Annotated in this window: 55 protein-coding genes and 1 other annotated feature (2 of these 56 cut by a window edge); of the genes, 16 read left to right on the top strand and 39 right to left on the bottom strand. The window is 41.0% G+C overall.

The window, feature by feature from the left end; translation table 11 throughout:
- On the bottom strand, positions 1-829 hold the 5' portion of the coding sequence (locus BCU91_RS10200; RefSeq protein ID WP_076542978.1) for an alanine/glycine:cation symporter family protein. The gene continues 608 nt to the left of window position 1, outside the view; 829 of the gene's 1,437 nt are visible here — the first part of the coding sequence; the start codon lies at positions 827-829; its stop codon lies off the left edge, out of view.
- A gap of 575 nt (positions 830-1,404) precedes the next feature.
- Here BCU91_RS10200 and BCU91_RS10195 point away from each other — a divergent pair.
- The 5 genes from BCU91_RS10195 (at position 1,405) to BCU91_RS10175 (ending at position 8,510) form a co-directional block, all read left to right on the top strand.
- Positions 1,405-3,771, top strand: coding sequence for a phosphoketolase family protein (locus BCU91_RS10195; RefSeq protein ID WP_102439209.1), 2,367 nt, complete (start codon positions 1,405-1,407; stop codon positions 3,769-3,771).
- A 326-nt stretch (positions 3,772-4,097) separates the two neighbouring features.
- Positions 4,098-5,201, top strand: coding sequence for an OmpA family protein (locus BCU91_RS10190; RefSeq protein WP_102475623.1), 1,104 nt, complete (start codon positions 4,098-4,100; stop codon positions 5,199-5,201).
- 305 nt (positions 5,202-5,506) lie between these two features.
- Complete coding sequence (tal, locus tag BCU91_RS10185) at positions 5,507-6,460, top strand: transaldolase (RefSeq protein ID WP_102475622.1); 954 nt, start codon at positions 5,507-5,509, stop codon at positions 6,458-6,460.
- Between the two features lie 17 nt (positions 6,461-6,477).
- Positions 6,478-8,115, top strand: a complete 1,638-nt coding sequence (gene pgi / locus BCU91_RS10180) for a glucose-6-phosphate isomerase (RefSeq protein WP_102531402.1) — start codon at positions 6,478-6,480, stop codon at positions 8,113-8,115.
- 209 nt (positions 8,116-8,324) lie between these two features.
- Positions 8,325-8,510 carry a DUF3545 family protein gene (locus BCU91_RS10175; protein WP_076542968.1) on the top strand — a complete coding sequence of 62 codons (186 nt, stop codon included), beginning with the start codon at positions 8,325-8,327 and terminating at the stop codon, positions 8,508-8,510.
- A 133-nt stretch (positions 8,511-8,643) separates the two neighbouring features.
- On the opposite strand, the gene BCU91_RS10170 is transcribed toward BCU91_RS10175, so the two are convergent.
- From BCU91_RS10170 to thrA, 4 genes are all read right to left on the bottom strand, one after another.
- The gene (locus BCU91_RS10170) at positions 8,644-9,186 is read right to left on the bottom strand and encodes a hemerythrin domain-containing protein (protein ID WP_102439282.1); all 543 of its coding nucleotides are present in this window, start codon (positions 9,184-9,186) and stop codon (positions 8,644-8,646) included.
- 186 nt (positions 9,187-9,372) lie between these two features.
- Entirely contained in the window at positions 9,373-10,656 is a 1,284-nt protein-coding gene (gene thrC, locus BCU91_RS10165; RefSeq protein WP_102531401.1) for a threonine synthase, read from the bottom strand.
- 32 nt (positions 10,657-10,688) lie between these two features.
- Positions 10,689-11,645, bottom strand: coding sequence for a homoserine kinase (thrB, locus tag BCU91_RS10160; protein ID WP_102439214.1), 957 nt, complete (start codon positions 11,643-11,645; stop codon positions 10,689-10,691).
- Complete coding sequence (gene thrA / locus BCU91_RS10155; protein WP_102439215.1) at positions 11,642-14,110, bottom strand: bifunctional aspartate kinase/homoserine dehydrogenase I; 2,469 nt, start codon at positions 14,108-14,110, stop codon at positions 11,642-11,644. Before thrA ends, thrB begins: the two co-directional genes overlap by 4 nt.
- A gap of 800 nt (positions 14,111-14,910) precedes the next feature.
- Between thrA and BCU91_RS10150 the strand changes: the two genes are divergently transcribed.
- A complete protein-coding gene (locus BCU91_RS10150) occupies positions 14,911-15,462 on the top strand; it encodes a peptidylprolyl isomerase (protein ID WP_102475618.1) in 552 nt (183 codons plus the stop codon).
- Between the two features lie 289 nt (positions 15,463-15,751).
- Complete coding sequence (locus BCU91_RS10145) at positions 15,752-16,141, top strand: hypothetical protein (protein ID WP_102531400.1); 390 nt, start codon at positions 15,752-15,754, stop codon at positions 16,139-16,141.
- A gap of 18 nt (positions 16,142-16,159) precedes the next feature.
- On the opposite strand, the gene trpR is transcribed toward BCU91_RS10145, so the two are convergent.
- Entirely contained in the window at positions 16,160-16,438 is a 279-nt protein-coding gene (gene trpR / locus BCU91_RS10140; RefSeq protein ID WP_102439218.1) for a trp operon repressor, read from the bottom strand.
- Positions 16,439-16,642: 204 nt separating this feature from the next.
- Between trpR and BCU91_RS10135 the strand changes: the two genes are divergently transcribed.
- Complete coding sequence (locus BCU91_RS10135) at positions 16,643-17,092, top strand: cytochrome c (RefSeq protein WP_102439219.1); 450 nt, start codon at positions 16,643-16,645, stop codon at positions 17,090-17,092.
- Positions 17,093-17,206: 114 nt separating this feature from the next.
- On the opposite strand, the gene BCU91_RS10130 is transcribed toward BCU91_RS10135, so the two are convergent.
- Positions 17,207-17,887: a cytochrome b/b6 domain-containing protein gene (locus BCU91_RS10130; RefSeq protein WP_102439220.1), complete on the bottom strand. Its 681-nt coding sequence runs from the start codon at positions 17,885-17,887 to the stop codon at positions 17,207-17,209.
- 599 nt (positions 17,888-18,486) lie between these two features.
- Between BCU91_RS10130 and raiA the strand changes: the two genes are divergently transcribed.
- Both raiA and pheA read left to right on the top strand, forming a co-directional pair.
- The gene (gene raiA / locus BCU91_RS10125; RefSeq protein WP_102439283.1) at positions 18,487-18,840 is read left to right on the top strand and encodes a ribosome-associated translation inhibitor RaiA; all 354 of its coding nucleotides are present in this window, start codon (positions 18,487-18,489) and stop codon (positions 18,838-18,840) included.
- Positions 18,841-18,971: 131 nt separating this feature from the next.
- Positions 18,972-19,087 (top strand) — a sequence feature (Phe leader region).
- A gap of 62 nt (positions 19,088-19,149) precedes the next feature.
- On the top strand, positions 19,150-21,105 hold the full coding sequence (gene pheA, locus BCU91_RS10120; protein ID WP_102531399.1) for a prephenate dehydratase: 1,956 nt from the start codon (positions 19,150-19,152) through the stop codon (positions 21,103-21,105).
- A 100-nt stretch (positions 21,106-21,205) separates the two neighbouring features.
- Here pheA and BCU91_RS10115 read toward each other — a convergent pair whose 3' ends face one another.
- The 8 genes from BCU91_RS10115 to ffh form a co-directional block, all read right to left on the bottom strand.
- Positions 21,206-21,538: a hypothetical protein gene (locus BCU91_RS10115; RefSeq protein ID WP_102439222.1), complete on the bottom strand. Its 333-nt coding sequence runs from the start codon at positions 21,536-21,538 to the stop codon at positions 21,206-21,208.
- Positions 21,539-21,646: 108 nt separating this feature from the next.
- Positions 21,647-22,786, bottom strand: coding sequence for a bifunctional chorismate mutase/prephenate dehydrogenase (tyrA, locus tag BCU91_RS10110; RefSeq protein ID WP_102439223.1), 1,140 nt, complete (start codon positions 22,784-22,786; stop codon positions 21,647-21,649).
- 25 nt (positions 22,787-22,811) lie between these two features.
- Positions 22,812-23,885, bottom strand: coding sequence for a 3-deoxy-7-phosphoheptulonate synthase (locus tag BCU91_RS10105; protein WP_076542582.1), 1,074 nt, complete (start codon positions 23,883-23,885; stop codon positions 22,812-22,814).
- 248 nt (positions 23,886-24,133) lie between these two features.
- Positions 24,134-24,487 (bottom strand): 50S ribosomal protein L19, encoded by a 354-nt coding sequence (gene rplS, locus BCU91_RS10100; protein WP_076542580.1) that lies wholly within the window; start codon positions 24,485-24,487, stop codon positions 24,134-24,136.
- A 35-nt stretch (positions 24,488-24,522) separates the two neighbouring features.
- Entirely contained in the window at positions 24,523-25,269 is a 747-nt protein-coding gene (gene trmD, locus BCU91_RS10095; protein WP_076542576.1) for a tRNA (guanosine(37)-N1)-methyltransferase TrmD, read from the bottom strand.
- Between the two features lie 15 nt (positions 25,270-25,284).
- On the bottom strand, positions 25,285-25,815 hold the full coding sequence (gene rimM / locus BCU91_RS10090; RefSeq protein ID WP_076542574.1) for a ribosome maturation factor RimM: 531 nt from the start codon (positions 25,813-25,815) through the stop codon (positions 25,285-25,287).
- Between the two features lie 18 nt (positions 25,816-25,833).
- Positions 25,834-26,085 (bottom strand): 30S ribosomal protein S16, encoded by a 252-nt coding sequence (gene rpsP / locus BCU91_RS10085; RefSeq protein ID WP_102439225.1) that lies wholly within the window; start codon positions 26,083-26,085, stop codon positions 25,834-25,836.
- A gap of 216 nt (positions 26,086-26,301) precedes the next feature.
- Complete coding sequence (ffh, locus tag BCU91_RS10080) at positions 26,302-27,675, bottom strand: signal recognition particle protein (protein ID WP_102439226.1); 1,374 nt, start codon at positions 27,673-27,675, stop codon at positions 26,302-26,304.
- Positions 27,676-27,941: 266 nt separating this feature from the next.
- Between ffh and ccsA the strand changes: the two genes are divergently transcribed.
- Together ccsA and BCU91_RS10070 are read left to right on the top strand one after the other, a co-directional pair.
- The gene (gene ccsA, locus BCU91_RS10075; RefSeq protein ID WP_076542568.1) at positions 27,942-28,730 is read left to right on the top strand and encodes a cytochrome c biogenesis protein CcsA; all 789 of its coding nucleotides are present in this window, start codon (positions 27,942-27,944) and stop codon (positions 28,728-28,730) included.
- Between the two features lie 101 nt (positions 28,731-28,831).
- Entirely contained in the window at positions 28,832-30,115 is a 1,284-nt protein-coding gene (locus tag BCU91_RS10070; protein WP_102439228.1) for a CNNM domain-containing protein, read from the top strand.
- 78 nt (positions 30,116-30,193) lie between these two features.
- Here BCU91_RS10070 and BCU91_RS10065 read toward each other — a convergent pair whose 3' ends face one another.
- The 12 genes from BCU91_RS10065 to rpoE form a co-directional block, all read right to left on the bottom strand.
- On the bottom strand, positions 30,194-30,736 hold the full coding sequence (locus tag BCU91_RS10065) for an Mpo1-like protein (protein ID WP_102439229.1): 543 nt from the start codon (positions 30,734-30,736) through the stop codon (positions 30,194-30,196).
- A gap of 158 nt (positions 30,737-30,894) precedes the next feature.
- On the bottom strand, positions 30,895-31,275 hold the full coding sequence (acpS, locus tag BCU91_RS10060) for a holo-ACP synthase (RefSeq protein WP_102439230.1): 381 nt from the start codon (positions 31,273-31,275) through the stop codon (positions 30,895-30,897).
- Complete coding sequence (gene pdxJ / locus BCU91_RS10055) at positions 31,275-32,012, bottom strand: pyridoxine 5'-phosphate synthase (protein WP_102439231.1); 738 nt, start codon at positions 32,010-32,012, stop codon at positions 31,275-31,277. The genes acpS and pdxJ overlap by 1 nt, the downstream gene beginning before the upstream one ends.
- Positions 32,013-32,125: 113 nt before the next feature.
- Complete coding sequence (gene recO, locus BCU91_RS10050) at positions 32,126-32,833, bottom strand: DNA repair protein RecO (protein WP_102439232.1); 708 nt, start codon at positions 32,831-32,833, stop codon at positions 32,126-32,128.
- A 47-nt stretch (positions 32,834-32,880) separates the two neighbouring features.
- Complete coding sequence (era, locus tag BCU91_RS10045; protein WP_102439233.1) at positions 32,881-33,885, bottom strand: GTPase Era; 1,005 nt, start codon at positions 33,883-33,885, stop codon at positions 32,881-32,883.
- Positions 33,882-34,562, bottom strand: coding sequence for a ribonuclease III (rnc, locus tag BCU91_RS10040; protein WP_102439234.1), 681 nt, complete (start codon positions 34,560-34,562; stop codon positions 33,882-33,884). Before rnc ends, era begins: the two co-directional genes overlap by 4 nt.
- The gene (gene lepB / locus BCU91_RS10035) at positions 34,562-35,476 is read right to left on the bottom strand and encodes a signal peptidase I (RefSeq protein ID WP_102475612.1); all 915 of its coding nucleotides are present in this window, start codon (positions 35,474-35,476) and stop codon (positions 34,562-34,564) included. The genes rnc and lepB overlap by 1 nt, the downstream gene beginning before the upstream one ends.
- Positions 35,477-35,684: 208 nt before the next feature.
- Positions 35,685-37,475, bottom strand: a complete 1,791-nt coding sequence (lepA, locus tag BCU91_RS10030; RefSeq protein WP_102531398.1) for a translation elongation factor 4 — start codon at positions 37,473-37,475, stop codon at positions 35,685-35,687.
- A 141-nt stretch (positions 37,476-37,616) separates the two neighbouring features.
- Positions 37,617-38,084, bottom strand: a complete 468-nt coding sequence (locus BCU91_RS10025; protein ID WP_102439284.1) for a SoxR reducing system RseC family protein — start codon at positions 38,082-38,084, stop codon at positions 37,617-37,619.
- A gap of 181 nt (positions 38,085-38,265) precedes the next feature.
- The gene (locus BCU91_RS10020; protein ID WP_102439237.1) at positions 38,266-39,198 is read right to left on the bottom strand and encodes a MucB/RseB C-terminal domain-containing protein; all 933 of its coding nucleotides are present in this window, start codon (positions 39,196-39,198) and stop codon (positions 38,266-38,268) included.
- A 12-nt stretch (positions 39,199-39,210) separates the two neighbouring features.
- Entirely contained in the window at positions 39,211-39,825 is a 615-nt protein-coding gene (locus BCU91_RS10015; protein ID WP_102439238.1) for an anti sigma-E factor RseA C-terminal domain-containing protein, read from the bottom strand.
- A gap of 24 nt (positions 39,826-39,849) precedes the next feature.
- Entirely contained in the window at positions 39,850-40,428 is a 579-nt protein-coding gene (gene rpoE, locus BCU91_RS10010; protein ID WP_102439239.1) for an RNA polymerase sigma factor RpoE, read from the bottom strand.
- 224 nt (positions 40,429-40,652) lie between these two features.
- On the opposite strand from rpoE, the gene nadB reads away from it, so the two are divergent.
- Positions 40,653-42,263, top strand: a complete 1,611-nt coding sequence (nadB, locus tag BCU91_RS10005; protein ID WP_076542542.1) for an L-aspartate oxidase — start codon at positions 40,653-40,655, stop codon at positions 42,261-42,263.
- Between the two features lie 11 nt (positions 42,264-42,274).
- Here nadB and BCU91_RS10000 read toward each other — a convergent pair whose 3' ends face one another.
- The 9 genes from BCU91_RS10000 to rppH all read right to left on the bottom strand — a co-directional run bounded on the left by BCU91_RS10000 (position 42,275) and on the right by rppH (position 50,741).
- The gene (locus tag BCU91_RS10000) at positions 42,275-42,706 is read right to left on the bottom strand and encodes a protein YgfX (RefSeq protein ID WP_102475608.1); all 432 of its coding nucleotides are present in this window, start codon (positions 42,704-42,706) and stop codon (positions 42,275-42,277) included.
- 51 nt (positions 42,707-42,757) lie between these two features.
- Entirely contained in the window at positions 42,758-43,006 is a 249-nt protein-coding gene (locus tag BCU91_RS09995) for a succinate dehydrogenase assembly factor 2 (RefSeq protein ID WP_102439242.1), read from the bottom strand.
- A 30-nt stretch (positions 43,007-43,036) separates the two neighbouring features.
- Positions 43,037-43,969: a transcriptional activator NhaR gene (gene nhaR, locus BCU91_RS09990; RefSeq protein WP_076542538.1), complete on the bottom strand. Its 933-nt coding sequence runs from the start codon at positions 43,967-43,969 to the stop codon at positions 43,037-43,039.
- A 28-nt stretch (positions 43,970-43,997) separates the two neighbouring features.
- Positions 43,998-44,384: a hypothetical protein gene (locus BCU91_RS09985; RefSeq protein ID WP_102439243.1), complete on the bottom strand. Its 387-nt coding sequence runs from the start codon at positions 44,382-44,384 to the stop codon at positions 43,998-44,000.
- A 14-nt stretch (positions 44,385-44,398) separates the two neighbouring features.
- Entirely contained in the window at positions 44,399-45,571 is a 1,173-nt protein-coding gene (nhaA, locus tag BCU91_RS09980) for a Na+/H+ antiporter NhaA (protein ID WP_102439244.1), read from the bottom strand.
- A gap of 501 nt (positions 45,572-46,072) precedes the next feature.
- The gene (locus BCU91_RS09975) at positions 46,073-46,924 is read right to left on the bottom strand and encodes a thymidylate synthase (protein WP_102531397.1); all 852 of its coding nucleotides are present in this window, start codon (positions 46,922-46,924) and stop codon (positions 46,073-46,075) included.
- Positions 46,925-46,999: 75 nt separating this feature from the next.
- Positions 47,000-47,803 carry a sulfite exporter TauE/SafE family protein gene (locus BCU91_RS09970; RefSeq protein ID WP_102439246.1) on the bottom strand — a complete coding sequence of 268 codons (804 nt, stop codon included), beginning with the start codon at positions 47,801-47,803 and terminating at the stop codon, positions 47,000-47,002.
- A gap of 160 nt (positions 47,804-47,963) precedes the next feature.
- A complete protein-coding gene (gene ptsP / locus BCU91_RS09965; RefSeq protein ID WP_102531396.1) occupies positions 47,964-50,198 on the bottom strand; it encodes a phosphoenolpyruvate--protein phosphotransferase in 2,235 nt (744 codons plus the stop codon).
- Between the two features lie 24 nt (positions 50,199-50,222).
- Positions 50,223-50,741: an RNA pyrophosphohydrolase gene (rppH, locus tag BCU91_RS09960; protein ID WP_102531395.1), complete on the bottom strand. Its 519-nt coding sequence runs from the start codon at positions 50,739-50,741 to the stop codon at positions 50,223-50,225.
- Positions 50,742-51,474: 733 nt separating this feature from the next.
- Between rppH and mutH the strand changes: the two genes are divergently transcribed.
- Positions 51,475-52,140 carry a DNA mismatch repair endonuclease MutH gene (mutH, locus tag BCU91_RS09955; protein WP_102439285.1) on the top strand — a complete coding sequence of 222 codons (666 nt, stop codon included), beginning with the start codon at positions 51,475-51,477 and terminating at the stop codon, positions 52,138-52,140.
- Positions 52,141-52,261: 121 nt separating this feature from the next.
- A complete protein-coding gene (locus tag BCU91_RS09950) occupies positions 52,262-53,338 on the top strand; it encodes an adenylate/guanylate cyclase domain-containing protein (protein ID WP_102439248.1) in 1,077 nt (358 codons plus the stop codon).
- A 39-nt stretch (positions 53,339-53,377) separates the two neighbouring features.
- On the opposite strand, the gene oxyR is transcribed toward BCU91_RS09950, so the two are convergent.
- The 3 genes from oxyR to BCU91_RS09935 form a co-directional block, all read right to left on the bottom strand.
- Complete coding sequence (oxyR, locus tag BCU91_RS09945) at positions 53,378-54,283, bottom strand: hydrogen peroxide-inducible genes transcriptional activator OxyR (RefSeq protein ID WP_102439249.1); 906 nt, start codon at positions 54,281-54,283, stop codon at positions 53,378-53,380.
- Between the two features lie 164 nt (positions 54,284-54,447).
- Positions 54,448-54,813 carry an Hpt domain-containing protein gene (locus BCU91_RS09940; protein WP_076542524.1) on the bottom strand — a complete coding sequence of 122 codons (366 nt, stop codon included), beginning with the start codon at positions 54,811-54,813 and terminating at the stop codon, positions 54,448-54,450.
- A gap of 190 nt (positions 54,814-55,003) precedes the next feature.
- Positions 55,004-55,924: a TIGR01212 family radical SAM protein gene (locus BCU91_RS09935; protein WP_102531394.1), complete on the bottom strand. Its 921-nt coding sequence runs from the start codon at positions 55,922-55,924 to the stop codon at positions 55,004-55,006.
- Between the two features lie 515 nt (positions 55,925-56,439).
- Here BCU91_RS09935 and gltB point away from each other — a divergent pair.
- Positions 56,440-57,671, top strand: partial view of a glutamate synthase large subunit gene (gltB, locus tag BCU91_RS09930; protein ID WP_102531393.1) — the beginning only. 3,217 nt of this gene lie beyond the right edge of the window; the window shows 1,232 of its 4,449 coding nt (coding positions 1-1,232); it begins with the start codon at positions 56,440-56,442; its stop codon lies beyond the right edge, outside the window.

Raw genomic sequence — 57,671 nt, 5'->3', positions numbered from 1 at the left:
CCATACCTGCTTCATTAGAGAACAAGCCGCGAGCAATACCCGCCTGCATTGCTTGAGCAACACTGTATGCTACACCACCAGCAGCGGCCTCTTGCCAGCCAAATGCACTGTTAATCACCAACATAAATACGGCAGGCAATTGCTCAACATTCATTAAAACAACAACCAAGGCAATCGCAATGTAGGCTAATGCCATAATCGGAACGATAATTTCTGACACTCTAGCGACCTTTTTAAGACCGCCCATAATCACGAGGCCACTCAATAGCGCAATCCCAAGACCGACATAAATTGGATTTAAATCAAATACGGCAGTCATTGCACCAGAGATAGTATTTGCTTGAACAGCATTAAACACTAAGCCAAAACAAATAATCAGTAGGATTGAAAATAGAATCCCCATCCAGCGTTGGCCAAGGCCTTTTTCCATATAATATGAAGGGCCACCACGATACTGCCCGTCAACGTCTTTAACTTTATAAACTTGCGCTAACGTTGACTCGATCATTGCCGTCGCCATACCGAGCATGGCAATGGCCCACATCCAAAATACTGCCCCAGGACCTGCGGCACCGATTGCAACCGCAACACCAGCCATATTACCGGCTCCGACACGGGCAGCCATACTGGTACAAAAAACTTGAAATGAAGATAAGCCATGCTTACCAGGGCGGCGGCTAATCGCTAATACTTTAACGCCGTGTACGAAATGAGTAATTTGAATACAGCCAAGACGAACAGTAAAAAAGATACCTGCGCCTACCAGCCCATAAACTAACAATTTACCCCAGAGTAAATTGTTCATGAAACCAACAATTGTTTCTAACATTGCCATTTGCTTAATCTATTCCTTGGAATAACTTTATTTTGTAAAAATATGCTTAAACCGAGCAACACCTTCAGACAAAATAAAATTATCGAATTATTATAATGAGCTCATCAAAATCTAAGTTCGCAGCCTCAGCATGTATTCGAAAATAGCCAAGCTGTTACTGTTTATTAAATTCAGTGAGCGAATATATTAGTTAATTATTATTTAGCATTATTCAAGTTAACTTTACTGACTTTAACCAGTAAAGCCCAGCAAACATTACCACTCTTTACCACTTATCGCTTAGTTATAGGTGTTCTCAAAAAAATGCGAGAAAAAACTAGCATAGAAAAACTTCAAACATAGGTGACAGTGATCACATTTATTTAAATAGCCGCCTAAAGCCCCATCTAGAATAACAATTGCAAATCGCCTAACACCAAGTGACTCAACAATTTCTTAACCTAACATCATTTTATTAATGATTTTTTTTAATACAAAGTTAGATCAATAACACATTATTGATTCAATTTAGGGAATACAGTGTTCTCATTAAAAGCTAAATCAATCTTATCTTTCATAATGAGGTCACTATGACACAGCAAAATGAAATCACTGCTCTTAAAAAATATGTTAGAGCAACTAACTTCCTCGCTACCTCACAAATCTATCTTAAGCAAAATGTGCTTTTTAAAAGAGAGCTACAACATACAGACATTAAACCTCGACTTTTAGGTCATTGGGGTACCTGTCCAGGTATCAATTTTGTGTATGCAAACGTTAATCGCTTAATCGTTAAGCATGAAAGAGAATTCATTTATTTAGTCGGTCCTGGTCACGGCTTCCCAGCAGTTCAAGCTAACCTGTTTGTTGAAGGTTCTTTAAGCCATTTTTATCCAGAAACCATCCCCTATAACGAATCAGGTATTGAAGATATCTGTAAAAAGTTCTCAGCAGCATATGGCTACCCTTCTCATGCAAACCCTGAAGCCCCCGGCCAAATTTTAGAAGGTGGCGAATTAGGTTATTCATTATCCGTTGCTTGGGGCGCCGTTCTTGATAATCCAAACTTAATCGCAGCTTGTTTAGTTGGTGATGGTGAGTCTGAAACAGGGCCATTAGCTGCATCATGGTATGCCAACCGGTTAGTCGACCCTGCAACCAATGGTGCGGTACTGCCCATTGTGCATATTAATGGCTATAAAATCTCAGGCCCGACTCGTATGGGACGCATGAGTCATGAAGAGTTAGATCTTGAATTTCGTGGTTTAGGTTATCATCCCATTATTGTTGATGATCAACTTGAAGAGGATGTGTTTGTTCAAATGAAAGAGGCTATGGACTTAGCTTACGAGATGATCAATGATATCCAAACTCGTGCCCGTCGCGGCGAAGATGTTTGTAAGCCTCGCTGGCCGGTTATTCTTATGCGAACAGCTAAAGGCTGGACAGGTACATCTGAGTTTGGCGGTAAGAAGCTAGCTGGCAACTGCGAATCTCATCAAGTCATCGTCAATAAGTGTGCAACAGATGCAGGTCACCTAAAAGCGCTTAATGACTGGTTAGCAAGTTACAAATTTGATGAACTGTGCAGTATCAATGCGCAAGGTGAAATTACCTTTGATGAAGAAATTCAATCTTTGATTCCACCTAAGCAGTTATGTTGTGGTCGCCAACACTTAAGTTATGGCGGTGAAGTAGTCCGTGCACTTGCTCAACCAGATCTTAAAAAACTAAGTTATGGTCCAGAAACCCCACGTGGTACTCGCGGCGTATCAATGTACAAAATGGGCGAGTGGATGCGTGACGCATTCAAATTAAATCGAGATCAACGTAACTTACGTATCTTCAGCCCAGATGAAACATACTCAAATCAACTGCAAGCGGTATTTGAAGAAACAGATCGTGCATGGCAATGGCCGATTGAAAGCTGGGATCAAGATATGGCGCGTGATGGCCGTGTTATTGAACTGCTATCGGAAAACTTACTTTTCGGTATGATGCACGGTTACACAGTAACAGGTCGGCATGCCATGTTCCCAACCTATGAAGCCTTCTCTCAAGTAGTTTCATCAATGGCTGATCAGTACTGTAAATATGTGTATGCCAGTCAAGGGGTTCACTTCCGTAAACCTGTACCTTCTTGTAATGTTGTTTTGTCTTCTTTATTAGAGCGTCAAGATCATAATGGTTATTCGCATCAAAACCCTTCATTTCTAGGTGCTATGTTAGAAAAGCATCCAGATATTATTTCTGCATATTTACCTGCTGATGGTAACAGTACACTCACTTATACAGAGCGTGCATATGAAGACCGCGACAAACTCAACATTTTAGTTGCAGGTAAAAAAGAGTTACCTCAATGGCTATCACTAGATGAAGCCCGTAAGCAAACTAAAGATGGCGTGATGGTATGGGATTTTGCATCAGATGATAATCCTGATGTAGTACTTGCAGGTTGTGGTGATTATGTCACTCAAGAATGTATGGCGTCATTAGTACTCATTAGAGAACTACTGCCAAGAGTGCGTATTCGTTATGTCAGTGTAACTGAACTTAATAGTAACGGTTTAGGTAGTCGTAAATTCCAAAATAAGCCTTGGTTAATGGATGAAATATTTACTGAAGATAAAGGCGTGGTATTTAACTACCATGGTTATCCAAATACCATCAAGAAATTGGTATTTGATTATAAAGGCAGTAAACGTTTCCGCATTAAAGGCTATGAAGAAGAAGGTTCAACTACAACACCATTTGATATGGGCGTTCGTAATGGCACATCACGTTATCACCTTGTGATTGATATGGCATACAAACTATTCCAACAAGGTGTTATTGATGAAACTCAGCATGTTCAAATCACAACGGATATGCTCCAAAGATTAGTAGAACACCGTAACTACATTAAGGCCAACGGTGTTGACCCAGTAGACATTGAAAATTGGGTTTGGACTCGGTAATTAGATTAGAGTTCAAAAAACAAACTACAATCGTTTATAACGAGTTAAAGCGCCTTTGGCGCTTTTTCTTTATACCACGGACAACAAAGCCCATCGTCAATTCATTAGAAAAAACCAACACTGCAACATCTTGCGGGGATTCGTTAGGTATTTGTTGGTAATATTTTAAAAATATTCGTAACTACTATGGAAAACCATTGAATTTAAGACGATAATTAGCTTGCCAGCTAAATCATAATAGGAACGCCAAATAAGTGCTGGTGACACTTAAGGTAAACAATCGGTTTACATGTGTTTTGGTGACATAAAATAACAATGGACTATATATGATGAAAAACACCTTAAAAGTAGTATTACTCACCTCAATGTTGCCTTTTGCCGCTGTCGCAGAACAAGAGTTAACGCCATGGTATGTCGGTGGTGGTTTAGGGATTAATAATTACGAACCACATTGCGACCTTAAAACAATGACCCAATGTGAAGATGATGACCCTTATGCTTGGGATGTCTTCGGTGGTTACTTATTTAATGACTATTTTGGTATTGAACTCGGTTATAGAGACTTAGGTCGTATTCAATGGACAGATTTCAGTAATAAACGTAATGATGTCGGCGCTAGAGGCATGGCATTAGGTTTAGTCGGTTTTTATCCTTTCGCTGACAAGTGGAGTTTGTCTGCTGAGGCTGGCGGAATGAACTACCTTTTAAAGAACATAAAAAATTATGGCACTGAGTATTACAGTGACAGCGGTATTGCGCCCTATATCGGTGCTGGTATCGGTTATAATTTTACCGAAAACTTAAAGCTGCAGGCTAAATATCGTCGCTACGAAAACTTAGACGATGATAAATATAATACCCTTGAAATGGAAAGTAACTATTGGGGCTTAGAATTAAGCTACCGCTTTGGTAAAGCTAAAGCAGCAGCCCCTGTTGTTGCAGCTGCTGTTGCACCAATTGATTCCGACAACGATGGCGTAATGGATGATCAAGATAGCTGTCCAGATACACCAGCAACTCACAAAGTTGATGCCAATGGTTGTACTGTCTACGAATTTGTAACAGACAATCATGACTTAGGTGGTATTTTATTTGATAACAACTCTTCTGTTATTAAGTCAGCTTCTTATGCTGACATTGAAAAATTAGCTAATTACTTGAAGAAAAATCCTGAGCATACCGTATCAATCGAAGGTCACGCTTCTAATGTTGGCAAGCCTGCATATAATATGACCCTTTCTGAGAGTCGTGCTAAATCAGTCGCTGAAGCTTTAGCAGCTAAATATGATATTGAAGCAAGTCGTATTCAAGCTATTGGCTATGGTATTACTAAACCTATTATGGAAGGCAATACCGCTGAAGCCCATAAGCAAAATCGTCGTATTGAAGCTATCGTAACCGGCACAGAAAAACGTGCGGTTCTAAAATAATCAACTAATTAAGCTGGTAATAAAAAGTCGCTGCTTGCAGCGACTTTTTTGTTTTTGTAGCCATCAGCTAAAAAATAAAAACCCTTACCAATAAAGAGATGTTATCGGTAACACTTTTATTTCAACGATAAAAACAACTTAAACAACTAATAAATCAGGCATTAAATTACACAATTAGTTGCTTATGAGCTCATTTCACGTTTATTTGCGTTATTTTTTTACAAATGTTGTTGGAAAATACAGTAAGATCGCATTTAATAACTGTATTGAACAAAATAACTTTGTTACTTGAGAGGGAAATTTCCATGGCGAACACGTTAGCTCAACTAAAAGCACTAACCACAATCGTTGCTGATACCGGCGACATTGAAGCAATTAAACGCTACCAACCAGAAGACGCAACCACCAACCCTTCTCTAATTTTAAAAGCGGCGCAAATTCCTGAATATGCCCCATTAATTGATGATGCTATTGCTTGGGCAAAACAGCAGTCAAATGACACAGCTCAGCAAGTTGAAGACGCAGGTGATAAATTAGCCGTCAACATCGGTGTAGAAATTCTTAAGATTGTTCCAGGCCGCATCTCAACAGAAGTCGATGCCAGACTTTCTTTTGATAAAGCAGGCTCTATCGAAAAAGCCCATAAGCTAATTAACCTATATCAAGCAGCCGGTATTGATAAATCTCGCATTCTGATCAAGTTAGCATCTACTTGGGAAGGGATCTGCGCAGCAAAAGAGCTTGAGCAACAAGGCATCAACTGTAACCTAACGCTATTATTTAGCTTTGCTCAAGCCCGAGCTTGTGCTGAAGCAGGTGTTTACCTTATTTCGCCATTTGTTGGTCGTATTTTAGATTGGTATAAGAAAGACACAGGTCTTGATTACACCGCTGAAACCGATCCTGGTGTGGTATCAGTAACCGATATCTATAACTACTATAAGCTTCACGGCTATAACACTGTGGTAATGGGTGCAAGTTTCCGTAACACTGGCGAAATTATCGAGCTTGCGGGCTGTGACCGCCTAACGATAGGCCCTGCGCTATTAGAAGAGTTAGCCAATAGCGATACTGTTATTAGCCAAAAGCTAAAACCTGCAACAACAACGGTTGCCGCGCCAGCACCATTAACCGAAGCACAGTTCCGTTGGGAATATAACCAAGACCCAATGGCTGTTGATAAACTTGCTGAAGGCATTCGCAACTTTGCCATCGACCAAGGTAAACTTGAGGTTATGCTAAACGCAAAACTTAGCTAATCAACGGAGTGATTTGCATGACTAATTTAACTCAGAGTAATACTTGGCAGCAGCTAAAGAAAAATACAGCAGCGCTTCCCCATATGCGGGAGCTATTTGCTAATGACCCTAAACGTTTTGAGAAGATGAGCCTCAAAAGCTGCGGTTTATTATTAGATTATTCTAAAAACCGTATCGATAAGGAAGGCTTAGGATTATTGTTTGCATTAGCTGAAGAAACCCAGTTATCAGCTAAAATTTCTGCCATGTTTAATGGCGATATTATCAATAACACCGAAGGCCGTGCAGTATTACACACAGCGCTGAGGAGTAATCCTGAGCAAGTAATTATGGCTGAAGGGGCGAATATCGTCCCTGAAGTGCAGCAAACACTAGCAAAGATGACTCAGTTTGTGGCGTCTGTATCTCAAGGTGAATGGAAAGGTTACACCGGCAAAACCATTACTGATATTGTCAGTATTGGCATTGGTGGCTCTTTCCTTGGCCCTAAAATTGTCTCTCAAGCATTAAGGCCTTATTGGCAAAAAGGCCTTAATTGCCATTTTGTGGCTAACGTTGACGCAAGCTCTATCTGTGAGAAGCTTAAAAACTTAGATGCTGAAACAACCTTATTTGTCATGTCATCGAAGTCATTTGGCACCCAAGAAACACTGACCAATACCCTAAGCGCTAAAGACTGGTTCCTCGAGCAAGGTGGTAGCCAAGCCGATGTCGCCAAGCACTTTGTCGCAGTAACATCAAACGTTGCTAAAGCGACTGAGTTTGGTATTGATGCTGACAATATTTTCCCGATGTGGGATTGGGTGGGTGGACGTTATTCATTATGGTCAGCCATTGGCTTACCCATAGCGTTATTAGTGGGTATGGATAACTTCAAGCAACTGCTTGATGGTGCCAAGCAAATGGATCAACATTTTGCCCAAGCGCCACTTGAACAAAATATGCCTGTGATTATGGGCATGTTGTCAGTGCTTTATAGCAATTTTCATGATGCACAATCCCATGTAGTTTTGACCTATGATCATTATTTACGTGGTTTACCCGCTTACTTCCAGCAACTTGATATGGAAAGTAATGGTAAGTCGGTCATGCTTGATGGAACTCAGGTAGATTTCAATACCGGCCCAGTGATCTGGGGTGGTGAAGGCACCAATGGTCAGCATGCATATCACCAGTTGTTACATCAAGGTACAGCACTTATCCCAGCTGACTTTATTATGCCACTGCAAAGTCACAATCCATTAGGTGAACATCATAACCAGCTTGCTTCAAACTGCTTTGGCCAAACCCAAGCATTGATGCAAGGTCGCACTTATGAAGAAGCTTTAGCGGAATTGGCAGGCAAAGATACGCCTGATGCTGATAAAGCCCTTATTGCTAAGCACAAGACAATGGCAGGTAATAAGCCAAGTAATACCTTATTAATGGATAAGCTAACTCCAACGACCTTAGGTTCGTTAATTGCCTTATATGAACACCGCACGTTTGTTCAAGGCGCTATTTGGCAAATTAACTCTTTTGATCAATGGGGGGTGGAATTAGGTAAAGTCCTTGGCAACGATGTCCTAGACCGCATCGGCGCCAAAAATGATGCCACAGAGCTTGATAGCTCCAGTAATTCATTAATTAATTTATACCGTCAAGGTCAGATTTAAACACTAAAAAAGCCAGCTAAAGCTGGCTTTTTTATATACACTTTCATTTCCTCATAGCACAAGCCTCTAAATACGCCAGCAAAACACCACTTGAACATCACTTAAACATCACCTTCCATTAACAATATTGAAACATAACTATTGCACTATAGTGACGGAATATGATATTTATTTGAATAGAGACATCATAATAACAAGGGAGGTTTACCATGGATCGTTTAGACTATGGTGGTGCGCTAGACCAAGTTGTTGAAAGACCAACTCGCTCAAAAAGCTCAAATAAAAAACGTAAATGGCGAGAAATAGAAGCGTTAAAGGATAAACAGCGCTTACTTAAGGAACTTCAAGACATTGACACAAGTTTCGATTTTGATTTCGATGCGATGCCATTGTAAGCAAGATAACTAACTGAATAGTTATTCAAAGGTCTATATATAAAAAGAGCGCTTATAGCGCTCTTTTTAATTGCAATGCTTTTAACTGTAACTCGTTATCATTAATCCTTTAAGCGAGATAACACAGAGTCAGCTACTGTGGTTCAACTTCAGCAATATGCTCTTTAAGCTCTTCAAAGATATTATCATCACTATCGTTAAATAACGGATCATCAACTAAACGCTGCTCACATTGTTGCCATATTTTATCCCAATCACTGCCCTGCATGTGCTTAGCAAACAGAGGAAATAGCTCTTTTTCTTCATATTGCATATGAGCCGTTTGGATTTCAACATACGCTTTTAAGTCGGAAACCAACTTTTCTCGGGAAATCACCACATCTGAAAGTATCAAATTCAGACTATACATCAATGCACCAGATGACTCTGCTAGACTGCTATGTTCATCATGAAGCCTGGTCGTACTAGGGCTAGGAAAGTGCTTAATAAAGTAATCAAAAGTAATATCTTCTACCGGATGGTGACTATGCTCAGCATAAACCTGCATATATTCGACGACATCACGAATAAGCGCAAAATTAACTGATTCGCCCTGAGAAAGTTTGTGATTTTTCTTGGCTAGAATATTCAATAATATGGCTATGTGTTTGTGATCATTCATTAGCCTTTTAAGTATCATCTTCTCCATTACCACAATTCCTTCATGTCTAAAAAGTTTAAACCTCTAGTATTATTAATCTACACTATGGATTGCGCAGATGTTATGACCGAGATCATAAAATACAAACCTGAAACATTCAGATGAGTTTAAATAACAAAAAAGCACCCTAAGGTGCTTTAGTAAGCTGATATTAAAGCTTTATTATTTAAGAATGTTAAATAAGTGCTCTTTCAGCTTGGTAAAATCAGCGCTCAGTTCTGCAGATAAAATCGGCTTATTCACTACAGCTTCAAGCTCTTGGGGTAATGGTAAATCGATTTGTAATTGCACATCGACCACATCTTTAAATTTCGCTGGATGCGCCGTTCCTAAGAAAATACCGGTTTCACCACTTTTAAGCTCATCAGATAAAGCTTGTGCGGCAATTGCGGCATGAGGCTCAGATTGATAACCCAGCTGATATAACTCTTTTAACGCCGCAGTGGTTTGCGCTTCATTAAGCGCCACCCCTGTAATAGACGATAACGGCCAATTTAACGCCTCACAAATGGCTTCGACTCTTGGCCAGTTTGATGGCTCGGACACATCCATCGCATTAGACATAGTCGCAACGGTAGTATTTGGCGCCCAATCACCTGCAGCAAGGTAACGTGGCACAGTATCGTTTGAGTTAGTCGCCGCAATAAAGCGCTTAATAGGTAAGCCCATCGCCTTGGCAAATAAACCTGCGGTTAAATTACCAAAGTTACCGCTAGGCACTGACAGCACAATCTCAGCATTGCTGGTTTGCTTCATTTGAGCTACCGCTTCAAAGTAGTAACAAATTTGCGCCAATAACCGACTAATATTGATTGAATTAGCCGAGTTTAAGTGCAGCCCATCACGAACATCACTATCATCAAATGCCTGCTTAACCAGTGTTTGGCAAGCATCAAAATCTGACGCAACAGCGACAGTATGAATATTCTTACCTAGAGTCGTGAACATCTTCTCTTGCAGCTCACTGATTTTTCCTTTGGGGTACATCACCACCACTTGTACAGCGTCAAGGCCAAAGAAAGCATCTGCCACCGCCGCGCCAGTATCCCCTGAGGTCGCCGTCAAAATAGTGAGCTTTTCATCTCCTGCTAATAAATTAACGCATTGCGCCATAAAGCGCGCGCCAAAGTCTTTAAATGCCAATGTAGGCCCATGAAATAACTCTAAACACGCACGTTTATCATCAGCTTTCACTAAAGGCACATCAAAAGTGAATGCTGCATTAACTAACTCATTAACTTTATCTTGACCAATTTCATCAGCAAGCCAAGCCCCTAAAATACGCTGACTTCTTGCAACAAAAGGTAACGCGAGTAGCTCATCGATATTATCAAGCACAGGAATAGATTTTGGAAAAAAAAGCCCTCTATCTTTACCTAAACCTAATTTTACCGCTTCACTAAAACTGACCACTTGTGATGGGTGCTTTAAATTATATAATTCCATTTCTAAACGCCTTTAAAATTAAAATGTGGTGACTAAACTCGACGCGTACCTTGCTCATCAAGTTGACAGACATGGGCAAACCCACCAGCCTGTGATAAATAATGCTGCTCTAACCATGCTTTAGCAGCTTTAGCAGTTTCTAGATTATCGGTTACAGAAAACAGCGTTGGGCCACTTCCTGATATGCCGGTGGTTAACATGCCTAACGTTTCAAGTTCTGCGCGCGCATGGCTATAACCCGGAATCGCATCGGCTCGATAAGGCTCAGCCATCACATCCTTTAAAACGCTAATAGCAAGCTTTGGATCTTGCTGATAGCTTGCATGCACAAATGCACTTAAATGACGGCCAAAATCGATGGCTACCGCTTTATCGTATTGCTGTGGTAATAAGTCGCGCATCTTGGCCGTTGACAGTGAGATCCCCGGATAGGCCACCACCCAATACCATTGCTTAAACGTAGGAATACCAGCGCACACCTTATTGGGAGTATTTAGCATCAACTGCATGCCGCCTAAATAACAAGGGGCAACATTATCAAAATGAACACTGCCTGAAATCATTCCTTCAAACTCGCCCATTAAAAGCAATAATGCTTGTTCATCAAAAGGCTGCTCAAAATGCTCATTTAATGCATAAAGTGCTGCAACCACAGAGCTTGCACTAGAACCAAGCCCACTGCCAACTGGTAAATTTTTCTCTAAACAAATAGCCACACCTTGTTTAGCATTAAGTTTTTCAAGAAAAAACACAGCACATTGATAGACGATATTCTGTTTACCATCTTCTGGTAACTTATGCGCCCATGGACCCGTTTGAGAATAATGAACACCAGCATCAGCCGCTTCAATCATCACTCTATCACCCAGTAAACTGCCATCAATTGGCGCAAGCGCAGCGCCGAGTAGATCAAATCCAACACCGACATTACCCATTGAAGCAGGAGCATAAACAGTTATCGCTTTATCCGAAGTGACTTGTTTGCTCATAGCCCCACCTCGCGAGTCCAGTTTAAAGTTCTTAATACATCCGCAAACGCGCCAGCTGCAGTCACATCAGTACCCGCACCATAACCGCGTAATACAAATGGAATAGGCTGATAATAACGGCTGTAAAATGCCAGTGCATTCTCGCCGCCTTTTACGCTGTATAACGGATCTGATGAATCAACCTCTACAATACGTACATGACACTTACCTGCTTCAATCTGACCCACATAACGCAGTACTTTACCTTGCGCTTTTGCCGATTCAACTCGCGCACTGACTTGCGCATCAAGTTGTGGTAAACGATTCATAAAGGTGTCTACATCGCCTGAATCATCAAACGAGCTTGGCAGAACTGATTCAACATTAATATCATCAAGTTCTAATGGCATGCCCACTTCACGAGCAAGAATTAGTACTTTTCGCGCCACATCCAAACCACTTAAATCTTCACGAGGATCCGGCTCTGTAAAACACTTATCACGAGCGATTGAGGTGGCCTCTGATAAGCTCATGCCTTCATCTAACATGCCGAATATATAAGATAATGAACCAGATAAGATCCCATTAAATCGCTGTAACTTATCACCGGCATATAGCAGTTTCTTTAAGTTATCAATCACTGGCAGGCCAGCACCTACGGTTGTTTCATACAAGAATTGTCTGCGCTGCAATAACGCCGTTGTGCGCAATTGTTGGTAGTAAGCATAATCACGAGTGTTGGCTTTCTTATTCGGGGTGACGACATGGTAGCCAGCATTCATCACATCAAGATAACGATCTGAAACCAACTCACTTGAAGTGCAATCAACTAAAACAGGGTTTAGCAGTTGCTGTTCTTTACCCCAGGCCAGCATCTCTGCGAGATCATAGCTTGTATCGCTATCAGCCAATAAAGCCTGCCAATTATTTAAATCTAGCCCAGCACTGCTCAGAAGCATTTTACGAGAATTGGCAATACCACATACTCGCATGGTTATATGCTGCTCTTTAAGCATCGAGGCTTGTTGTTTGATTTGCTCTAATAGCCCTGCCCCCACATTACCACTGCCTACTAAAAACACATCTAAATACTGCTGAACATCAAAGAAGGCTTGATGACAGGCGGCAATGGCATGCTTAGTTTTACGTTGCTCAATTACAGTAGAAATCGAACGTTCTGACGAGCCTTGGGCGATGGCGATAATATTAACGCTGGCTTTAGCCAGGGCGCTGAAAAACTTAGCAGCGGCGCCTTTATGGGTTTTCATGCCATCACCAATAAGCGACACAATCGCTAAATCTTGTCTTAATTCGATAGGCTCGAGTAACTCAGACTGGATTTCTAACTCAAATTCAACTTCTAATGCTTGTTTTGCTTTATAAGCTTCATTAGAGCTAACACAAAAGCTAATACTGTATTCAGACGAGCTTTGAGTGATTAATGAAACTGAAATACCACTGCGAGAAATCGCTTCAAGGGTACGACTGGCCATGCCCACCATGCCTTTCATGCCAGGACCTGAAATGTTAAACATGGTTTGTTCATCAAGGTTAGAAATGGCCTTGACCTGCAAGCCTGTTTTGTCAGGCTGATTAGACACTAATGTGCCAGGCGCTGATGGGTTAAAACTATTTTTGATATAGCAAGGAATGTGATACTGAGCAATCGGTGCAATGGTTTTAGGGTGCAACACCTTAGCACCAAAATAAGAAAGCTCCATAGCTTCTTGATAGCTAAGTTGTTCAAGTAATTTAGCGTCTAATACCACGCGTGGATCCGTGTTATAAACCCCATCGACATCGGTCCAAATTTCACAGCTTGAGGCATCAAGACAAGCTGCTAAAACCGCTGCAGAGTAATCTGAGCCATTTCGCCCTAAAGTCACTGTTTTACCTTGCTCATTAGCAGCAGTAAAACCTGGCATAATCCATACCCGTGCTTCATTTAATGAAAGCGCAGCAAAACGCGGTTTGCTTTCATTGATATCAACAATAGATTCAAGTGGCTTACCATGGGCTAAGAATAATTTTCTTGGGTCAAATTGCGCTGCGGTAAGTGATTTTGCTAGCATCACTTGTTCCATTAAGGCTGCCGATAAACGCTCGCCAGAGACGATAACCTGCGCTTGAACATGATCGGGGCATTCGTTAAGCAGCTTTATTCCAGTGACTTTGTCATTCCAGTCAGTTAATTGCAGCGCCAGCTTTTCATCCAGTAGCGCTTTTTGCTGCGGTGAAATTAACGCTTGTTCAGCGTCACTAAAAAGGCCACTAAAAACCGACTCAATATGGGCTAATACCGCTGCATAGTCTTGATTGGTTTGTGCGAGACTTACTAACTCTAACAAGGCATTGGTAACAGTTGCAGGCGCTGATAACACAGTCGCAATAGCCTCTTCAGCTGCAGCTTGTTCAATAATGTCTGCTGCCATCAAAAAACGTTGCCAATTGGCTAACGAGGTTCCACCAAACTTCATCACTTTCATATTCTTCTCCCTTAACTCGCTAGCACTAAATATTAATTTTAAATCTGAAAACAAAAAGCCCGCTTCTTTGTGGGAAGCGGGCTTGTCGTTATAAATCTTTAGGGTGTAATCAGCCCGCCCCCACAATGTTAATTGTGGTGGTTGTAATAATGGTAACTACAACATGGTTAACGGATTTCATCATTACACTCGATTTAATATGTGTTTGTTTTGAATTGATAACAGAATTGCTTTTTTTAAGGTAGGTTGTCAACCCCTAATTAGTGGTTTATTTTTAAGCACTCTATTGATAACAAGCTAAATCACTGCTGAAATCACAATAATCGCAGCTATCACACTAAAAAACGCCTCCAAAACAAGTTTTTAGTATGTTTACGTAAACGTAATCCAAAAAAGATATACAATAATAAATACTTACAAGTCAGAGACTTACTATTATTATGATTTTTATATGGTTATTCAAAAGCGCCAAAAGTCATCTTGCATTAAATTTCAGTGCCTAAGCACTAAAATTAGCATTTTCATAAACATGGCAGCGCAAATCACCATGAAAATGATTCATCTAATCTATTTAAAAACAGTGACCTGTGTACTGCGCGTAAATTTAGTCACAGCAACAATGGTAAAAACATCCATTGTCAAAGGATAAGTAACCGGATGCGCCACGATTTAAAGCAAATGTCAGCCAGCGAGATACTTGATTTAAAAACATGTGATTGAATAAGCAAAAGCTGATACAAATTATCGCGACTTTGTAAAAACAATAGTATTATGCCGCCACATTCAGAATTGGAGTCGTTATGAAAATCACAAAACATGCAGCAGTAACTATTCACTACAGTTTAACCGATCAAGAAGGTCGTTTAATCGAAAGCTCATTTGAAGCTGAACCTATGGTTTATCTACACGGAACTGAAGGCTTAATTCCAGGCTTAGAAACTGAGCTAGAAGGTAAAGTTATTGGTGACAAATTTGACGCGAATATTCCAACTGAACAAGCATATGGTGAATACCATGACGGCCTAAAACAAGAAGTCCCTCTTGAAGCATTCGGCGATATCGAAGACATCGTGCCAGGTATGCGTTTTATTGCTGAAACTGAAATGGGTCAACGCCCAGTTCAAGTTACTGAAGTAAAAGATACTGTAGTCGTTGTTGATGGCAACCACCCTTTAGCTGGTCAAGCATTAAACTTCAGCGTTGAAGTGATGGATGTACGTGAAGCAACTGCCGAAGAAATTGCCCATGGTCATATTCATGCTGCTGGTGGTTGTGGCAGCGAGCACGCCCATGAAGCTTGTGGTACTGACAAACCGGGTTGTGATGGCAATGGCGGTTGTGGCTGCCACTAAAGTCTAATAAACAATTTTTGTCCTAGACATTGATTCAATAACTTAGACTGGATTAACTCAGCCTAAAGTTTGAATTATTAAATACGTTAGCCTTTTTTAGGTTGACGTATTTTTTTTACGTTATTATTAATCATAGATAGATTGTCTGTGAGACTTAACCACAAGCATTGCTGGGCACAGGTTTTGTTTCTTTCTCTGTGCTTTGGTAACTAGAAAGCAGCTGGGTTTGAAGGTTATAGAGTTAACCTTTGTTGCTGTTTGAAAATTAATTTAAAGCGAAGGAGTGCTTATGTTAATTAAACCGCTATACGAAATCTTACCTTACGCCTATATGATTGTCGGCGCAGCTAGCGTACCTTTCATTGAACAACCCTATATTGTCGTTGCTTCAATATTAGTCTTTTTTTACGGCGCTCATGTCTGGAACCTACGCTCTAGAAACCGCCGAACGGATAAGAAAAGAAAACGAGTCGAGGGTTACCTACCCGATTCAATATATGGCTTTATGCCATTCATTTACATTATTTTGGCCGTAATCACCTTTCGTTTTTTCCCTCAAGATTCAGCACAGTTACTGTCGATAGGGCTTTTTACATACGGAGGCTATATATTACTGCGCCGTATCAGCTATCGATGCCATAAGCATCCCTCAACGAACATTAAAGCTAAATTTAGATAGCTAGCGCGACATAAGTAACTAGTCCAGTATCAGCTGCTGGACTTTGTCTTTTTGCGCCTGAGGCATATTTTTTAAATAGTTTGAACAGCGAGTAATGGTCGCAATGCTCACTTGATATTCTGCAGATATTTGACGCTGACTTAGCTCACCTTGCAATAAAAGTTGAAAAACCTTTAACCTACCAGCAACTGCACTACGCTCTTCTTCTGTCATTAATAACTGAAATAAAATGCCTAATTCGTCAGAATTTGGATAGCTTAGTACCTTTTCTACAACTGAATCCCAATTAGCTCGCATAACGCTCTCTTTTAGTAATGCCTCGACAGTACAAAGTGTAGCAACAATTCAGCTTTTACAGAAATCATATATGCAAAATATGCCTGATAATTATTGTAAAAATCAAATTTACAATTAAACACAAAACTAGACTCGCACTTGGTTCAAATTTATGCTTAAAATGTGACAAACACCTATAAATCAATAAATAAAAAGAGATCTGTCATGAAAAATAAAATATTGGCCTTAGCTGTCAGCGCATTGCTTATTCCAACTGTCAACGCACATAACTTTGAAGATGCCAATGACGCTATCGATTATCGTAAAGCAGGTTTTAGTTTAATCCGCTACCAATTTGGCGATATGGCTGCAATGATGAAAGGCAAAAAAGAGTTTGAATTAACTGTATTTCAAACTCGCGCTGCTAATTTAGCGGCACTAGCTAAAATCCCTCATGAAGGTTTTATTGCAGGCTCTGATAACGGCGATACAGAAGCTTTAGCAAAGATCTGGTCAAATAAAGCAGACTTTGATACTAAGATGACCGAATTCCAAGAAAATGCGGTTAAGTTAGACTTGGCAGCCCAAACAGGTGATAAAAAGCAAATCAAGCAAGCATTTGGTAATACAGGCAAAAGCTGTAAAGGCTGCCATGACATGTACAAGAAAGACTAACCATAAAACATTGTTAAAAATTCAGCGCCTTAAATATGCTATTCATATTTAAGCTCGCTAATAAAAAGCCCACTGAAGTGGGCTTTTTTCTGACAGTCTCTTGAATTAATTCAATCACATAAACGCAATGATAGGTGCAATAAGCCATACCCAGACACCTGAACCAAGTATCATGACAATCCCAAAAGCAAGTAACGGTGATTTCATTTTAGGCTCAGCGCTCAGTAATTTATGTTCCTCATGGGTTAAGGTTTTTTTACCCGAAATCATCGCACCTACTAACTTGTGTCCTTTAATGGCATAAATCGTAATCGCGCAAAGATGCAATGCGATGCACCCAAGGATAAAATTGAAGTTCATTTTGTGTAACCATGTCATAAATGAAGCAGTATCAGAAGACACCATGGCGTAAAGCGGTCCTTCGGTAAAGATATCATCTGTAGCGAATAGGCCCGTTAGCAACTGCAATGTGAGCACAAATAGCATTAGCATCACCATATAACCACCCATAGGGTTATGGCCAACAACAGGCTCTTTTAACGGCTCACGTAAATAACCAATAACTTTTTTAGGTCCAGCGACAAAGTCTTTGAATTTTGCGGTATCACTACCTACAACCCCCCACAGTAACCTAAAGACAATCAGCACTAAAAAGCTATAAGCACAAACTTGGTGCCACTCCATCTCTCCTGCATCTGCTGTCCACCACAAACAAATCAGCAACGCCACCGTAAACCAGTGGAATAATCGAGTGGGTATATCCCATACCTTAATTTTTTTTTGTTCTATACTCATAGATGTGCCTTAAGCTTAGTTCTTTTAATATGCTTGATTATAAAGAGCAAATTCTTGCACTCATAGACCCTTAAGGTAAAGAAAAGTAATTAAGTATTACAGCGTTTCATCAAACAAGTGCAAACTCTAGCACTTGTGGAGCAATTAGCATCAACAGCTTACATGTTTCTGTATTATTGGATTAAAACACAAGACTTGGGTTTATTTAATCAGCTCTGAAAATAGGGCTTTGCCTATAAGTGCGGCCTTAAATCTGGATATGAGTGTCAAACTTAGAAAGATATTTGGAGCCAGTGATGACAAGCAGTATAAACGTTGGCAGCAAACATGGTTTCAATGACGTTGAACCGCTGCATAGAATGGAGTTGGTGAACAAAAATCGTTCAAAACTGGGAGGTAAGCTAGGTTGTTATCCATTCAAATATGCGCCTATTTAGATTGAGTTTCAAGACTTTTTAAGCGGTTTTTTAGCTAAATTGTCTAAGCGATCAAATATGAATCAAACAGTCTAAAAAGGCCTACAAAACGTGATTTAGATCACGATTTTTCTTTCAGAGCTTGGTAATCTGAACTTAAGCAAACAACAGAAGGTTCGAAATATGCTGAAAATCACTAGCAAGCAACTTGAAGTAACTGCACCGATTCTTGAACGTATCGAAGGACAAATTGAAAAACTCGCAAGACATGATCTACAACTCATTAACCCGCATGTAATTATCACTCAGGAAAAGCAGCTCTTTAAGATAGAAGCGTCAGTAGGCTTGCCAAGTGGAGAACTATTCGCCCAGGCGAAAAATGAAAACCTTTACGCAGCAATAACTGCAATGGGTAAAAAGCTGGAAAAACAGCTAAATCGCCTGACTCATAAACCCCAGGCTCAACGTCACGTTTCACCAACAACTGAAACCGATAATGATTTTGAGTATGTCTATAAGGAGGAAACCGCAGCTTGATGTTTTTTATTACTCTTAAACCAAAGCGCACCCTCGGGTGCGCTTTTTTATGCAAACCATAAACAATGGGCAAACTTGATCATTATTTGATTGACACTGATAGCTTAGCGCTTTAATTTTACAGTATGAAAAATATCACTAGCCGCAATTTTATTTTCTTTTTTATTCAGCCCCCATATTGAGGCCGATTTTTTGTGTAAAAACGAAAATGAAATTTAGAGCCTCCCAACTGGGGGGCTTTTTATTATTAAATATTTAATGCTCGCTGTTCAACACCACGTCAGCTAAGCAGTCGTCATTGAGGCTATTATGAAAAAAGCGCCAGAATTGAGTCAGACCAGAGAACAAATTACCTCACTAGATAAGGACTTATTAGCCTTACTAGCCAAAAGGCGTGAATTAAGCCTTGATGTCGCCAGAAGTAAAGAAGTCGATGTTAGGCCCATCAGAGATACGCAGCGGGAAAAAGAATTATTAGAACGCTTAGTTCAACAAGGTAGAGAGCAAGGTTTAGATGCTCACTTTGTTATCTCACTTTATCAAAGCATTATTGAAGATTCAGTCTTGAATCAACAAGCCTTTTTACATGGCCGTGCTAACCCTGAAATCCAGCAACAACAATCGACCATCGCCTACCTAGGTGCTAGAGGCTCATACTCTTATCTCGCCGCCAGCCGTTTTTGTCAGCGCCGCCAAGTAGAAATGATTGATTTAGGCTGCCAAAGTTTTGATGAAATTATCAGTTCAGTTGAACTCGGCCATGCTGACTTAGGTTTTTTACCTATTGAAAATACCTCATCGGGTTCAATTAATGAAGTGTATGACGTGCTGCAACACACCTCTCTTTCAATTGTCGGAGAAACAACCATTGAAGTGGGCCATTGCTTACTCACCAAAAATAATGCTGAATTAGAACAAATCAAAACCGTATTTGCTCACCCACAGCCCATTAGCCAATGCAGTCAGTGGTTATCACAACATCCAAACTTAACGCTGGCCTATTGCTCAAGCAGTGCTGAAGCCATGCAGCAAGTCATTGACGCAGATGATGACAGTGTTGCCGCTATTGGCAGTGCTGAAGGCGGCGCCTTATATCAATTAAGTGCCACAGAAAAAGGGTTAGCCAACCAAAAAATTAATCAAAGCCGCTTTATTGTGGTTGCACGCAAAGCTGTAGCAGTGCCGTCACAACTGCCGGCAAAAACCACCTTGATTATGGCTACAGGACAAAAGCCCGGCGCGCTAGTTGAGGCGCTACTCGTATTAAAAGCCCATAACATTAATATGAGTAAGTTAGAGTCTCGCCCAATCCCTGGCACCCCGTGGGAAGAAATGTTCTACCTTGATGTTGATGAAAATCTTGCAAACCATGATATGCAGCAAGCCTTAAAAGAATTAGAAAGACTGACACGCTTTATAAAAGTGCTGGGCTGTTACCCTTGTGAAACCGTCAAACCAACTCAACTTAATAGTAGTCAGCTAGTGATTGAGCCAAATAGCTCTAAAGCCCCCAATAAAACTGCCAGTGACAATCTTGATGCCCCTAAGCATTCGAAGTTGTATCGACAAGAGCAGACCATTATTGAAACCAAACAGTGTGCCATTGGTGAAAAGGACTTAGTTGCGCTGCAACAAATGACCCTTACAGACACCGATGACTTATTTGCCGCTAAGGTGAAGCAGGTGAAAGAGTCTGGTTATCAAGGGGTATTGCTACAAGCTTCATCTACAGATAACTTATCGCCGTTAAACCTTAAAAACTATTGTCATATCGTTGAGCAAGCAGGCTTGTTCAGTGCCATTGAAGTTGACTCAGTAAGCAGCTTCGATATCGCAGTAAAGTCGGCCGATATGGTTTATCTTGCCGGTAAGGCGATGTTTGATAAAGAACTGTTAGATGCAGCTGGCGCTATCAGTAAACCGGTATTGCTTGAGCGCAATACTATGGCAAGTACCTCTGACTGGCTTACTGCTGCAGATAGAGTTTTAACCACGGGTAATCAACAACTGATCTTGGTTGAAGCAGGCATTAGAAGCTTTACTAATCCTGAGCAACTGTCATTGGATTTAGCCGGATTAATTGCAATAAAGCATCAATGCCACTTGCCAGTTATTGTTAATACCAGTTACGCGGTTAACAGCCCACTTTTACATCAGCAAGCCATAGCGGTTAAGCAACTACAGGCCAACGGGCTGATTCTGAATGAGCAACAACTGGCAGAGGCAGATGACCAACATCACTTGCTACACGAGCTTCATCAATAAAACCAGCAACCAACCGCATCATTTATCCAAACCATGCGGTTGCTTTTAGCCCAATAAAAAACCGAACTTTAAGTTCGGTTTTTTATTGGTTAATCAACAATTAATACATGCTGACATTATCATTTAACCCAAGCCATCCTTTAAAAATACGATAACTAAACCAGCCTAAAGCTAATACAAATATCGGGACACTAAGCCATAATTGAGGAGTAAAATAGCCTAAGATCAATAATGGCATCAAACCTGTCATGCTATTACGTTGCCATCTTAAATGAGAGCCCAGCAAAGAGCTTGCTGGAATACGATTTTGGGAAATATTAATTAATAAACTAAAAAACACTGGTAAAAAAAAGAGTGGAAAGGCGCTCATTAGTGCATATAAAAAATGCCCAAGCGATAAATCTTCTGCGGTGTAAACCTCAGTATTTGTCATTAGATTATCACTCCTATTAGTCCGAAAAAAAGAGCTACTTAAAAGCAGCTCCCTTTAACCTTAATCCCTGTTTGATGATTTCGCAATATTATTCAGCGTTAACTCGGCTTAATTGGTCTTCATATCATTGACAGACTGTAGCATAGCGCGGCTTTCTTGCTGAAATTGTGGCGCAAAATCCCCAAACCATTTTGCAACTTGCTCAAATTGAGACACGAATTCATCTCGATTGCCGGTCTTAAGTAGTTGAAGCGCTTGACCATAGTTATCGAGATAATCACTAATGGCGACTTGGCTACCTTCTTGGGCAAAAATAATATCAGCATACAGCTTTGGATCTTGAGCAAACAAACGCCCCACCATAGCCAACTCTAAACGATAAATAGGCGAACTAAATTGTAAAAGCGTCTCAATATCGGCCTGCTCTTTACATAAGTTCAAACCATAAACAAAAGTTGAAAAGTGACGCATGGCTTGCACTAGTTGCATGGCTTTATCATGCTTTTGTGCATCTTCGTTAACAATGCGTGCACCCCAAATAATAATTTGATCGAGCAACCATTGATAAGCTTGGGGTTCACGGCCATCACACACCACCACAACCTGTTTTGCTAAACTGCCCACATCAGGGCCAAACATTGGGTGTAAACCCACTACAGGGCCATTGTGAGCGGCAAGCATGGCATTTAAAGGCTCAGTTTTAATTGAGGTCAAATCAGCAAGAATACAATCATCAGCTAAATTGTTTAATTGATTGCTGATCACCTCGCAAGTGACATTAATTGGCACGGTAACGATCACCATGCCAGCGCCATCAAATAACTCGTCTGCGCGATGCCAGTCGTTTTTATCAAGGCTTTTTACAGTATAGCCAGACAGCGTCAGCATTTGACTAAATAAACCACCAAGTTGGCCTTCACCACCAACAATGACTATATGACCAAGATCCGTTTTTACTTGCTTAAATCCGACATCTTTTTCATTCAAATAGGACTCACGCATTAAACGACGTAAAATATCTTCAATAAGTTGCGGTGAAACATCCATCTCACTGGCTTCTTTACGACGTTTCGCCAACATTGATGCTTCACGCTGCGGTGCGTAAATCGGCACACCAGCAGCATGCTTAACCGCCCCGACTTGAGCAACAAGATCTAATCGCTTACGTAATAAATGCAGTAGTTGCTGATCAACGCCGTCAATGAGCTCACGCAAATTGTCTAAATCTAAAGTGGTTTTTTCATTCATCGCTTAAATCCATCCATCGCCGCGTTTATGCTGCGAATCGATTAGGTAATACTGTTTTAAGTAAATTAGCATTGCTACGCAACAATGTCTCAGTAGTTTGCCAATTTATACAAGAATCGGTTACCGATACCCCATAAGCCAGTTCTGACAGAGGCTTATTACTGGATTGATTACCTTCATTTAAGTGACTTTCAAGCATCACCCCAATAATTGAACGGTTACCTGCATGTATTTGTTTAAATACATCCTCGCAAACTAGTGTCTGTCTTGTATAGTCTTTTGATGAATTGCCATGACTACAATCAATAATCAATCTGGCATTTAATTTGGCTTGATGTAACTGCGCTTCACACTCTGCCACACTGTCAGCATCATAATTAGGTGTTTTGCCACCACGTAAAATCACATGGCCATCGGGGTTACCTGCAGTTTGCAGTAATGACACTTGCCCTTGCTGGTTAATGCCCATAAAGCGGTGACTGCTTGCCGCAGATTGCAGTGCATTAATCGCCACTCCAAGTTTACCGTCAGTGCCGTTTTTAAATCCTACTGGCATGGATAAGCCAGATGCCATTTCACGGTGAGTTTGCGACTCTGTGGTTCTGGCACCAATGGCCGACCAAGTCACCAGCTCTGACATATATTGTGGGCTAATGGGGTCTAACGCTTCAGTCGCTACCGGCAGCTCGAGCTCTGCAAGCCAAATCATCAACTCACGCGCCATTCTCAGTCCCTTTTCAACATCGAATGACTCATCCATATCAGGATCGTTGATAAGGCCTTTCCAACCTACTGTCGTGCGAGGTTTTTCAAAGTAAACCCGCATCAAGATATAAAACTCATCACTGAGATCATCATGTAATTTTTTAAGCTTTAGGGCGTATTCTTTGGCAGCATCGATATCGTGAATAGAGCATGGGCCAGTAACGATTAATACTCGATTGTCACGTTTGTGGACAATATCGGCAACGGTTTTACGTGCGTCAAGAATGTACTGATAAGCGTGATCAGACAGCGGCAATGCTTTTTTTAATTCTGCTGGGGTGACCAGTACTTTCTCTGAACTAATATGAACGTTATTAATCGTATCTTGCTGCATGATATTTCTCACTTCTTAAAAAATTATTTCTGTCTTGGGGCTATCGCGTAAACCATGACTGCACTAACTGACCTTACTAAAAAGTAACACTGTACCGCTACGCCATTACAATGTTGGGCTAACTATGCCTTGGATTAAGCCACTAATCAACCACTAAATTTAATTTTCTCCAAAAACACAAAAACCCGCCATAAAGGCGGGCTATTGTGCGAACACTGCATCTAATTTTTTTAAGCGGGTAACTAGTCTTACTTAGTTGCCAACTTTTCACGGATACGTGCAGATTTACCTGAACGATCACGTAAGTAGTAAAGCTTAGCACGACGAACACGACCGCGACGCTTAACTTCGATGCTAGCTACTAGTTTACTGTGCGTTTGGAAACCACGCTCAACACCTTCGCCATTAGAGATTTTACGTACTGTAAATGCAGAATGAAGACCACGGTTACGCTTAGCGATAACCACACCTTCAAACGCTTGAAGACGTTCTTTGTTGCCTTCAACTACACGTACCTTAACTACTACTGTATCACCAGCACCAAATTCAGGTACATCTGTTTTCATTTGCTCTTCGTTGAGCATTTTAATGATGTTGTTCATAACTTACTCCGTTCTAGAAATAACTGGGCTTATGACTACACAGGTTTGTCTAAATTTTTGACAAACTCCGCTAAAAGAGTCTTTTGTTCGCCAGTCAGAGCTAGATTTTCAAATAATTCTGGTCGTCTTAAAAAAGTCCTACCAAGACTTTGTTGCAACCGCCAGAGTCTAATTTTTTTGTGGTCACCGCTTAAAAGCACTGCTGGTACACCGACACCATCTAAAGTTTCAGGGCGTGTATAGTGTGGACAATCCAATAAGCCATCAGAGAAAGAGTCTTGCTCTGCTGACGCTTGCTTACCTAGTACACCAGGTACTAACCTTGCAACTGAATCAATTAAGGTCATCGCCGGTAATTCTCCGCCCGAAAGCACATAATCACCAATTGACCACTCTTCATCAATTTCAGATTGAATAATACGTTCGTCAACACCTTCGTATCGACCACATACCAACACTAAACTTGTTGATTTACTTAACTCAGAAACGCCTTGCTGATCCAGCTTACGTCCCTGAGGTGATAAATAAATCACCTTTGCACCGTCACCTGCCGCAGCTTTCGCTGCATGAATAGCATCGCGTAACGGTTGCACCATCATCAACATGCCTGGACCACCACCGTAAGGTCGGTCATCAACAGTGTTATGTCGATCATGGGTGAAATCACGAGGATTCCACGTTTGCAACTCTAACAGGCCGTTTTTAACGGCTCGACCCGTGACTCCAAAGTCTGTAACGGCACGAAACATCTCAGGAAACAGGGTTACTACCCCTAACCGCATATGATGTACCTCGACTTAAAAGTCTGGATCCCAATCCACTAATATCTGTTTGCTTTGCAAGTTCACCTCAAGGACGAACTGCTCAGGGACAAAGGGAATCATTCGTTCCGCTTTGCCAAAAGCATCTTTTACGTTAGCTTTAACAAGGAGTACGTCGTTCGATCCTGTTTCCACGATCTGATCGACTTCACCCATGTTGTAACCTTTGGTGTTAGTCACAGTACAACCAATCAAATCTCGCCAGTAGAATTCATCTTCTGACAAGTTTTTCATTTGGTCTGACTGAATGGCAATCTCACAATTTGTAAGTGCTTGCGCATCCTCTCGTGTATTTACGCCTTCTAAGCAAGCCACGAGTGCTTTACCTTGAAAACGCCACTGAGAGACCTTAACCTCACGCCATTCACCTTGTTCTTTTATGTACCAAGGGGAATATTCAAAAATACCTTCAACAGAATCGGTATAAGAGGTGATTTTCATCCAACCTTTAATACCATGACTAGAACCTATTTTGCCTAGTACGATGGGTTGTTGATTACTACTCATCTTTATACCTTAACGCTATTAAGCAACAGCTTTACGAGCGTCTTTGATCAATTTTGCTACGCGATCTGAAGTTGCAGCACCAGTTGCAACCCAATGATCAACACGATCTAAATCTAAACGTAAAGTTTCTTCTTGACCTTTAGCTAAAGGGTTGAAAAAACCAACACGTTCGATGAAACGACCGTCACGTGCATTGCGGCTATCTGCTACAACGATACTGTAAAATGGACGCTTTTTTGCGCCGCCACGAGCTAAACGAATGGTAACCATGCGTTTTATTCCTCTAATGATTTGCTAGAAGCAAAAATAAAAAACTGGGACTCCGTGTTCGCGAAGGGCCCCAGTAGAAAGCCGGAAGATTTTACCTGACTTTTCAACTATTGCAACCAAATCCGACGATTTTTACATCGAAGGCTAATGCCTGCAATAGGTCAAAATAAATCTAACCGGCGGTATTTGAATAGATATCCATGAAAAACTTAGGCATTAACGTCCTGGAAACTTCATTCCCGGAGGCATCATACCGCCCATACTGCGCATCATTTTTTTCATGCCACCTTTACCTGACATTTTTTTCATCATTTTTTGCATTTGAGTAAACTGCTTCAAAAGACGATTAACATCCTGAATTTGAGTGCCAGAACCTAAGGCAATACGACGTTTTCGTGAACCTTTAATGATATCAGGACGCTTGCGCTCACCTGGTGTCATTGAATTAATAATAGCTTCCATTTGGCCAGTCATCTTGCCATCTTGAACTTGGGCTAACGCTTCGGGTGGTAATTGGCCTACACCTGGCAGCTTTTCAATCATGTTCATCATGCCGCCCATATTCTTCATTTGCAGCAGTTGTTCGCGAAAATCCTCTAAATCAAAGCCGCCACCTGATTTCACTTTTGAAGCAAGCTTCATGGCTTTGTCTTTATCAACGCCACGTTCTACTTCTTCAATGAGTGAAAGCACATCGCCCATACCAAGAATACGTGAAGCAATACGCTCAGGGTGGAATGGCTCAAGGGCATCAATTTTTTCACCGACACCTAAGAATTTAATCGGTTTTCCAGTAATATTACGAATCGATAACGCCGCGCCGCCACGTGCATCACCATCAATCTTTGTCAGAATCACACCGGTTAACGGTAATGCTTCATTAAATGATTTTGCAGTATTAGCTGCATCTTGGCCAGTCATAGCATCGACAACAAAGAGTGTCTCTACAGGATTAACGGCTGCATGAAGGTCTTTAATTTCATCCATCATCGCTTCATCAACATGCAAGCGACCTGCGGTATCGACAATCACAACATCAATGAACTTAAGCTTGGCATGGGCAATCGCGGCAGTAGCAATATCTACTGGCTTTTGGCTCACATCCGATGGGAAAAACTCAACTTCTACTTCGGTGGCTAAGGTTTCTAGCTGTTTGATCGCTGCAGGGCGATAAACATCGGCACTCACTACCAGTACTGATTTCTTTTCGCGTTCACGTAAAAATTTAGCCAGTTTGGCAACACTGGTGGTTTTACCCGCACCTTGTAAACCTGCCATCATTAATACTGCTGGCGGTTGACTAGCGAGGTCTAAGGCTTCATTGGCCTCACCCATTGCAATTTCAAGTTCATTTTGGACAATTTTAATGAATGCTTGTCCTGGACTTAAACTTTTTGACACCTCTTGACCAACAGCGCGTTCTTTTACACTGTTAACAAATTGGCGTACCACTGGCAAAGCAACATCAGCCTCAAGCAGCGCCATGCGCACTTCACGTAAGGTATCTTTAATGTTGTCTTCGGTTAAGCGACCACGACCACTAATATTCTTGAGGGTGCGTGACAGTCTGTCAGATAGATTCTCAAACATGCGCTGCTGTATACCTTAAACGATTCCATAATTGGCGCCCATTATACCCAAACTACTTCAATATGCGACATCAGCCTGCGCTATCAGATTTGATATTCATCATCTTTCGTAAAGAATTTGCAGTTAAATGATGGAAACTGTTAAATTTTGAGTCTTAGGTCACTCCACTATTGGGGGGCGTTCGTGTTAATCTTAACTAACTAAAGATGTGCTGATTTTATATTGTAAAAAACAACGGCACTCATAACTTGATAGGTTTATTCCAGATGGTCATTTTCCCAGCTTCGGCGATGTTGTTTTATTGCATTGCACTTATTTTAGTGACAAGCCGACTTTTCCACGCAGAAGGTCCCAATCGCAAGCTCGTTGCTATCTTTGCATCCATTGCCGTTGTGCTTCATGGCATTGCATTATCACAAACCATTTTTACCGCTGATGGGCAAAACTTTAGTTTAACCAATGTGATTTCACTGGTTAATTGGATTATTGCCTTTAGCTTTACCATTATCATGCACCGCTTAAAAGTGATTGTTGTGGTGCCTGTGGTTTATGCTTGCTCAGTTATTTCGGTTGCTGTGCTGTGGCTCATTCCCCCTCAATACATCATCCACTTTGATGTTCACCCAGAAATCCTAGCACATATTGTATTATCGCTTATGGCCTACAGTGCCTTGATGATTGCAGCTCTGTACGCTATTCAGTTGTGGCTAATCCAAAATAAATTGAAAAACAAGAAAACCATGATGAGCCCCGGCATGCCGCCATTAATGACAGTTGAAAAACAGCTGTACCATTTGGTGACTATCGGAGTGATGCTACTAACATTATCACTGGCGACAGGGTTTATCTTCTTGGAAGATATGTTTGAAGATGGCAAAGGTCACAAGGCTATTTTATCAATTATGGCCTGGGTGGTTTACTGTGTGATGCTTTGGCAGCATTACAGCATCGGTTGTCGTGTTCGTACAGCTGTAATATATACCTTATCTGGGGCAACGTTACTTTCTCTGGCTTATTTTGGCGCACGAATCGTTACTGAAATTATTTTACGATAACCGTATATTTGGTTGAATAGTATGAACCAAGCTTGACACTCATGACGAATGATTGATACTCATCATTCGTCTTTTTTTTACTACAATAACTGGAGCCATTTTTGGACGCTATTTCTACCAGCGCACTCCTCTTCTCTCTGTTGGTGTTAATTTGTATCTCAGCCTATTTTTCGGGTAGTGAGACCGCCATGATGACCTTAAATCGCTATCGCTTACGTCATTTAGCAGCTAGCGGCCATAAAGGTGCTATTCGTGCACTAAAAATGTTAGAGCGACCCGACCGCTTGATTGGCCTGATTTTAATTGGTAATAATCTGGTTAATATCTTAGCCTCAGCTATAGCAACCATTATTGGCATGCGCTTATTTGGTGACATGGGCGTAGCTATTGCCACAGGTGTTTTGACTTTGGTGGTTCTCATCTTTGCCGAGGTCACCCCAAAAACCATTGCCGCCTTACACCCTGAACGTATTGCCTTTCCGTCAAGCTTGCTATTAAAAGCCTTACTGTCGATATTATGGCCGCTAGTGAAAGTAATTAACTTAATCACTTCTGGTTTTTTACGGGTATTAGGAATTAAAAATGTCAGTGTTAATGATGCCCTTAGCCAAGAAGAATTACGCACGGTTGTTCATGAAGCTGGGGCATTGATCCCGCAGCGACATCAAGAAATGCTTTTGTCGATTCTAGATTTAGAAAAAGTCACGGTTGAAGACATTATGATCCCGCGCTCAGACATTTATGCCATTAACGTTAATGACGAATTCAAACTGATTAATAAACAGGTGACTCAAAGCCCGCACACACGAGTGTTGGTGTATCGCGATAATATCGATGATGCCGTCGGTTTTATCCACCTGCGTGATGCCTTAAGACTGCAGTCAAAAGAAGAATTTAGTAAGTCGACATTATTAAGAGCCGTAAAAGAATTGTACTTCATTCCAGAAGGCACGCCGTTAACGGTACAACTGTCTAACTTTCAGCAGAATAAAGAACGTTTTGGCTTAGTAGTGGATGAATATGGTGATATTCAAGGTTTGGTGACGTTAGAAGATATTCTTGAAGAAATTGTCGGTGATTTCACCACTTCAATGATCACCACTGCCAGTGAAGATATTGATATTCAACAAGATGGCAGTTTCATTATCGAAGCCAGCATCACCATACGTGACTTAAATAAAGAAATGAAATGGGATTTTGCCATCGATGGACCTAAAACCTTAAATGGGTTGATCATCGAACACCTTGAAGAGATACCATCAGCCAGTACTCGCCTTAAAATAGGCCGCTATGACATTGAGGTTTTAGAGGTATCAGATAACATGATTAAAACGGTAAAAGTCATACCGGATGCTGCGCTTACTGAAGTTGAGCAGGATGACTAACATTAGTTAGTTTTAAGCTATTAAAAAGCTAAAAAGGCGCATTGAGCGCCTTTTTTAATACCAAAAATTCAATCAAACTTATGCGGTTTGACGCTTTTTAGCCTCTAACGCTCTGCGTTTATCCCGCGCTATTGGGGTGATTTCTTCTTCAAGTTCTTTGCCAAAGCCAAGCATAAAATACAACTCTGCCATTAAAAAAAACGGCCCTATCAAAAGTTGATTTAAATCGTCAATAAAAGCTGGTTTGGCTTTTTCGTATTTATGGCCGATAAACTGAATCGCCCAACCAACAACAAATACAGCAATGGCCACAAGCCAGCCCGCCCCATGCTGCGCTGCCAGCGTAGTGGTGATAAGCACTGGAACAATAAAAATCGTTAATCCTAACGCTAAACCTTTATGCAAGATGAAGTAGTAAATTAAAGTACCGATAGCAAACGCGGATGCCACATTCACATTGATATACAAATTTGGCAAAGACAGCAAATTCACCGGTATAAAATTTAACATCAAAAATACTGACCAGATAATCAGCGGTACGCCGATGAAATGGGTGCGAATATTATTCGGGTTTAAGTGCACACTTTTATAAGTTGCTAACTGCTCGACCGCTGATTTCATATCACCACCTTTAGTTGTTAGTTTTTTGTGAGTAATGGTTAACTCACGTTAACTTACCCTATCGATATCAGCAAACTCAAGTTTCGCCCTAAAAAGACTCAACCACAAAAAAAGCGCATTAAGCGCCTTTAGATATTTAATATTAACAATTTCAGTCACTAAGACTCAATAATCACAGTTGCAACGGCATAATGCTGCTCATCAGCAATAGTAATATGGCCGCGGGTTGCGCCAAGTTGCTCAAGCCTTGCTAATGCACCATCAGTAAAGCTAATTAGTGGCGCACCATTGTCATCATTACTGATATGAATATGCTGAAATGAAACTCCGCGGCCAATACCAGTGCCTAAGGCTTTCGCTGCGGCTTCTTTTGCAGCAAAACGTTTTGCTAGGTATCGATGGGCTATTTTTGAAGATTGGTAAATTTCAAGCTCTGTAGGCGTGAGTACACGCTTAGCTAACTTATCCCCTAAACGGGCATATTGCAGCTCAATGCGGTTTATCTCAATAATGTCTGTACCAATACCCACAATGGCCATTATTCGCCTCTACGCCCTTCTAGCATTAATGTTTTCATATCTTTTACTGCAGTCGCTAAACCGTCAATGGCTGCTCTAGCGATAACAGCATGCCCAATATTTAACTCATACAACTCAGGGATAGCTGCAATAGCTTTGACGTTATGGTAATGCAATCCATGTCCTGCATTAACAATCAAGCCTTTACTGTGAGCATATTTGGCCATTTCAGTAATGCGCGCCAACTCTATAGCCTGCTCAGCATCCGTTTCAGCATCGGCATAACAACCGGTATGGATTTCAATATAAGGTGCGCCCGATGCTACAGCAGCATCTATTTGGCTTTTGTCGGCATCAATAAATAAAGATACCTTGATGCCTTCTGCAGCTAACGTCGTGACAGCTTGAGTGATTTTATCAAGTTGACCTGCCACATCTAAGCCACCTTCTGTGGTCAGCTCTTCACGCTTTTCTGGCACTAGGCAGGCATAGGCGGGCTTGACTTCACAGGCTATCGCAATCATTTCATCGGTAACGGCAAACTCAAAATTCATCCGCGTTTTAAGGGTTTTAGCCAACAAATACACATCACGGTCTTGAATATGGCGGCGATCTTCTCGTAAATGAATAGTGATGCCATCTGCGCCAGCATGTTCTGCAACCGCTGCGGCATGGATAGGATCAGGGTAACTGGTTCCACGAGCTTGACGAAGAGTGGCAATGTGATCGATGTTAATTCCTAATAAAATTCCACTCATTGTGGCTCCTTAATTGGCAAAACTGACTCGCTAACTAGCAAATCTAAAAAGTAATATTACAAACTAGTGGGCCTATTCTAATGTAAACCACTGGCTGCTCATATATTAAAAAGTTATTGTTTAATAAATAACTTACGGCTAAGTAATGGCTTACCGCCTAATAGCGGCGTTAACAGATAGCGCATGAGCCCTTTGGCTTGATTTAGGTGCTCTGGGGTTAATTGTTTTTGCTTGAGCTGAATGAGCATCTCACCAGCGAGCAAGTTACGACTGCTTGTAAAATGCTCTGATGCGGCTTGATTTACGACAGCAAAACCGGCATCAGTAACAAAACGATAGCTGCAACCTGCCATGATCATCTCACCTAAGGTGTCGTAGTCCAGTGATGGCAAAGCACCTAATTCTAAAAGTAGCTCCATCTCAAAATAGCGTAAATGACTGGAACTAAATTGCTGCGCCAAGCCCATTAAACTGCGGTGATAATGCAGGAATAACCCTTCAGCATGTTGGCCTGAATTAAGTACCCTAACCAGCAGCTCATTAAGATACATAGCAGAATATAAACTTTCAGCTTTAAGGGGTAATGCCGGCGCTGCGGGTTCAACTTGGGTAATAAATTTAAGCGAAGAATCAGTAGAGCCTGATTTGCTATTGAACTGGAATATCAGCGGCTGAAATGGCTGAATGATACTTTTAAGGGATTTTTTTCCGCTACCTACTCTGACTAAGGCATCGACCCTTCCTACATCATCAACTAACAGGTTAACGATCACACTGGATTCTCTGTATGGTCGATGATGTAGTATGTACCCCCTTAACATAGCAGGGTTACACAGTCGCTAAAGTCGGTATTAAGTAAAGCATCGGCTTAGTCTTCACCATAGCCTAAGCTTCGTAAAGCACGTTCGTCATCTGCCCAGCCTGACTTAACCTTAACCCAAACTTCTAAGAAAACTTTATTATCAAACAAGGTTTCCATATCAAGTCGAGCTTGGGTGGCGATAGTGCGGATACGCTCACCTTTATTACCGATAACCATACGTTTTTGGCCCGTACGCTCGACCAAAATCAAAGCATTGATTTGATAAACGCCGTTTTCCATCATTTTGAACTGTTCAATCTCAACGGTGGCATCATAAGGCAATTCATCACCTAAGAAGCGCATTAGCTTTTCACGGACAATTTCTGATGCCATAAAGCGTTGCGAACGGTCAGTGACGTAATCTTCTGGGAAATAAAATCCAGCTTCAGGTAACGACTCACTGGCTAAATCTAAAATTCGTTGAATATTCGTGCCTTTAGTAGCCGAGATAGGCAGAATTTCATCAAATTTAAACTTAGCAGATAACTTTTCAAGATAAGGGAATAAAGACTCTTTATCTTTAATATTATCGACTTTATTGATAGCTAAAACCGTTTTACGCTGACCACTGCCTTGCTCTAATTTCTTGAGCACCATCTCATCATCTTCAGTCCACGTCATGCCATCAACCACAAACACAACCATGCAGACATCAGCAAGCGAACTTGCTGCAGCACGGTTCATGAGGCGGTTAATCGCACGCTTTTCTTCAATATGTAAGCCTGGAGTATCAACAAAAACAATTTGCCTAGCTTCATCGGTATGGATACCCATAATGCGATGACGAGTGGTTTGCGGTTTTTTAGAGGTAATACTGACCTTCTGCCCAAGTAACTTGTTCAGTAAGGTCGATTTACCCACATTAGGGCGGCCGACAATAGCAACCATGCCACAATAGGTGATCTCGTATTTTGCTGTAGCGGCTGGCGCAGCGCCATTCATCCTTGCCAATAATTCATCTAAACTCGGCTCAACTGGTGAGTTCTCTGGCAAGTCTGTTTTTTTGGTCATTTATTAATAAGCTCCAATACCTGAGCGGCAGCTAGCTGCTCAGCTTTTCTTCTTGAAGTACTGACGCCTGTCACTACTTTATTGATTTCTGCTACGCGACATTCAACTGTAAATGTCTGGTCATGGGCCTCACCTTTTACATCAACAACATGGTATTCAGGTAAGGGCTTTTTATAACCTTGCAGATATTCTTGTAAAATCGTTTTCGGATCTTTTTGATTGATGCCAGGTTTGATTTCAGCCAAACGCTGCTGGTACCAGGTCAGTAATAACTTACGACAGGTCTCTATGTCAGCATCTAAATAAATCGCCCCGATAATTGCTTCAACCGCATCAGCTAAAATAGACTCACGTCTAAATCCACCACTTTTAAGCTCGCCAGGGCCTAAGTAGAGGTAATCGCCTAGCTTAAATTCTTTTGCGATAACCGTTAAGGTTTCACCTTTGACTAAGGTGGAACGCATACGGCTTAAATCACCTTCAGTAGCCTTAGGGAACTGATGATAAAGGGCATCAGAAATAATGATTGATAAAATCGAGTCACCTAGAAACTCTAGGCGCTCATTATGTTTTGATGCAGCACTACGATGAGTTAATGCCTGAGTTAATAAATCAACATTAGTAAACTCATAACCCAGCGTACGACACAGTCGCGGTAAGTTTTTAATTGGTTCCATTACTTGATCGCACCTACTCTGTCAAAACGCACCCCGGTTGGTACCCATGTTGGTAACCAACTACTTGCAGGTCGTTCAAATTCAAAACTAATCCAAATCGCTACCGCTTTACCTACTAAGTTAGCTTCAGGGACAAAGCCCCAAAAGCGGCTATCAGTGCTGTTGTCACGGTTATCACCAATGGCAAAGTACTGACCTTCTGGCACAATAAATTCACCCACTGCCGTACCCGGTTGCTCAAAGAAATGTGAGCTAAAATCAGGGCGAGATGGGTTGATTAAAATATCATGTTCTACATCAGTTAACTGCTCGGTATAGCGAGATAACGACACACCTTCATGGGTAAACTCACCACGATTAACTGGCGTTAGCTTAATTGCTTTTGCTGGCGGACAATTTGTTGCTGCATCACATTTAGGCTGAATAAGAAATTGCTTATTTTGGTAAATAATACGGTCACCGGGTAAACCAACCACTCTTTTAATATAGTCTATTTCAGGCTGCTGAGGATATTTGAACACAAACACATCGCCACGCTCAGGCTCACCTGTTTCAATTAGCTTGCTGCGAAAGACGGGGTCACGTAAACCATAACTGAATTTTTCTACCAGAATAAAATCACCTACCAGTAAAGTCGGTTTCATTGAGCCTGATGGTATTTGAAATGGCTCATAAATAAATGAACGCAATATCAATACAAATGCGATAACCGGAAAAATTGAATGGGCAAATTCAACCAAGGTTGATTCACGCGTAATGCTGTATTTTGCATCATCACTCAAATCAGGTTGCTTTGCTTCTGCAAGGGCTAAGCTTTCACGACGTTTAGGGGCAAATATCGTTGCATCGATTAACCAAATTAACCCACTCACAAGGGTTATTATGGTTAAAATAAGAGAAAAATGGGCTGCCATTGAAATTTAAGCTCCTGCCTTTAACACTTTCAAATAATTGTTTAATGAATAAACCGCTGAATAATGAGTATCCTATGGAATACATCGTTAAGCACTAACTGTAATGTTACAAATTATACGAATAAACCGTTGTTGCAAAATTAACTTTTGCTAATGACAACGCCGCAAACTGCGGCGTTATCTGAACTCTAATGAAACCTATGCAGGATTAATCATTAAGTTTCAATACAGCTAAGAACGCTTCTTGAGGCACTTCAACGTTACCGACTTGCTTCATGCGCTTCTTACCTTCTTTTTGCTTATTTAGTAGTTTCTTCTTACGCGAGACATCACCACCATAACATTTAGCGGTAACGTCTTTACGCATTGCTTTAATGTTTGAGCGGGCAATAATCTGACTACCCACCGCAGCTTGAATCGCGATATCAAACATCTGTCTTGGGATCAGCTCTTTCATTTTATCAACTAAAGCTAAGCCGCGATGACGAATGTTTGAACGATGAATAACCATTGCTAGCGCATCAACTCTGTCACCATTGATCAAGATATCTAAACGCACCATATCCGCTTCTTCAAAACGAATAAAGTTATACTCTAATGAGGCATAACCACGACTGGTTGATTTCAATCTATCAAAGAAATCCATGACGACTTCAGCCATTGGCAATTCGTAAGTCACAGAAACTTGATTACCATGATAAACCATATTGGTTTGTACGCCACGCTTCTCGACACATAAAGTGATAACGTTACCCAAGTACTCTTTAGGCACCAACATGTTTGCTTCAACAATAGGTTCACGGATCATGTCGATGTTATTGATTGGCGGTAAATCTGATGGGTTATCTACATACACCACCTCACCATTGTTCAATTGAACTTCATAAACAACCGTCGGTGCTGTGGTAATCAAATCAAGGTTGTATTCACGCTCAAGACGCTCTTGAATGATTTCCATGTGCAATAAGCCAAGGTAACCAATACGGAAACCAAAACCTAATGCTGAAGATGATTCAGGCTCGAAAAACAGCGATGCATCGTTCAAGCTTAGCTTGTTTAATGCTTCACGGAAGCTTTCAAACTCATCTGTCGAAATTGGGAATACACCGGCATAAACTTGCGGTGTAACCTTTTTAAACCCGGGTAAAGGCTCTTCGGCACCATGTTTAGCGTGAGTTAAGGTATCACCTACTGGTGCGCCGTGAATTTCTTTAATGCCCGAAATAACAAAGCCAACTTCACCGGCTTTAAGTTCAGGTGTATCTGTTTGTTTAGGCGTAAAGATACCAACACGGTCAGCATTGTAGTTTTGACCGGTAGACATAACTTTAAACTTGTCACCTTTTTTCAAGACGCCATGCTTAATACGTACTAACGAGACAACACCAAGGTAACTATCAAACCATGAATCAATAATCAGCGCTTGAAGTGGTGCATCGATATCACCTTCTGGTGGTGGGATATCCGATACGATGACTTCTAGTACATCTTTAATACCGATACCCGTTTTAGCTGAGCAGCGCACAGCTTCCATAGCATCGATACCAACAATATCTTCGATTTCTGCAGCGACACGCTCAGGATCGGCTTGAGGTAAATCGATTTTATTTAAAATCGGTACCACATCAAGATCCATTTCTAAGGCGGTGTAACAGTTTGCAAGTGTCTGTGCTTCAACGCCTTGACCGGCATCAACTACTAGCAATGCACCTTCACACGCAGCAAGTGAACGGGATACTTCATAAGAGAAGTCAACGTGGCCGGGTGTATCAATGAAGTTCAGCTGATAAGTTTCACCATCATCGGCTTTATAGTCGAGGGTAACACTCTGCGCTTTAATGGTAATGCCGCGCTCACGTTCGATATCCATAGAATCGAGAACTTGAACGTCCATTTCACGGTCTGATAAACCACCACAAAATTGGATAAGGCGATCAGACAATGTTGATTTGCCATGGTCGATATGGGCAATAATTGAGAAGTTTCTAATGTGTTTCATGTGGGTGAAATGGCTACTACTAAAATGGTGGATATAATGAGGTCGAATTGTACCTGATAAAGGGGTTAATACCAATCACAATCAATAATTGGACAAAAAACAATAATAAAATCGCCCTTCATATCTGATAAATAATGCTATCTAGCCCCGCGAAAGGCTGATCCCTTGGCCTAAATACGCTGTAATGATGGGCGTCGAGGCTTTTTCAAGCGTTAGCGCTTTGCTTTTACCGGCTTTCCAAGCCATGAAACTGCCTATCGCTGCAAGCATCATTGCGCCATGGTCAGTGTTGATATCCAAAAGACCAGCTAAGCCCTGCCCCATAATAGCGCCTAAAAATAACCCAACTAAAGGAGTGATATAAACCAGCATTGCTGCTTTTAATATCACGGATTCAGGCAGAGCAAGTTTCAGTAAATCACCCGCTTCGCAGGCTTGTTCTGCCATCAGAGAGAATTGCTGCTTTTTAATCGAAAAGGCTTTAGCAACCGTTGAGGTGCCACAATTGTCACTGCTTGAACAATGATTACAAGCACTCTTAAGTTCAATCTCAACGGTGACCCACCCTTTGGGATCGTAAGCGATTACCGTCGCCACCTCCTCCAACATCGATTGCGATAATGCTGGAGGTGATTGAGGTTTTTGCGCTGATGTTGAGTCTACTTGTTGAGTCATAGCGAAAGGCGCCCTGTAAGTTAAGTGCTAGTGATTCTAGCACTTATTTTAACGCTTGTTTTATGGCTAGTTACTTTAATACTCGTTATTTCAAGACCATTTATTTCAAGAATCTTTATTTCAACACTAGGCTTTTAGCAATACGATTAAGCGTATCTGCAGGCACTTTACCCACAGCAACTACTTCAACATTGCCCACTTGCTCAACCACCATTGAAAGGCCGTTGCGGGTAATTAGCTCATCAGGCATTGGACTATCACCCATTCTGGCCACATACACTGAAATGTTAACTAAGCCATCGGTTAAAGCGATATATTCAACTGATTCATCACTGCCAAGTAAGCGGTGATGATCTTTTACTACTAAATGAAACCCTGCAGGTAACCAAGTAAATTGCCAATTCTGTCCTTCAATCCGTTCAGCTGGGTTCATCACAGGCGGCAGTTCTTGCTTTTCAGCTTCGACTAAAATGCTCGCTGGCTCACCAAGCTCTATTAGCTCAATGACCATCATTTGCTCAATAAGCTGTTTGTCTTGGTTAATCATGTCATAACGCAGTGGTAAATGGGTTTCCATGTCCACCCAAACTTGTGACATAAAGCGGTGTTCATCAACCGGAATAATGCGGATCATTTGCCCAGGGCGCCCAGCTATACGGCTTCTTCCACCTAAAACAAATTGATACCCCTGCTCTAAAGAATTGATATTAGATGCAAAAATAGCAGGCCAAAGACCTTGAATACGGGGAGCGCTGATGCTGTATGCCGGTTGGTCATGCTCAATAAATGTTACCGTATCAGCAACTCTGACCGCATTTTTAGGGGGGCCATTGAGGTACTCTAGAAAAGCGACTTCTTTATCATTGACCGTACCATGCAGATAAACCAGTGGTCGTATGTGGTCGGCTTGCAGTTGAATAATAGAAGATTTGAATTGTTTGGTTTGTAATGCTTGGCTCATACTTTCAAGCCAAGCTTTCGCTGATTTTTCTTCTTCGGCAATACTAGGGAAAGCCAATACAGCAAGTACTAACAGGATTAGACGCAAGCTAACTCCGAATTAATGATTAAAATCGTTTAGTTCAATTTCGCTATTGTTGTCCACAACCGCACCTGAATTCAACCTTTGTTGTAGCATATGGTCTTGGATATAAGAATTTATACGGCGACGTTGCTCAACCATATTATCGTTACTGATATTAGATTGATTTTGTACAGCCCCAGTTTGGAGACTAACAGGTGACGCAGTCCCAATTAAAGGACGAGTATTTAACACAGGTAATGGTGAGTCTACACTTGGGTCTTGCTCATAATTTTGCACACCAACAATTGCTACCATAGCCACAGTTGCAGCAATTGCATATTGACCAAACTGTTTGAAAAACGGTACCACATTATCTTTCTTAGTCTCGTTCACGGTTTCAGTATCATGTACTGAAGTTGTTTGAGTCTGAGGTGCAATAATGGCTGGCTCTAATTCTATTGCCGCTGCAATATTAGCAGAAAGATCCAAATCAATTGTCTGTGGTAACTCGCCGCGCATTGCATCGCCTATCATGTGATAGTTTTGCCATTTGCTATGTGAGCCTTCGTCTGCTGACAATTCCGCTAATGTTTTTGCATCAACTTCGCCGTCAACTGCTGATGAAACCCATTCTTGACCTGATTTAAGCATTTTTCACCCATGTCATAAAGACTGTTACTGTTCCAGCAAAGGCTGGAGTTTTTTATCGATTGATTCCCGTGCGCGGAAGATCCTTGATCTCACCGTCCCAACAGGACAATCCATGATATTGGCAATATCCTCGTAACTCATACCATCGAGTTCTCGTAATGATATTGCAATTTTCAATTCTTCTGGCAACGTTTCTAACGTTTCAAAAATCACCCGATTAATTTCATCTGATAACACCAAGCGTTCTGGTGAAGCAAATTCCTTTAATGCATCGCTGCCTTCGTAGTATTCAGCTTCTTCGGCGTCAACACTGTTAGCCGGTGTTTTTCTGCTCTGAGAAACCAAATGATTTTTTGCAGTGTTTACTGCAATGCGGTAAAGCCAAGTATAAAAAGCACTTTCACCCCGAAAGTTGGGTAATGCACGGTAAGCTTTAATAAAGGCTTCTTGTGCAACATCTGCTATGTCCGCTTGGTTTCGTATGTATCTCGAAATTAAGCTCATTACCTTATTTTGGTATTTTTGGACTAGCAAATTGAAGGCGTTTTTATCACCACGCTGAACACGTTCAACTAACTGTTGATCACTTATTTGTCCACTCATCCGAGCCGACTACTCCTAAATCTATAATACTGATTTCTCAGTCGCTCGAATCATATTCACATTAAAGTAGACTCGCATGCTTTGAAAAAGTTCGATATTGAATGAAAAAAAATTAATTTAATTAAAAAATTAGCGATTACCCCATCTAATAGTAATGTCTAAGTACCCAAAAAAGCGTAATTGATTTACCATTGAGGAACATATTAAGTACTCCATGATACCTTATGAAACAAGCAGTTGAACACCAGTCTGATATTTTGGTTATAGGTAGCGGTGCAGCAGGATTAACACTTGCCCTGCATCTAGCTGAAAAGTCTAAAGTTATTTTACTTTCTAAAGGCCCTTTGGCGGAAGGTTCGACTTATTATGCCCAAGGTGGAATCGCATCTGTATTCGATGAATCGGACACTATTGAATCACATGTTAACGACACGCTCATTGCTGGCGCAGGACTTTGTGACAAAGAAGTGGTGACTTACACGGCTGAAAATGCCAAAAAGTCGATGCAATGGTTAATTCAATGCGGTGTGGCATTTGATAAAGAAGAAACTGACGGCGATCAAAGCGCAGCACCTTATCATTTGACCCGTGAAGGTGGTCACAGCCATCGACGTATTTTGCACTCTGCCGATGCAACCGGTAAAGCAGTACAATCAACCTTGCAAGAACGCGCAATCGCGCACCCGAATATTAAAGTACTTGAGCGATATAACGCCATTGACCTAATCACCACTCGCAAATTAAACCGCCCCGGTAATCGTGTAGTGGGTGCTTATATTTGGAACCGCGATGCTGAGCACGTTGAAACGGTAACAGCCAAATTTGTTGCTATCGCGACAGGTGGCTGTTCAAAGGTATATCAATATACTTCTAATCCGGATATTGCTAGTGGTGACGGAATCGCCATGGCTTGGCGAGCGGGTTGCCGTATTGCCAACATGGAGTTTAATCAATTTCATCCAACTTGCTTGTATCATGCTGATGCTAGAAATTATCTGCTCACTGAAGCATTACGTGGTGAGGGCGCATATTTAAAACGACCTGATGGTAGCCGTTTTATGCCTGAATTTGATGAACGCGCGGAACTTGCTCCCCGTGATATTGTGGCAAGGGCAATCGATTATGAAATGAAGCGCTTGGGTGCTGATTGTCTGTATTTAGATATCAGCCATAAACCCGCTGAATTTGTCATCAAACATTTTCCCACGATTTACAGTCGCTGTTTAGAATTTGGTATTGATATCACCACCGATCCCATCCCTGTGGTGCCTGCAGCCCATTACACCTGCGGCGGCGTCATGACAGATTTGCATGGTCAAACTGATATCAATGGCCTATATGCCATTGGTGAAGTAGCCTACACCGGCTTACATGGTGCCAACCGACTGGCCAGTAACTCCTTATTAGAGTGCTTGGTTTTTGCTAGAGCTGCTGCTCAAGATATTGAAAGCTTGCTTGAAAAAGTGCCGACACCCGGGCCTGTGCCACTCTGGGATGAAAGTCAGGTTAGTAACTCAGATGAAGAAGTGGTCATTGCCCATAACTGGCATGAACTGCGTTTATTCATGTGGGATTATGTAGGAATTGTTAGAACCGATAAACGCTTGGAGCGCGCGCTACGCCGCTGCGCATTGTTACAACAAGAAATTCAAGAATATTATAGTAACTTCAGAGTCAGTAACAATTTACTGGAATTGAGAAACTTGGTTCAAGTAGCTGAGTTAATCATTCGCTGCGCCATGGAAAGAAAAGAAAGTCGTGGCCTACACTATAATGCCGATTACCCAGAGCAAGTCGATAATCCAAAGCCAACTATTTTACAACCTGAACGATAGCGTTAAGATTATTAACGCTTTTGATATGCGATTAATTGACGACACAGGTTTCGGTAACTGCTGTCGTCAAGCATGTCGCTCCAGACAATTAATAACTGCCTTTTTCCCCGAGTTGCAACTCCCCGCTCATCTAAAACGTCAAGTTCAATAAACATCACTGCAGCAAATACAGTGACTATTGAACTGCGCCATAATTGAAATTCTTGCCCTTGGGATAACTTACCTTTACTTGCATCAAGTAAAGAAAATTGGCAACGCCAATGCCTTAACGCCAACAGATGAGCGACAAAAAAAGCCAGATACGAGATAAGAATAAAATAGAATGCCAGTTGATAAGCCCAGTGGCGATAATCTGGCCAAAGAATAAAGCTGCTTAAACACACACAGAGCAATACAATATGTGATAAAAATTGATTAAATGAAGCGCTTAAGCTGAAATGCATCAGTTAAGCACCTTCATCTTTTGCAGTAAGCTCATATCGCTATAAACTAGCTTATGGTTGAGGGCGACCACGAACCGTAACTATCATGTCAGCCATAGCAGCATCAGGGCAAACTTCATGCCCCATAAACCAAGCAAATAACTCAGGGTCTTCACAGGCTAATAAATCAATGAAGGTTTGCTTATCTTTATCAGCTAAAGCTTGGTAATGTTGCTCTACAAAAGGTTGAAAAAGAACATCTAACTCAAGCATCCCTCTTCGACAAGCCCAGCGCACTCTTGCTATATTCATTAATTCCAATGTACTTCTCCTAACATCTCTTCGGATACTTTATAGATGTTGCAAACTTCGATGCTCAACATCTTGAACTTGTGGATCAACACCAGCAAACAAATCATTAAAGTCTGTTTCTAACAAGCGTTGAACCGCAGGGTGTTGAATCATCCTCTCAGCAAACATGACATGATACTCTTCTTTAATATCAGTGGTTTCACCCAGTAATACCATGCCTTGGGAGAGTATATCATGACGATAAATAGAGGGAGCAACAAATATACCGCGCTTAAACAAACCAAATGCTTTCATCATAGCTGCATCATCAAACTCACCTAAAATACTCACATTAAGATTTTTTTCAGCAAACCAGCGATGTAACTGTTGCCCAAGGGAAGTACGCTTGCCTGGGATCAGTAATTTCTCTTGCTCAAGACATGCTGGAAAGTCAGCAGAGGGCTTTGATGAAGAGAAAAAGCTAATACCGCACTCGCCTAACTTTTTGGATAAGATTTCAGGGTATTTAAGTGATACGCCAGCACAATCAGATAAAATCATATCTAATTTATGTTCACGTAACCTTGCTATCAGGCTTTCATGGGTTGATTCATAACAGCTCAAATGCATTGAACCGTCACTTGGGATCACTGTCAGTAAAACGCGACTGGCTAAGGCTTTAGACAGGGCATCAGCAATACCCACTTCAAATAACACTGAGTCATCTTTTTGATAAGAGAGTAAATCGATCATTTCGTAGCTTAGACTAAACATCTTATCAGCATAACGAAATACGATTTCACCAAGTTCGGTGGATTCAAGGTTGCGGCCGACACGTTTAAATAGACTGCCATTGAGGCGTTCTTCTAAAGCGCGAATTTGACCTGTGATAGTTTGCGGGGCTAAACATAAAGCGACGGCAGCCTTGGCTACCGTCCCTTTCTTTCTAACCATCCAAAAATAATATAGATGGTTATAATTTAAATGTTGCATTCATATAAGCCAGCTAATGAAAGATGACTTATTTTAGTCTCTGACAGTTCAACAAGCTATCAATTAATATCGACAACTCATTTAGGTCATTGATGTTTTTATTGGCCGTTTGTTCTTGAATGGCCAAAACAATATCTGCCTTGTCAGGGACTCTTTCTGCACAAAAACTGCGGTTAGCCTCTTGATAGCGTTTACCTGCGCGGTATTTAAGCGCTCGAGACTCATAGCCACTATCAGCGTCTAATCGGCTAGCAGAAGCGTCGTCGTGGTACATCAATGCACCATCAACCACACCATCTAAGTAACTTTTACACTCGCTTGATTCAACATCCTTTTGACAAACATTGAATGACGTTGCTTGGGCAGGAACAACGGCCCCAATAGCAAAGGCTAACATTAGCAGTTTAAGTTTCATTTAATCACTCCAGCTTATTTTGCTTCAGTTTTAGGAAGCACCTTGTTTAACCAGAAATAACCCACTAATGCAGCTAGCATTGAACCGGTTAAAATACCTAATCTTGCAAAATCACCATATTGATCAGGTGCACCATCAAAGGCAAGCGACGAAATAAATACTGACATAGTGAAACCAATACCAGTCATCACTGCCACAGGGATAATTTGACTCCAGCCAATTCCTGGTGGTAATTCAGCTAATTTTAGTTTTACCGCAACATAACTAAACAGTAATACACCTACAGGCTTACCTAATAGTAGGCCTAAGATAATACCGATAGTTACTGGCTCAACTAACGAGGTTACGCTCATACCTGCAAGTGATAAGCCTGCATTGGCAAAGGCGAATACGGGTAGAATGAAGAAGGTGCTCCAAGGGTGTAGGCTATGCTCTAAATGCTCAGATGGTGATGAGCCGTCTTTAGCCCGCAATGGAATACAGAACGCAATAATCACACCTGCTAATGTGGCATGTACGCCAGATTTAAGCACTGCAACCCATAAGATCAGACCAAGTAAACCGTAAGGGATCAGTGAGCTGACACCTTTGCGGTTCAGAGCAACCATTAATACAATTGAAATAGCTGCAACAATCAAGCTTACCATCGATAAATCAGCACTGTAAAATAGTGCGATAATGACGATTACGCCCAAGTCATCGATAATGGCTAATGCAAGTAAAAAGACTTTCAATGCCACCGGAACACGGCTACCAAGTAGCGCCATGATACCGAGTGCAAAGGCAATATCAGTCGCAGCTGGAATTGCCCAGCCCACTTGAGTCACAGGATCTGAGTAGTTGAACGCTAAATAAAATAACGCTGGGAACAACATACCACCAATAGCAGCAAAGGTAGGTAATGATGCTTTTGAAACGCTTGAAAGCGCACCTTCTAGCAGTTCACGTTTAACTTCTAAACCAATTAGTAGGAAGAATAACGCCATAAGACCATCATTAATCCACAACAGTAATGGCTTATCTATATCCAGTGAACCGATACGTACTTGGACTTCTGTATCAAGAAAACCACTGTATAAACCCGCTAATGGCGAATTTGCCATTAACATCGCCAGCACTACAGAGATCATCAAAATGATACCCCCTGCAGATTCTTGACTTAAGAAATTCTTAATTGCACGTTCCATAATTTTCTCCACAAAAAACAATTAATTCGAGTCTAGCGGAATTATTCAAACAATCATAATCGTTAGTTTGGGTCTTATATGTCGGGATTTCCGAGGTATTAAACAAAATAACACGAACAAGATCACATTTAAGTGTATTAACGTGAGCCCAAATTGCCAACATATCGCTTTTTTAAGCTAATCAATTACCAACAAGCTTCTTGAAAAAAATATCAACTGCTGAATAAAAATACAATCAGCTAAATTAATTAATCTTTTATTTACAATACTCTGCAAAATTATTATCACAAGCATTATTAACTAACATTGTCTTTTTAGTCTTAAAAAGCAACTTAGCAATGAGGCTGTTTTGCATACACTGTCCCCATAAAATCATTAAAGGTTAGCTGTTATTTTCATTATCGGGTTTAAAAATCGTCGATACTTTACGCAGTAGAAGACAATGGCTTTGGTTTAGATGTAAACCAAAGCCATTGGGTGAAATGATGGCTGAAATGTGATTTATACGGAGAAGGGATACTTAATTGCTTCGTGATGTTGGTAACCAATCACTTCAAAGTCATCCATGGTGACCCAAGTTTCCAAGTCACGTAAACTTTTTATATCAGGATTAATATTCAACTGTGGCGATGGGAATGGATCACGGACAAGTTGCTCAGTTTTCATCAATTCAAGTTGATCTTCATAAATGTGCGCATTGATGATCTTGTGATAAGCCAGACCTGGCTTATTTCCAGTGATCTGCGCCATTAGTGCTAAAAAGGTGTACACCTGAATTTGATTAAAGTTAAGCCCCAAAGGCACATCACATGAACGCTGATAGCTTGTTAGGTAAAGGGTATCACCGAGAAGCGAAAAAGTATGAGTATGCATACAAGGTCTTAAGCAGCCCATGTCAAACTCACCAGGATTATAGAAAGTGATAATCTCACCACGATCGTCAACCCCTTTAGATAAGTTTTCGACAATTTTAGCAAGCTGATCAACGCTTCCACCACAAGGTTTTTGCCAGCGTCTTCCTTGCACTCCGTATACTCGGCCCATATCATCCTCACCTTTGCGGTGTGGATTGTTTAACCAACTTTGGTTGTCATTGGCGTTCATATCCCAGGTTTTAGTGCCGATGGCGCGAAAATCAGCGGCATTATCGTAACCACGAATGTAGCCAATAAGCTCAGCAATTGCAGCCTTCCAGAAGCTTTTACGAGTCGTAATAATGGGAAATTGATTATTGGCAACATCGTATTGTAAATCTGCATTGATCACCGTTAAACAGCGCTTACCTGTACGTTTATTTTCAATCCAGTGGCCGTTTTCAACGATGTGGTTGCAGAGATCTAAATACTGACGCATTTTATTGTCCTATTATTAAAACGTTTATTATTTGCAGAATATTAATTATCAAAACTCGTGGCTAGTGTAATTTTTTTAAGCAGAAAGCGCGAGCTTTAAACCTATTACCATCAGCAAAACTGCGAATATCTTTTTCAGTATCGGCGTTGGCCAAATACTGGCGGCCTTTACCCCTAAAGGTGCAATAAGCATAGAGGTAATGATGATCCCCACTAATGCGGGAATATAAATATAACCGACTGTCCAAGTGGGTAAGTCAGTGGCATTTAATCCGGCAATAACATAGCCCGCAGTACCCGCTATCGCGATTAAAAAACCTGTTACCGACGCAAAGCCAACCGCTTGACGCATTTGTAAACCGCAATAGCACAAGAAAGGCACCAGCAGTACCCCGCCGCCAATGCCCATTAAGCCGGCAACAACAGCTATTAGCATTGAAACGATAAACATCAGCTTAAAACTTGGCACTTTCGCTACGGCTTTGGGTTTTAATGGAAATGCCATTTGTATTGCCATCACTGTGACAAATATCGAGAAAGCCTGCTGTAATACATTGGCTGCTATTTGTTCTGAGATAAAAGCCGATGCTAACGCACCAACCACAATACCCGGCAACATGGGCTTAAAAAGCTCCCAAGGGATATTACCGTGTCTATGATGGGCAATAGCAGAGCTAAACGAGGTCATAATAATTGAGGCTAACGAGGTGGCAATGGCTACATGGGTGAGTTGGCTGGACTCTATGCCTATCCAGGGCAGTAAATAAATCAGTGCCGGTACAATAATAAGCCCGCCACCTATGCCTAACAAACCAGCAAAAAATCCAACCACTGCGCCTAATAACAAGCAAAGTGAAAAAACTAACAATATATTGTCCAACGTACAGCCCTAACAATGAAAAATGTGTAAATTGACTTAGCCAAGTTGCTTTTATCAACTTGTTTAATTAACTAACTTTGCTTCAGTATTTTTATTTCAACTTGCTGATTTTAAATTACTGATTTGAAATTACTGCAATAAGCGTCACGTTGGCCTGTCATTAGTCTAAAATCGACAGCAAATTACGCTGTTGCAAATATTGATTCAATAATTGCCTGACTTGCTCACCATTAGACAAGCTTAATACCTGATCTAGTAATCGCTCAAGTTCAGCTTTGTTAATCCGTCTAAGTAGATAGTTTATCCGCGCAATACTGCCTTGGTTCATACTGAGTTTTTCGTAGCCCATAGCCACTAACAATAACGCGCCCATGGGCTCGCCAGCAAGTTCACCGCAAATACTGGCATCAAGCTGAAAACGGTTACAGTCAGTAATAGTCCATTTTAGCGCCCTTAATACGCCAGGGTGAAAACTATCAAATAATGGACTGACACTGGGGTTATTTCTATCCACCGCAAGCAAATACTGGGTTAAGTCATTACTACCTACAGAAACAAAATCAACTCTTTTAGCCACATCTTCTAATTGGAAAAGCAAAGATGGGACTTCAAGCATTACCCCTATTTTAGGTTTGGGTATTTCTCTTGCGAGCTCTTCAGTCAGCTCTGAATATGCCTGTTCTAGGTAAAGTAATGTTCGATCGATTTCGTCTAAATTACTGACCATAGGCAACAATATCTGCAATTGTGAAGAGTCAGCATTGGCTGTCAACATCGCGCGTAATTGCATTAAAAACAGTTCTGGGTGATCTAAAGATAAGCGGATGCCACGCCAGCCTAAAAAAGGATTATCTTCTGTGATAGGAAAATAAGGCAATGGTTTATCACCGCCCACATCAAGGGTGCGCATCACCACAGGTCTGTCTCGCGCTGCCGATAGTACTTGTTTATAAACTTGAACTTGCTCAAGTTCACTGGGAAAGCGTTGATGCAGCATAAAGGGAATTTCAGTGCGGTACAGTCCAATACCATCAGCGCCTTCTGCCATATCGGTGCTTAAACCACTTAATAAACCGGCATTCAAATAAAGCTGTATTCTTTGACCGTCTAAGGTTTCAGCGGGTAAGGATCTTTCAGCAGAAAATTGTCGTTGCTGGGCTTTACTCTCAGAAATTAAGCAAAGATATTCATGAATAATGGCATCAGATGGCGAAATTAATAATTGGCCGCTATTGGCATTTAGCACTAACTTTTTGTTGTCAACATCTGCAGATAAAACCTGATCAACACCAACAATTGCTGGCACACCCAAGGCTCTTGCCAATATTGCTGCGTGGGCATTTACCCCGCCAAGTTCTGTGACTATTCCTGCAAGTTTTCCTCGAGGAAACTCTGCTAATAATGTGGCATCAACCTCTTTCGCCACCAGTATGACCGGTTTATCAGGTGCGAGTTCTAATTTGTCTGGTTCGATTAATTGGCGTAAAACTTTTTGGCCTAATTCACGAATATCACTGGCCCGCTCTTTTAAATACGGGTCTTCCATCGCGATAAACTGCTCAATATAGCGTTTAGACACCCGGCTAACGGCAGATTCGGCTTGCCAACCTAAATTCACTTCCCGTAGATACTCGCCACCAAGACTGGCTTCACCTAACAGTAATTGTAAAGCAGAAAAAATAGAGGCAACATCATCTACATTTTCACGGTCAAAACGTTGGGATAAAGTGCTGATAATATCACTACAGCGTTGCATAGCAGCTTTTAGACGCTGAATTTCTGTTGCTAAGTCTGTGGCTTGTTCTTCGGGCTGATCGAGAGAGATAGCACCACCAAGCACAAAGCCATCAGCAATGGCGATACCTTTTGACGCTGAAGTACCTTTGAAGACGACTTGTTGTTGAACATTACTGATCGCAGCTTTGTTTTTCAAATTACGTACCACAACCGCTAGTTGGGCCGCCAAAGTCATCAAAAAGGCTTCTTCATTTTCACTAAACTGTCTCGGCTGCGGTTGCTGCACCACAATGACGCCGACAACCTGTTTTTGAAAGATTATAGGTACTGCCAGAAATGCGCGGTACTCTTCTTCTTCAACTTCAGGAAATAGTTTAAATCTGGGGTGTGATTTTGCATCGGCAAGGTTAACAGCTTCTTCTTTTTCTGCCGCTAAGCCCACTAAGCCTTCAGATAAAGGCATTTTGACACGATTGATGGAATTAGGTGCAAGGCCCTCTGTAGCAGAAAGCACCAATTGTTGCTGTTCAAGAATATAAATAGAACAGCAGTGCGTTTGCATTGCCAACTTGGTTTGGGAAACCAATAATGACAATGCCGTCTCTAAGCTATTAGCACTGGCGACAGACTGTGTAATATCCCTAAGCGTATTTAGCACTGCTTCACATCCTTTTTTGATCAGCTAATTTCTATAACGGCCTCTTTTTCGGCTAGGCTCGCGGCCTTGAAATGCCAATGTAATAGAGGAAAACTCCTTCATAACTTTACGGTAAACATCACGCTTAAAAGAAACGACTTGTCTGACTGGATACCAATAATTCACCCAACGCCAATCATCAAACTCTGGATGACCACAGGAATTCAAATTAATCGTGTCGTCACTGTCTTTCAGTTGTAATAGATACCACTTTTGTTTTTGACCAATACAAACTGGTTTACTTTCTTGCCTAATTAACCTCTTAGGCAAACGATATCTCAGCCATGAACGTGTTGACGTTAAAATTTGCACATTTTCAGGTTTAAGACCGACTTCTTCATACAATTCTCGGTACATGGCTTGTTCTGGGGTTTCACCATCATCTACACCGCCTTGAGGAAATTGCCATGAATGTTGTCCAAACCGTCTGGCCCACATTACTTGACCATATTTGTTACAGATAATAATGCCCACATTTGCGCGAAAGCCGTCGCTATCAATCACATGGACTCCAATTTCACTACAAATTAATGACTAGATTGTTTCATAAAGCTCGCCTACGGGCAAACGACTATTTCAATAGAACACTTGGATAAAATAAGCCCTTAGCAACTTTTATCAACAGATGATGACCTTAGTTATCATTATTATCCACAAAATCTGTGGATATCTCTGTTTGAAACTCTAAAATAACTCTAAACAGGCCAAATTACAGTGACAACCACTGTCGTTAACAAAACCAAATCAACAGTAAAAAAACAAACCAATACAACAACTTGACCTTTTGCAGCATTGTTAACTTATAATTAAACCACACAAGAGGTCACTTTTTAAACAGCAAAGGTAATTATTAATTGTGGCCATACAGGCGAAATAAGTTATACACAAAAAACAACATATTTATTTTATAAATATCAAAATAAAGCTATTTTTCACCATTGACTGTCAAAAAAATATCCGCTAAGCATAAACAAATTAAAGTTATTCATTCATTCTGTGGATAAGTGTGTGTGAAATAGTGGAGCAAAAGGAGTGTAACTTTATAAAATGGTCAAACAAACTCACCAACATTCATAAAAGTCGTTAATAAACAGAGCGATATATTACTGCAAAACCTTGGATAACTTTAACCTGCCAAGGCGCTCAAAAAACAACCAGCAGTTGTCATTTTAAAATAATAGATAAAACAGTACACTTTAATACACGCGAACTTTTAAAAGTAAGACATTGCTCCATGATGAATACCCCACCAAACTCAATCGATGAATTGATGCAAAGAGCCTATGACATGGCTGGTGTCAGTTTAGGTGACATAGCAAAAGAGCATGGCGTAAACGTGCCAGAAAACTTAAGAAGAGACAAAGGCTGGGTAGGACAACTGATTGAAATGGAGCTAGGGGCAACGGCAGGCTCAAAACCACAGCAAGACTTTCTTCATTTGGGGATTGAGTTAAAAACCATTCCAATTGATAAACAGGGTAAACCAATAGAAACAACCTATGTCACCGTTGCCCCACTGACCAATATTCAAGGGCTCACTTGGGAAGACAGTGTGGTTTATCATAAATTACAACACGTGCTGTGGATCCCCATTCAGGGTGAAAGAAGTATCCCTGTCGCTGAGCGAAAAATAGGCTCACCAGTATTATGGCAACCCAATCAACAACAATATGTCCAGTTAAAGCAAGACTGGGAAGAGATAATGGAATTAATCGCCATAGGAAAAGTAGAGCAAATCACCGCTCGTCATGGTGAAGTATTACAACTAAGACCAAAGGCAGCCAATAGCCAAGCATTAACTGAGTCAATTGCCGAAGACGGTCTGATTAAGCTCTCTAATCCCCGAGGTTTCTATTTAAAGATCAACTTTACCCACCAAATACTAACAAATGCATTTAGTTAGCGTTACAAACTGTAAATATAAAGGCTTTTTATTAAAACTATTGTAAATACCACTATGACAAGTATGGGAATTTTCTATAAACTAGCCTGTCTTAAAATATCAACGGACTCGATATAATCCTGTGAAAGTACGTCGTCAGACAAGAAAGCTATTATTTGCGATTTTAGCATGGTGTATTGCCATGAGCGCATTTGTCTTTTTCCGATATTCACAAACTCCTGATTTACCTCAATGGGCCATCGGAAAAATAGACTTAGCAACGCTAGCTATTTTTATGGGCTTCGTATTCGGCTGCCTGCATTGGATGTCTAACCTTATTGCCGATTTTAGCGCCATCAGCCGCCTGCCCTATATTTTTTCAGTCATATTTAAAGGCCTATTTTTACTACTCGGTGCCATGACGCTGGCTTATGTCACCCAATTTTTAAACATGTGGGCCATAGAAAACCATTTAGTATCACTAAGGCAAATGCTTACTGCGCATATTTTATACAGCCCAGCATTTCAGGCCTTAGTGATTTATCTCGCCGTGGTACGCGTCGGCTTAGCCTTTATTGAACAAATGGCGCTACTTGTAGGCCCAAGAGTGTTACTTAACATAGGTTTAGGTAAATACCACCAGCCACGTTATGAACACCGACTATTTTTATTTGTGGATATGGTGTCATCTACCGCTCATGCAGAAACATTAGGTGATTACCGTTTCAGTCGTCTAATCCAAGATAGTTTTAGCATGCTGGCAGATACTGTAACCAATAATGAAGCTGAAATTTACCGTTATATGGGTGATGCCGTATTAATTCATTGGCCGTTAGATGAAGGTGTTAAAGAAGATCGCTGTATGAATATCTATTATGAATTCAGCCAACAGTTAAACTGGCATCGCGCTTACTTTGAAGAACATTATGGTTTTGTACCCAAATTTAAAGCTGCTGCCCATTGTGGTCAGGTTGTCGCTGCCGTAGTTGGCGTTCATAAGCAAGAAATTAGCTACTTTAGCGATGTACTCAATACCCTCGCAAGGCTTCAAGATCAGTGTAACCCTTTAGGTCAGAGAATGTTGATCTCCGGTGAAGTCGCCCACCGTTTAGAACGTCAAACCAGCCAATACGATTTAACTGATTTAGGTGCAATGATGCTAAAAGGTAAAAAACACGAAATTGAAGTATTTGGTGTAGCTCCGAAAATAACCCCTTAATGAAACAACACCAAACAAGATAAACCGTTGCCAGCTTGATTACTGCTTTTGCAATAAGCCTTCTAGCATCAAGCCTAAGGTTCTAAAGGTTGAAATACGACTAGTGGTTTGTCGCCAAACCAATCCAATATCACGATATGGCGCTTCACCAGGCGGTGTCATAATCTGAAGTTCAGTGTCATTCAAAATACCAGCATCAATGGCCATTTGCGGTAAAAAGGTCGTTCCTAACTTACTATCCACCATTTGCACCAGAGTATGTAAACTCGTGGCGGCAAAGGGGTTAATCTTAGCACTATTGCCTAATTGGCAAGCCGTAATCGCATGGCCAGTAATACAATGCTCACTTTGCAGTAAGAAAATACTTTCATCGGGCATTTGTTGATAATCAATAGGCACATGGATCCCATTAGATAGTTCCTGATGAACCACCATTTTGAACGGGTCAATGCCCACTTTCATACTATGAAAACCTGTAGTATCCACAGGCAAAGCTAAAATAAGTAAATCCAGCTCACCTTTTCCCAGTGATGCTAACAAACTTTCTGTGGTGTCTTCCCTTAGCAATAAACTCAATTGGGGATAATCAGCTTGGCACTGTTTTACCACTCGACTCAATAAAAAAGGCGCTATGGTCGGAATACAACCTAAGCGGATTTCACCTGTCATTGGTTCACCTTGGTTTTTGACTAATTCGACAAGATCATCAACATCCGTCAATAATTTTCTCGCTCTATCAACCACCTCTTCACCAATGGCTGTGAACATAAATGATTTATGATCACGCTCGATAAGCTGATATCCCAATTGCTCTTCAAGGTTTTGAATCCCACTTGAAAGAGTCGACTGACTAACAAAGCAAGACTTTGCCGCTCGGTTAAAGTTTTGCTCTTGATGCAAATTCACTAAATAAAATAGATTTTTAAGGCTTGGCAGGTTTTTCATTTAATCGATTACCATAAGATGATGTCATTTAAATAATGAATTAACTAAACATAAATAACAATAAATTAAGCTGGATCTAGTCCGCATAATCAGCAAATTTAATGCTGTTACTTTTTTAAAGGCAAAAAAAAGCCCCTTGCGGGGCTTTTAAAAGTCAAAAGCAATTAAGCTTTTGCTTCTAAAAATTCTTTTAATTGCTGTAGATCTGAACCTGCATGCTCAACGATTTGACCTAACCATTTATCATGCTCAGTATCCCAAGCTGGCTCTTCGCCATGTTGAACAAGCTGTGCAAATTGCTGAATACGCTTTAATCCAACAGAACCTGCAGCACCTTTAAATTTATGCGCTTCAGCACAAAGGGTATCTTTGTCATTCGCTTCATTCGCTTTAATGAGGCTTCCTAAATATTCAGGCATTAGCTGCTCAAATAACACGACACTTTTTAATAAAGTTCCAGCACCAATAGCACTACAATATTGCTCTAACGTATTGAGATCCAATACAGACTCTAACTCAACTGTGGCCATCTCGGCACCTCTTAATCAATTCATAACTTTAAAATTGAATTTATAATACTCGCTAAAATCCCCTATGCAACTAAACAAGGCTTTTCAAGTCTAATTTCTGGCAAATGAGCACAGTATTTTAACAAGCTGTTAAAAAAACTTTATAAAGTAAGTGAATAAACTTTCATAAATTGCAGTTAAAGATTGAGTTTTAGTTTTTTTGGGCTGACAAATAGTGCCCTTGTCCACCGTTAGCCGCTAAATTTTGCACGATAGCCACTAAGCCTTCCCATCGATAACCGCACCAATCAGGCGCCAGTAATAGCGGTTTTTTAGCATAAGCTGTGACTCTGTGAAAAATAATATCTTTAGGTGTATGACGAATAAGCTCACTGGCATAGTTGGCGTAGTCTTCTTTTGTGAGTAATGCCATCCCTTTATGACGCCATGCCTTAGCCATTACACTCCCTTCTACTATATGTAATGGATGCAGTTTAATGCCATCAACTCCGGTTTCAATGACACTGTTCAAACTGCGCAAGTAATCACTATAGTCTTCACCGGGCAAGCCAAGGATCAAATGAGCACAGACTTTAATGCCACGTTTTCGAGCGCGCTGCACTGTATCTTGATAACAAGCAAAGTCATGACCACGGTTAATGCGCTTTAAGGTGTCATTTTTTGAAGTTTGTAAGCCAAGCTCAAGCCAGACTTCAGTCCCCTTATCTTGATAACTGACTAACAAATCTAAAATATCATCTGGTACACAATCCGGGCGGGTACCAATATGTAAGCCAACAATATCTGAATCTTTAATGGCCTCATCATACTTCGTCTTTAGCACCTGATACTCATCATAGGTACTCGTATAAGCCTGAAAATAAGCAATATATTTGGCACTATCATTTAGCGAGCGCTGCTTACCTTGCTTTAATTGCTCAGAGATACTGGCTTCAGTGCCTTGCTCATAACTAAATGACGACACATTACAGAAAGTGCAGCCGCCTTTACCTAAGGTTCCATCTCGATTTGGGCAAGTGAACTTAGCATCAATTGTCAGCTTTTTAATTCTGCCGCCATATTGCTGCTTACATACTGCACCGAAGGTATTTACAAAATCATCTAAACCCACAATTGCTCCTGACGGCAAAAAGTGGCAGACAATACAGGCTCTGACAGATAAAAACTTAGTGCCACATCAAAAAAACAGTAAATAAATCGATTAATTTATATTCACACAGTGACAAAGGGCACATTTTTGAACTTGGCAGTTACAACTCTTAGTCAAATTAATTGAATAAATAATCATTTAAGGCAATTTACCTGTTCAAACTGTACTTGAAAATAAATTCACTATCCATAAATCAATATCAATCAACACCAAATGTTAACCAAAAGTAAAAGTGACAATTTTGTAATTTTAAAATTCTTTTTATTCATAAGGTTATACGAACAAAAAAACATCTTACGTTAACGTAAGGTAGCTTTTTTATAACATTTGTAATAACAGTAACAATTCATTTTGTTGAGTAATTTAAGTTTGACCTTTATCCATTATCAAGCTAATTTGGGTGGTTCGGGTGCATATCTATGAGAACTTCTCCGCATTATCCGAGTCGTATTAAGTTAGGTTTAGGGAGTTTTTGTATGAGCTTATATCATCCCAGTTTTGAGCGGGACAATTGTGGATTTGGTTTAATAGCCCAAATGGATGGCGATGCTAGCCATCGTATTGTCCGTACTGCTATTCACGGTTTGGATAGAATGAAACACCGTGGCGGGATAGCATCAGACGGTCGCACAGGTGATGGCTGTGGACTATTAATGTCGATGCCGAAAGACTTTTTTGCAGCCATTGCAACTGAAAATGATTGGCACCTTAGCCGCAAGTTTGCAGTGGGCATGCTATTTCTCAGCCAAGATCCAGTCAAAGCTGAAACCGCAAAAGCCATTTTAGAAAAAGAACTCCAGCGTGAAACCTTAAGTGTTGCCGGTTGGAGAAAGGTGCCTGTAAACCCTGATGTACTGGGTGAGATTGGCCGCACAAGCCTGCCACAAATTTACCAAGTGTTAATTAATGCCCCTGTGGGCTGGCGTGAAAAAGATTTAGAACGTCGGCTTTATATGGCCAGACGCCGTCTTGAACAGCAAATCATCGATGATAGCGACTTCTATGTTGCCAGCTTATCGGGTGAGGTTATTGTCTATAAAGGCTTAATGATGCCTGCAGACTTGCCAGCATTTTATTCTGACTTAGCCGATATTCGTCTCAAAAGCACCATTTGCTTATTCCATCAGCGCTTTTCAACTAACACCTCGCCGAAGTGGCCATTAGCGCAGCCATTTAGATTTTTAGCACATAATGGTGAAATCAATACCATTACCGGTAACCGCCAATGGGCCAGAGCCCGTGCTTATAAATTTAATTCACCGCTATTGCCTGATTTACAACAAGCCGCGCCTTTTGTTAATGAAACTGGCTCTGATTCATCATCATTGGATAATATGCTGGAAATGCTATTAGCCGGTGGCATGGATTTATACCGTGCTATGCGCTTACTTATACCACCAGCCTGGCAAAGTAATCCTGAAATGGATGATGAGTTGAAAGCATTTTATGATTTCAACTCGATGCATATGGAGCCGTGGGACGGCCCTGCTGGCATCGTAATGAGCAATGGCCGCCATGCTGCCTGCGCCGTAGACCGTAACGGCCTACGCCCTTCTCGCTACGTTATAACCAAGGATCGCATCCTAACACTGGCATCAGAAGTGGGTATTTGGGATTATTCTGCCGATGAAGTGGTAGAAAAAGGCCGTGTTGGCCCTGGCGAATTATTAGTACTCGATACCATGAATGGCCGTTTGTATTCGTCATT

It is taken from the genome of Shewanella sp. 10N.286.52.B9 (assembly GCF_002873635.1).
In the GTDB taxonomy this organism is placed as follows: Bacteria; Pseudomonadota; Gammaproteobacteria; order Enterobacterales; family Shewanellaceae; genus Shewanella.
This window is presented reverse-complemented; position numbering and strand designations above follow the sequence as displayed.

Excerpts from the sequence above, each read along its gene's own strand:
- BCU91_RS10195 (WP_102439209.1), top strand. The coding sequence starts at position 1,405 with ATGACACAGCAAAATGAAATCACTGCTCTTAAAAAATATGTTAGAGCA.
- BCU91_RS10190 (WP_102475623.1), top strand. The coding sequence starts at position 4,098 with ATGATGAAAAACACCTTAAAAGTAGTATTACTCACCTCAATGTTGCCT.
- tal (WP_102475622.1), top strand. The coding sequence starts at position 5,507 with ATGGCGAACACGTTAGCTCAACTAAAAGCACTAACCACAATCGTTGCT.
- pgi (WP_102531402.1), top strand. The coding sequence starts at position 6,478 with ATGACTAATTTAACTCAGAGTAATACTTGGCAGCAGCTAAAGAAAAAT.
- BCU91_RS10175 (WP_076542968.1), top strand. The coding sequence starts at position 8,325 with ATGGATCGTTTAGACTATGGTGGTGCGCTAGACCAAGTTGTTGAAAGA.
- thrC (WP_102531401.1), bottom strand. The coding sequence starts at position 10,656 with ATGGAATTATATAATTTAAAGCACCCATCACAAGTGGTCAGTTTTAGT.
- thrB (WP_102439214.1), bottom strand. The coding sequence starts at position 11,645 with ATGAGCAAACAAGTCACTTCGGATAAAGCGATAACTGTTTATGCTCCT.
- thrA (WP_102439215.1), bottom strand. The coding sequence starts at position 14,110 with ATGAAAGTGATGAAGTTTGGTGGAACCTCGTTAGCCAATTGGCAACGT.
- BCU91_RS10150 (WP_102475618.1), top strand. The coding sequence starts at position 14,911 with ATGAAAATCACAAAACATGCAGCAGTAACTATTCACTACAGTTTAACC.
- BCU91_RS10145 (WP_102531400.1), top strand. The coding sequence starts at position 15,752 with ATGTTAATTAAACCGCTATACGAAATCTTACCTTACGCCTATATGATT.
- trpR (WP_102439218.1), bottom strand. The coding sequence starts at position 16,438 with ATGCGAGCTAATTGGGATTCAGTTGTAGAAAAGGTACTAAGCTATCCA.
- BCU91_RS10135 (WP_102439219.1), top strand. The coding sequence starts at position 16,643 with ATGAAAAATAAAATATTGGCCTTAGCTGTCAGCGCATTGCTTATTCCA.
- BCU91_RS10130 (WP_102439220.1), bottom strand. The coding sequence starts at position 17,887 with ATGAGTATAGAACAAAAAAAAATTAAGGTATGGGATATACCCACTCGA.
- raiA (WP_102439283.1), top strand. The coding sequence starts at position 18,487 with ATGCTGAAAATCACTAGCAAGCAACTTGAAGTAACTGCACCGATTCTT.
- pheA (WP_102531399.1), top strand. The coding sequence starts at position 19,150 with ATGAAAAAAGCGCCAGAATTGAGTCAGACCAGAGAACAAATTACCTCA.
- BCU91_RS10115 (WP_102439222.1), bottom strand. The coding sequence starts at position 21,538 with ATGACAAATACTGAGGTTTACACCGCAGAAGATTTATCGCTTGGGCAT.
- tyrA (WP_102439223.1), bottom strand. The coding sequence starts at position 22,786 with ATGAATGAAAAAACCACTTTAGATTTAGACAATTTGCGTGAGCTCATT.
- BCU91_RS10105 (WP_076542582.1), bottom strand. The coding sequence starts at position 23,885 with ATGCAGCAAGATACGATTAATAACGTTCATATTAGTTCAGAGAAAGTA.
- rplS (WP_076542580.1), bottom strand. The coding sequence starts at position 24,487 with ATGAACAACATCATTAAAATGCTCAACGAAGAGCAAATGAAAACAGAT.
- trmD (WP_076542576.1), bottom strand. The coding sequence starts at position 25,269 with ATGCGGTTAGGGGTAGTAACCCTGTTTCCTGAGATGTTTCGTGCCGTT.
- rimM (WP_076542574.1), bottom strand. The coding sequence starts at position 25,815 with ATGAGTAGTAATCAACAACCCATCGTACTAGGCAAAATAGGTTCTAGT.
- rpsP (WP_102439225.1), bottom strand. The coding sequence starts at position 26,085 with ATGGTTACCATTCGTTTAGCTCGTGGCGGCGCAAAAAAGCGTCCATTT.
- ffh (WP_102439226.1), bottom strand. The coding sequence starts at position 27,675 with ATGTTTGAGAATCTATCTGACAGACTGTCACGCACCCTCAAGAATATT.
- ccsA (WP_076542568.1), top strand. The coding sequence starts at position 27,942 with ATGGTCATTTTCCCAGCTTCGGCGATGTTGTTTTATTGCATTGCACTT.
- BCU91_RS10065 (WP_102439229.1), bottom strand. The coding sequence starts at position 30,736 with ATGAAATCAGCGGTCGAGCAGTTAGCAACTTATAAAAGTGTGCACTTA.
- acpS (WP_102439230.1), bottom strand. The coding sequence starts at position 31,275 with ATGGCCATTGTGGGTATTGGTACAGACATTATTGAGATAAACCGCATT.
- pdxJ (WP_102439231.1), bottom strand. The coding sequence starts at position 32,012 with ATGAGTGGAATTTTATTAGGAATTAACATCGATCACATTGCCACTCTT.
- recO (WP_102439232.1), bottom strand. The coding sequence starts at position 32,833 with ATGTTAAGGGGGTACATACTACATCATCGACCATACAGAGAATCCAGT.
- era (WP_102439233.1), bottom strand. The coding sequence starts at position 33,885 with ATGACCAAAAAAACAGACTTGCCAGAGAACTCACCAGTTGAGCCGAGT.
- rnc (WP_102439234.1), bottom strand. The coding sequence starts at position 34,562 with ATGGAACCAATTAAAAACTTACCGCGACTGTGTCGTACGCTGGGTTAT.
- lepB (WP_102475612.1), bottom strand. The coding sequence starts at position 35,476 with ATGGCAGCCCATTTTTCTCTTATTTTAACCATAATAACCCTTGTGAGT.
- lepA (WP_102531398.1), bottom strand. The coding sequence starts at position 37,475 with ATGAAACACATTAGAAACTTCTCAATTATTGCCCATATCGACCATGGC.
- BCU91_RS10025 (WP_102439284.1), bottom strand. The coding sequence starts at position 38,084 with ATGTTGGAGGAGGTGGCGACGGTAATCGCTTACGATCCCAAAGGGTGG.
- BCU91_RS10015 (WP_102439238.1), bottom strand. The coding sequence starts at position 39,825 with ATGCTTAAATCAGGTCAAGAATGGGTTTCATCAGCAGTTGACGGCGAA.
- rpoE (WP_102439239.1), bottom strand. The coding sequence starts at position 40,428 with ATGAGTGGACAAATAAGTGATCAACAGTTAGTTGAACGTGTTCAGCGT.
- nadB (WP_076542542.1), top strand. The coding sequence starts at position 40,653 with ATGAAACAAGCAGTTGAACACCAGTCTGATATTTTGGTTATAGGTAGC.
- BCU91_RS10000 (WP_102475608.1), bottom strand. The coding sequence starts at position 42,706 with ATGCATTTCAGCTTAAGCGCTTCATTTAATCAATTTTTATCACATATT.
- nhaR (WP_076542538.1), bottom strand. The coding sequence starts at position 43,969 with ATGCAACATTTAAATTATAACCATCTATATTATTTTTGGATGGTTAGA.
- BCU91_RS09985 (WP_102439243.1), bottom strand. The coding sequence starts at position 44,384 with ATGAAACTTAAACTGCTAATGTTAGCCTTTGCTATTGGGGCCGTTGTT.
- nhaA (WP_102439244.1), bottom strand. The coding sequence starts at position 45,571 with ATGGAACGTGCAATTAAGAATTTCTTAAGTCAAGAATCTGCAGGGGGT.
- BCU91_RS09975 (WP_102531397.1), bottom strand. The coding sequence starts at position 46,924 with ATGCGTCAGTATTTAGATCTCTGCAACCACATCGTTGAAAACGGCCAC.
- mutH (WP_102439285.1), top strand. The coding sequence starts at position 51,475 with ATGAATACCCCACCAAACTCAATCGATGAATTGATGCAAAGAGCCTAT.
- oxyR (WP_102439249.1), bottom strand. The coding sequence starts at position 54,283 with ATGAAAAACCTGCCAAGCCTTAAAAATCTATTTTATTTAGTGAATTTG.
- BCU91_RS09940 (WP_076542524.1), bottom strand. The coding sequence starts at position 54,813 with ATGGCCACAGTTGAGTTAGAGTCTGTATTGGATCTCAATACGTTAGAG.